Origin of the sequence: Micromonospora sp. S-DT3-3-22, assembly GCF_015354745.1 — a bacterium.
Lineage (GTDB): Bacteria > Actinomycetota > Actinomycetes > Mycobacteriales > Micromonosporaceae > Micromonospora > Micromonospora wenchangensis.
The window spans coordinates 1-50,601 of sequence record NZ_JACGMO010000044.1 but is presented as its reverse complement, the minus strand read 5'-3'; the positions used below and the strand labels follow the sequence as shown (position 1 = coordinate 50,601).

Here is a 50,601-nt window from a genome sequence, read left to right as displayed (position 1 = left end):
CGCGGCGCGGGCCGGGCCGGGGTCCGGCACCGGCGCGGCGGCCAGCAGGGCCCGGGTGTACGGGTGCGCGGGCCGCCGGTACACCGTCTCGGCGGCACCGGACTCGACGACCTGCCCCCGGTAGAGCACCACGATCCGGTGCGACAGGTGCCGCACCACCGCCAGGTCGTGGGCGATGAACAGGTGCCCGAACCCGAGGTCGGCCTGGAGGTCGGCGAGCAGGTTGATGATCTGCGCCCGGACGGACAGGTCCAACGCGGACACCGGCTCGTCGGTGACCAGCAGCCGGGGGGTGCCGACCAGCGCCCGCGCCAGGGCGATGCGCTGCCGCTGCCCACCCGAGAACTGGCCCGGGTAGCGGTGCGCCGCGTCCGCCGGCAGGCCCACCCGGCGCAGCGCCTCGACGACCAGCGCCCGACGCCGGGCCGCGTCCAGACCCCGCCGGTTGAGCAGCGGCTCGACCAGGCAGTCGCCGATCCGGCGGGCCGGGTTCAGCGAGCTGTACGGGTCCTGGAACACCAACTGCACATCGCCGCTGAGCGCCCGCCGCTGCCGCCGGCCGGCGTGCGTGACGTCCACCCCGTCGACACCGATCCGGCCGTCGGTCACCGGGGTCAGGCCCAGGATCGCGCGGGCGATCGTCGACTTGCCCGAGCCGGACTCGCCGACCAGGCCGACCGTCTCACCGGCGGCCACCGTCAGGCTCACCCCGTCCACCACCCGGGTCGCCGACCGTCGGCGTCCGAGGTCGACCACCAGGTCGTCCACCGCCAGCAACGACCGCCCGGTCATGCCGCCACCCGGCTCTCGTTCGGCCGGACGCAGCGCACGGCGTGTGCCGGGCCGGCCCGGTCCAGCGGCACCGGGGCCCGCCGGCAGGGCTCGACGGCCAGCGGGCAGCGCGGCGCGAACCGGCACCCCGTCGGCCAGTCCCCGGGCGCCGGCACCGTGCCGGCGATGGTGGGCAGCCGGCCCGACCCGGACACCCGGTGCGGATCGGCCGCCAGCAGCCCCCGGGTGTACGGGTGCCGGGGGCGGGCGAACAGCTCGGTCACCGGGCAGGACTCGACGACCTGACCGGCGTACATCACCACCGCCCGGTCGCAGAGCGCCGCCACCACCCCCAGGTCGTGGGTCACCAGCAGCACGGCGAGCCGTCGTTCCCGGCTGGTCCGGGCCAGCAGGGCCAGGATCTCGGCCTGCCGGGTGACGTCCAGCGCGGTGGTCGGTTCGTCGGCGATCAGCAGTTCCGGGTCGCCGGCCAGGGCGAAGGCGATCGCCACCCGCTGGGCCATCCCCCCGGACAACTGGTGCGGATACCGACGCGCGGTGCTATCCGGATCGGGCAGGCCGACGTCGCGCAGCAGCGCCACCACCCGCTCGCGGGCCGCCCGCCCGCCCACGCCGGTGTGCCGCCGGACCGCCTCGCCGAGTTGGGCCCCGACGCGCAGGGTCGGGTCCAGGCTGACCATCGGGTCCTGGGCGACGTACCCGATCCGCCGGCCCCGGACGGTGCGCCACTGCCGGTCGGTGGCCCGTACCAGGTCGAGGCCGGCGAAGTGGCAGCTGCCGGTGACCCGGCCGTCGCCCGGCGGCAGCCCGAGGATGCTCAGCGCGGTGACCGTCTTGCCGCAGCCCGACTCGCCGACCAGCCCGACGATCTCCCCGGGGGCGATGTCCAGGTCGACGTCGCTGACCACGGTGGTGGCGTCCGGGGTGGCCGCGCCGGGACGGCCCGGGAGCCGGACCGACAACCCGCGCACCGACAGCAGGGCGTCGGGGGCGGGGCGCGCCGGGGTGGCCGTGGACGTGGCCGGCGCGGGGACCGCCCGGTGCCGGCCGGCCCACCCGGAGCGCCGTCGGCGGGCCAGCTTCGTCGTCGACCAGGCGGCGGTCGTGCCGTCGCGGGCGGCGTCGCCGAGCAGCACGAAGGAGAGCACGGTCAACGCGACCGCCAGCCCCGGCGGGACCAGGGCCCACGGGTGACGGACGATGACCATCCGCGCCTCGTCGATCATGCCGCCCCAGCTCGGCTCCGGCGGCGGCGGCCCGAACCCGAGGAACGCCAGGCTCGCCTGCATCACCAGGGCGACCGCCGCGACCAGGGACGCCTGCACGATGACCAGGCCGCGCAGCCGGGGCAGCACGTGCCGGCGCAGGATCTGCGGTGCGGAGAGCCCGGCCAGCCGGGCCGCCGCGATGAACAGCTCCTCCCGGGTGGACCGGGTGGCGGCCCGGACCACCCGGATCAGCCCGGAGGAGAGCAGCAGCCCGAAGGTCAGCATGGCGATCGTGACGTCGCCCGGGAAGACGGCCACCACCACCAGCAGGATCACGATGGCCGGCAACGAGAACAGCAGGTCGGCCAGCCGGCCCACCAGCGCGTCGACCAGCCCGCCGAGGTAGCCGGCGAGCAGGCCCAGGCCCACCCCGACCACGGTGGCCGTCAGCACCGCCACCAGCACCCCCCACAGGGTGCCCGCCGCGCCGTACGCGAGCCGGCTGAGCAGGTCCTGACCGAGCCGGTCGGTGCCCAGCGGATGCGCGGCCGACGGTCCGGTCAGGGCGGCCGGCAGGTCCTGGTCGACCGGGTCCCGACCGGTGACCAGCTCGGGGTGCAGGGCGCAGGCCAGCACCAGCAGCAGCCACAGCACGGCGAGCAGCACCAGCGGCCGACGCAGCAACCGCACCGCCACCGCCGCCGGCCGGCTCACCGGGCACCCACCCGGGGGTCCAGCCACGCCTGGGCCAGATCGGCGAGCAGCCCGATCACCACGACGATCAGGGTGTAGCAGACCACCGCCCCCTGGAGCACCGGAATGTCGTGCTGGGCGGCGGCGAGCGCGGCCCCGGAGCCCAGGCCGGGCAGTCCGAAGATGTTCTCGATCAGCACGGTCGCGCCGAGCAGGCTGGCGGAGATCACCCCGAGCAGCGCGACCACCGGCACCGCCGCGGTGCGTAACGCGTGCCGGTAGACGATCGACCGGGTGGACAGCCCGTTGGCCTGCATCACCCGGACGAAGTCGCGGCTCAGCACGTCCAGCATGGAGTCGCGGGTCTGTTTGGCCACCGCGGTGACCGCCGCCAGCGACGTCGCGGCCACCGGCAACGCCAGCGACCGCAGCCACTGCACCGGGGACTCCCCGAACGGGACGTAGCCGGTGGCCGGGAAGAGCCGCCACCGCACCGCCAACCAGGTGATCAGCACCAGGGCCAACCAGAATCCGGGTACGGCGAGACCCACCACCGAGGCCACGTCGACCAGCCGCCCGAGCGGTCCACCCCGGACGGCGCTGAGCACGCCGAGGGCGGTGCCGACCACGCCGACGGTCAGCGTGGCCAGCAGGATGAGCGACAGCGTCGGGGCCAACCGGCTGGCGATCAACGGGCCGACGGCCGTGCCGGTGCTCACCGACCGGCCCAGGTCGCCGTGCACGGCGTCGGCCAGCCAGCTGAGGTACTGCACGGTCAGCGGCCGGTCCAGCCCCATCTGCCGGTGCAGGGCCTCGACCTGCTCGGGCGGGGCCAGCGGACCGAGCACCGTGCGGGCCGGGTCACCGGGCACCAACGAGATCAGCAGGAAGCACAGGACCGACACGACGAACAGCAGTGGCCCGGTCCAGGCCAGGCGGCGCAGGACTAGCCGGACCATGGCCACCGGTGGCCGTCCGCACCGACGCCCCGACGGGCGTCGATCCCCCCTGTGGTCGTACGGCCGGCCGGGTCGCCGGCGTCGTCGAGTCTGATGGCGTCACGCTCCAGCCGTCGGTGGTCAGGGACGACCCACCGACGTCCGTGATCAGCGGCGCGTCAGGGGCCGTGTCCACGCTGGCAGAGCGGAGGTACCGTTGTCTTCCGCAGACGTGCTCACCCGGTGGGTTTCCCGGCACCGCCACCGGTGTGCGATAGAACTTCCGCGACGAGCATGTCCCACGTGGCGCGGGGCGGCATCTGGTGCCCCACCCCCTGCAACGGCAACAGCCGGGCGACGGGCAGTTCGGCGGCCAACGCCTCCCCGTGCCCGTACGGGAAGAGCGGGTCCTCGGTGCCGTGCACCACCAGGGCCGGTGCGGTGATCCCGGGCAGCGCGTCGCGGTACTCCGGCCCGCCGTCGATCGACCAGTGGTTGGCCAGGCTGGCCCGGATGTCGACGGTCCGCGCCACCGCCCGCGCCACGAGTTCCCGCAGCTCCGCCCCGGCCAGCGGGACACTGCCCGTCAACGGTCGCTGGCCGGCGGCGATGTGCTCCACGATGGAGTCCGGGTCGTCCCAGTCCGGGTCGGGGCGGGACTCCCCGAAGCTCGCCATCAGCGCCCGCGACATCGGCGGCAGGTCGGGGTAGGGGCGCTTGCCGATCCGCAGGGCGGGGCTGGTCGAACTCAACGTCAGCGAGGCGACCCGGTGCGGGTGCTCCACGGCGAGCCGCTGGGCGATCGCGCCGCCCATCGAGATGCCCCAGACGTGCGCGGCCCCCAGGTCGAGCCGGTCGATCAGGGCGGCGGCATCGGTGACCAGGTCGTCGAAGTGGTAGTCGGGGGAGCCGGCCGGCCAGCCGGTGGAACGGCCGGTGTCCCGGTGGTCGTAGCGCACCACGTACCGGCCGCCGTCGGCGAGTCGCCGGCACAGCCCGTCGGCCCACCAGTCCATCGAGTTCGACGCCCCGCTGACCAGCAGCACGGCGGGGTGCCCCGGTGCGCCGAAGGTGTCGACGCAGAGCTGTACGCCGTTGGCGGGGACGTGTCGCTCCGTCCCCGCCATCAGCCCCTCGTCGCCAACGGTCCGATATGTGCTCAAGACGGTCTCCTCATGCCCTCGGACCACGCGCGGGAATTCCGCGACCACCGCCGGTCACCATGCGGGAGATTATCCGCCCCACCGTTCGAGCAAACCGCGTAAAACGCCGGCTATGCCACGAGATGTTCCAGCGAGTCGAGCAGGTCGTCGAGGTCGTCGGTGACCACCGCGCCGTCCCGCCACCGGGCCAACGGGTCCGTCCGCACCGCCGCCCGCAACCGCTCGACCCGCTGCGCCTGCGGCTGCGGGACCGTCCCGTCGTCGGCCCCCCGGGCCAGTGCCGCGTCGATCCGGTCCAGCCGCGCCCCGGCGGTCTCCCACACCGCCTCCGCCGCCGTCACCACCTCGGCGACCCCCCGGAACAGCTCGTCCATCCGGGCCACCGCCCCCGCGACGGTCAACTCCACCCGGCCGTCGTCGGTGATCCGTCGCCGGGAGAGCGGCGGCGGCGGGCCGGTGACCACCACGGACGCCTGGTCGAGCAGCGCGCTGACCCGGGCCAGCTCCGCCGCCGACGGCTGCCCGGGACCGGCGAACGGCCGGACCGCCTCGTCGACCACGGCCGAGTAGGCGTGGTAGACCGTCCACAACTGGGCCAGGTCCGTCCGGGCCGCCGCCCACCGGCGGGCCGACTCCCCGGTCAGCTCGGCGGCGGCCAGCAGGTGCCGGTCCAGGTGCCGCTCCAGGTCCACCAGGTTGGCCTGGATGGCGTCCCGGTCGGTGACCGCCGCCGCCACCGCCGCCCCGGCCTGCGGGCCGGACAGCACCTCGACGGTGGCGGTGGCCAGCAGCGGGGCGCGCAGCAGCGCCGGGGGTCGCGGCGTCGGCCGTCGTCGCCGGGCCAGCAGGTCGTCCACCCGGGCGGCGAGCGGCTGCTCGACCAGCCGGTGGCTGAGCGTGGCCAGCAGCACCGCGCCGAGCAGCGTCACCGTCTCCAGCTCCCAGAACCCGGCCGTGCCGTACAGCTCGCGGATCGGGCGGACGGCGCCGCTGAACACCGCCCCCGGCTGGAGGTAGAAGTGCATCACCGCGAAGTGCCACAGGTAGACGCCGTAGGAGACCCGTCCCAGGTGGACCACCGGGCGGGCGGTCAGCACCGCGTCCACCACCCGGGTCCGGGCCGCGCCCGGGGACACCAGCGGCAGCGACGCGAACAACCCGAACAGGGCCACCATCAGGTACGTCATGAACAGCCCGCTGGTCGAGTAGATCGCGTCCATCCCGATCACGCTGAACGGGCGGGCGCAGTTGACCAGGTAGACCACGACCGCGGCGACCCAGAACAACCCCGGGCGCAGCGCGGCGAACCGCAGCAGCCGGGGGGTGTCCCCGGGCGACACCTGCGCCAACGCCAGCAGCACGGCCAGCCCGAGACCGATGCCGATGGTCGGCGCGAACCCCTGCGGCCACCAGAACACCATCCGGTTGTCCCAGCCGTTGCCCTTGACGAAGAACAGCCAGCCGACACCGATGGCGATCAGCACCGGCACCGGCAGCAGCAGCCGGCGGGCCCGCGCCACCGGGGTCGCGCCCCGGGCGGCGAAGCGGTGACTCGCCCAGGCGATCAGCGGCAGCGCCAGGTACCACTGGACCATGCTCGGCACCGTCCAGCTGACCTCCATCCCGTTGATGAAGTGCGGCGCGAACGGGCTCGGCGAATAGATCTGCAACAGCAGCAGCGGACGCAGCACGTACCAGGGGCCGTCGATGGCGTCCCGGTTCAACGCCACCAGCACCACCAGGTACATCAGGTAGTACGCCGGCAGCAGCCGCATCAGCCGACGGACCATCGTCGCGCCCTGCGGCGGGCGCGGCCGGCCGGCGATGATCGCCCGGGCCAGCGGCAGGTAGAGGTAGAGCGCGGGCAGGACGAAGAACACCCCGATGAACGAGGGCAGCCCGCTGACGAAGAACCCGCCGAGGAAGTTGCTCGGCGGTCGGGGCGCACCCAGCGCCTTGGTGCCCAGCAGCCCGGAGAACATCGCCACGTGCACGGTCAGCAGCGCCAACGCCGCCAACCCGCGGATGCCGAAGATCGCCGGGTCCCGGTCACCGCCCGTGCGGCCCGTGGCGGCCGTGGCCCCGCAGCTGTCCCTGGTCGTCACGCTCACGTACTCGTCCTTTCGGTCCGGCCGGCGGTGCGCCGACCGGGAGCCGGCCGGGACCCACGGCACGCGGGATGGTGTCGCCCCTGTCCAGCGGGCCGGTGGTCAGCGCAGGACGGACCGCACGAAGCGCAGCGTCGTACGCACCTCCGGGCTCTCCGCCAGCTCCAGCGCCCGCTTCAACTCGGGCACCCGGTCGACGACCAGGTCCCGCAGCCGGCGCAGCTCGGCGGAGTTGATGCTGAAGGTCGTGGTCCCGTCCTCGTTCTCGGTCACCTGCGGCACGTGTCCGCCTCCTCGTCTCGGCCGTCCGTGCGGCGCCGGACACCGGCGTCCACACCGTCGGGGCCGCGACCGTGGCGGCACCCGTCGTACCCGGTTCGAGGATGGAACCGGCGAGGTGGGGGGTCATCTCCGAGCGTGCTCACCGCCCCGGCCGGCCCGCCCCGGCAGCTCGGGGCGACCGTCCGCATTGGGCACGTACGAGGACGTGCCGTCCCGCCGGTTCTGCTTCCATGGGCAGCACACCTGGCGAGCCGCACGCCCGGCGGTGTGCGCGGCGGGGCGCTTCCCGTCCCCGCCCCGCGTGGGCCGCCGACCGAGTTCAGGGAGGCACCGCAGATGGGCGACCACGTCGCAGCGAGCAGGACCGCGCGAAGCGGTGGGGTGACCGACCGGGTACGCGCCGCCTTCGGCGGCCGGCCGGAGGCCCCGGTGACGCCACGCATCCTGGGCGACCGGGCGGTGGTGGCCGGCGGCAGCATCGCCGGCACGCTGGCCGCCCGGGTGCTGTCCGACTGGTACCGCGAGGTCGTCGTCGTGGACCGCGACGAGGTGCTCGGGGTCACCGGCATGCGCAAGGGCGCGACGCACGCCGTGCACGCGCACGGGCTGCACGCCCGGGGCTACCTGATCCTGTCCGACCTCTTCCCCGGCCTGCTCGACGACGCCAAGGAACTGGGCCTGCCGGTCCGCGACTTCGGGCTGATGCGCTGGTACTTCAACGCCCGCCCGATCGCCCGTACCGAGACCGGGCTGCTCTCCGTCGCCGGCAACCGGCCGGTGCTGGAGAACTACCTGCGGTCCCGGGTCGCCGGGCTGCCCAACGTGACCTACCGCCAGCACACCGACGTGCTGGGGCTGGTGGCCACCGGGGACCGGGGCCGGGTCACCGGGGTCCGCGTCCAGGAGCGCACGCCGGGCAGCCCCGAGGAGCGGCTCGACGCCGACCTGGTCGTCGACGCCACCGGCCGGGGGTCCCGGCTGCCGGTCTGGCTGGTCGAGCTGGGCTACGAACGGCCGGTCGAGGAACGGATGACGATCGGGCTGGCGTACACCACCCGCACCTACCGGCGGCGGCCCGGCACCTTCGACGGGCCGGTCGCGATCAACCCGGTGGCCTCGCCCGAGCACCCCCGGGGGGCGTTCTTCGGGCAGACCGCCACCGGCGACTTCCGGCTCAGCCTGACCGGCATCCTCGGCGACCACCCGCCGACCGACCCGGAGGGCTTCGAGGACTACGTCCGGACCCTGCCGGTGGCCGACATCCACCAGGCGGTCCGTGACGCGGACCCGACCGGCGAGGCGGTGTCGTTCACCTTCCCGGCCAGCGTCTGGCGGCACTACGAGCGGCTGTCCCGGTTCCCGGCCGGGCTGGCCGTGCTGGGCGACGCGGTGTGCAGCTTCAACCCGGTCTACGGCCAGGGCATGACCGCCGCGGCGATGCAGGTGACCGCGCTGCGCCGGTTCCTCGACCGGCAACCGGCCGCCGACGGCCGCTCCTACCTGCGGGACGTGGCCCGGCTGATGCGCCACCCGTGGCAGCTGTCCACCCGTACCGACCTGGACTTCCCCGGGGTGGGCCCGAAGTCGCTGCCGATCCGGCTGCACAACGCCTACCTGGTCCGCCTCCAGTACGCGATGACCAAGGACCCCGAGGTCACCCGGGCGTACATGCGGGTCGCCGGGCTGGTCGACCCGCCGCGCATGCTGTGGCGGCTGCCGCTGGTGCTCAGGGTGCTCCGGCTGGCCAGGGACATGCCGGCCACCTCGCCGGTCCCCGTGCCCGCCCCCATCCCCGCTCCCAACCCCGCTCCCGAGCCGGCCTCCGGGGCGGGAGACGAGCCGGCGGGCCCGGTGGACGCCGGGCAGCGCTCCGGGTCCTGACCTTCCGGGGCCGCAGCCCGGGGACAGCAGCCGGAGCCGGCGCGGGAACCGGCTCCGGCTGCACCCCCGCCGAACCGCTACCCCGGTCCTCGTCACCCGGCGTCGGCGGTGCCGGTGACGCGCGGCGACTGCCGCAGCCGCCGCCGACCTCGCCGTGCCGGCCCGGCGAGGTCGGCGTGCCGCTGGCGGGAGCGTCAGCGCGGAGGGTGTTATGCCCAGCAGGCATGAATATGCCTGCTGGGCATGTGGCTGCCGGAGAAACCCGACCGGGTTCCGCACCGGTCCCCGTGGGGGTCAGCCGGTCGGCTCCATCGCGTCCGGGACGCCGGCCAGGGCGGGGCCGTAGCGGCGGGCCGCCGTCAGGGCCGCCCAGGCGGTGACCGTGACCAGGGCGTCGTCGTCGGGATGGTGCGCCCGGAAGTCCGCCACCACGGCGTCGGTCACCTGGTAGGAGGCGAACGCCGTGAGCAGGGCGAGCCGTCCCGCCGGCCGCTCCGCCGGAGGCAGCGCAGCGACCGCGTCGTCCACCCAGGGGCGGGCGCTGACGCCGGTCGGGCCGTCCTGCGGGTCGGCGCAGCGGGCGACGACCAGCTCCCGTACCCCGGCGGGCACCACCTGCCGGCCGGCGTCCCCGATCGCGGCGTAGCCGCGCGCCATCGCCTCGGCGAGCACCGTCGGGCCCGCCCAGGCCAGGTCGGCCGGCGGCGCGACCTCGGGCAGCAGCGCCAACGCCGCCCCCGGCGGGCGGGGTCGGCGGGCCAGCGCACCCATCACCCGGGCCGCCGTGCGGTGCACCATTCCCCGCGCCACCGGCGGGGCGGCGGGCAGCGGCGAGTCCTGGAGGAAGACGTTGACCATCCGGTTGAGGTAGTGGAAGACCACCGCCACCCCGACCAGTTCCGGCAGCTGGTCCGGCGGCGCCGGTGGCGGCCCGGCCGGCCCGTGCGGGGAGGGTCGCCGCGCCCACCGCGACAGCGGACCCCACTCGCCGTCGTCGAGCCGGTCCACCGGCGGACCGGCCCCGTCGAGGGTCGGCAGCAGCCCGACCAGGGCCGCCCCGTGCACGTCGACGCAGTACGGGCAGCGGTTCGCCACGGACACCGCCGCCGCCACCGTCTCCTTGGCCGGTCGCCCCGCCGCCCCGGTGGCCACCAGGGTCTCCCGCAGCATCGCCCAGCTCGCCGCCAGCACCTGCGGCGCGGGGGAGTGCAGCGCCACCGGTGGCGCGAGCATGCCGAAGTCCTGCTCCACCTGGGCGTACACCCGGGCGACGAGGCCGTCCGCGCGGTGCGGGGCGACCGGGCGGACGTGCCGTACGTGGGCGAGGACGGTGCGCCGGGTGGCGCGGGCCAACAGGGTCCCCACGGTCATCCCCTTCCAGGTCGGGGCGGTCCCCCGGCCGGATGCCGGGGGACCGTGGTCGGGGTCAGCGGGCCTGGAGCACGGCGCGTCGGCCGGCGGTCGCGCCGTCCGGCGCGGGAGCGCCGTAGGTGACCGCGATCCCGCGTTCCCGGGCGGCCCGGACGATGCCCGGCACGGCCCGTTCGGCCAGCGCGCTGATCGTCAGGGCCGGGTTGACGGTGAGCGCGCCGGGCACCGCCGACCCGTCGGTGACGAAGATGCCCGGGTGGCCGCGCAGCTCGTGCCGGTCGTCCAGGGCGGAGGTCGCCGGGTCGTCACCGATCCGGCACGACGCCAGCGGGTGCACGGTGTACGCGCCCACCAGGTCGTTGGTCCACGGCATCACCTTCGCCAGGCCGTCGCGTTCGACGATGTCCTTGACGTCGGCGTCGGAGAGGTTCCAGCCCCGCCAGGTGTTGGCCGTGGGCTGGTAGCGCAGCGGGCCGTGGCCCAGCATCTGCTGGGAGAACCGGTGCGCGTTGCCGGTCTCCGGCGGCGGCCCGAACACGCCCTCGTTGTCGTCCTCGGACATGGTGAAGACGGTCAGCCACGACTTGAAGTGCCGCATCAGCTCCTTCTTCTCCACCCCGAACCAGCTCGGGCCGGTCGCGTCGGGCACCTGGGCGAGGATGGTGCCCAGGCCGGGCGGGAAGTAGAGCTGCTCCAGCGAGTACCGCTCGTACTCGGGCAGGCTGGCGTCGAGCCGGTCCCAACTGGCCACCGTCGGCCCCCGGCCGATCTGGTACGCCTCGTAGGCGACGCCGTCACCCCGGTCCAGGCCCAGCACCTCGCGGACCCGGTCCTCGTCGAACACGGCCGTGTTGAGCCGTTCCCCGTTGCCGGAGAAGTAGCGGCCGACGGCCCTCGGCATCGTGCCCAGCGTCGCCTCGGACCGTTGCAGGATGACCGGGGTGGCCCCGGCGCCGGCCGCGACGATGACGATCTTCGCGTCGATGGTGCCCGTGTCGTGCAGGATGCGGTAGTCCTCGTCGTCGACGATCCGGTAGTGCACCCGGTAGCCGCCGTCGTCGGTGCGGGACAGGTGCTGCACCTCGTGCAGCGGCCGGATCGTCGCCCCGTGGGCCAACGCCGCCGGTAGGTAGTTCAGCAGCAGCGACCGCTTGGCGTCGAACCGGCAGCCGGCCATCATCCAGTTGCAGTTGGTGCACTTGTCCAGGTCGATCGCCGACGGCACCGGGTTGGCCGTCCGGCCGGCGTGGGCACACGCCGCCGCCCACAACCCACCCGGGTACGGCACCTGGTCCCAGCTCTGACTGGTGACCGGCAGCGCCTCGACCACCCGGTCGTACCACGGGTCCAGGGTGTCCCGGTTGATCGCGGCCGGCCACATCCGGCGGCCGATCGAGCCGTGCCGTTCGAAGACGAACCGGGGGGCGCGCGGCATGGTGGCGAAGTAGACGACGCTGCCGCCGCCCACGCAGTTGCCGCTGAGCACGCTCATCCCGTCCCCGACGACGAAGTCGAACGCCCGGGTGTACGACGAGCCCAGCTCGAAGTCGTGGTCGAACTCCTGGCTGGACAGCCACGGTCCGCGTTCCAGGATCACCACCTTCGCGCCACCGGCGGCCAGGTGGTAGGCGGTGATCGCGCCGCCGAAACCGCTGCCGATGATCAGGACGTCGGTGCTTTCGGTGCTGCTCATGCCGGGCTCCCGGTGGGGGTCGTGTCGGGGTGCAGGGGGGCCAGGGGACGGCCGTAGGAGTAGTTCGGGTAGCGCCACAGCCCGTCGACGTCCGGCCGGTGGTAGCCGAGGTGCACCAGTCCGGGGTGCCCGTCGGCCAGCGCCGCCACGGTGGGCAGGTGCGCCGCGCTGTCGAAGGCCATGTTGCTGAACAGCGCCAGCCCGACCCACATCTGCTTCTCCGGGTGCTCCGGGTCGGTCAGCCGGCGGACCAGTTCGGTGCGGTGCTCGAACGGCAGGGCCACGAAGGCCGGCAGCGTCGGGTCGAGCGCGACGCCCTGCTCGGCGGCGTACTCCCCGGCGTGCATGTCGAGGGTGACGGCCAGCCCGTCGAGCGAGTCGGCCAGGCCGCCGGCCGGCAGCTCCAGCAGTTCCAGCGCCCCGGCGGCGACCGCGCCGCCACCGGGGGCGGCGCCCGCCACCGCCCGGTCGTCCGGGCTTCTCTTCTCGCCCGGAACAATGGTGTCGGCGAAGGCCTCGATGGTCATTGTCCGCGCTACGTCTGCGTCGGTGGTATCGGACTGCACGACGACGCCTCCTGTCCGGTGCGAAATTGTTCCGGGAGAAACTGCGGTAATGCGTTCACCGTGGATCGCGCGAATGTCCGTGCCGCCTCGTGGCGGTGGAATCCGGGCACCGTTGCCGCACGATTCCTTTGCCGCACATCGTGCACGCACCGGGCCCACCGAAACACCTTCCGAAGTGCGCTGGGCACCCCGTCGTGACCCCGGTCGCCGCCGGGCGACCGGCGGAGGTGGCCCGTCCCGGCCGGTGGCGGGCCGGCCGGTGGACGCACCTGCGCACGCCCGGAGAAGCGGGACGACCGCCGTGGCCCGGACGATGAGTGCACCCGTGACCGGCGTGCGCCCGCAGGTGCCCCGGCGGGTCCCCGACCGCTGCCCGACGGCACCGACCGTCCGGCGTTCCCCCAGGGAGATGGCCATGCCGACCACCCTCGGTTCGCTCCGCAGGCTGCTGCTCACCCCGGCCCTGGCCGAGGTGACCTTCGCCCGGCGCGGCTTCCCCGTCGTCGAGTCGGCGGCGACCCGCCGACTGGAGGCCATCCCGCAGACGGTGATCTGCGGGTTCGAGTGGGCGATCGACGCCCGCGACCAGTGGGAGGTGGAGCGACGCCTGGAACTGGTCGACGTCGAGCTGCGCGGGTTCGCCTACGAGGGGGCCACGATGGCCTTCACGGTCCGCGACGCGATGGCCGGCGGGCGTGGCCACCGGACCCGGGACCTGCTGCGCGGACGGGCCGAACGGCACACCTTCCTCACCTACATCGGGATCGGCTTCGCCATGGCCCGGCTGCCCCGTCCACTGTGGCGGCGGGTCCTGCCCGACCTGACCGGCATGCGGTACTACCCGACGATGAGCTGGCTGGCCGTCGACGGGTACGGCTTCGACCGGGCCTACTTCGACACCGACCAGTGGGTACGGCAGCAGTACCGCCCCGCGGCGTACCCCTGGCAGGGGCATCCCGACTACTTCACGCGCGCCTGCGACCAGGGCGTCGGCCGGGCGCTGTGGTTCATCCACGGCGCCCAGCCGGAGCAGGTGGCGACCGCCGTGGAGCGGTTCGACCGGTCCCGGCGTCCCGACCTGTGGAGCGGCGTCGGACTGGCGGCCACGTTCGCCGGTGGCTGCGACGCGGCCGGCCTGGCCACGCTGGCGCGGCTCAGCGGCGTCGACCGCCCGCACCTCGGCCAGGGGGCCGTGTTCGCCGCGAAGGCCCGCGACTACTCGGGTCACATCCCCGGGCACACCGGGGTGGCGTTGCACGCCCTCGCCGGAATGACGGTGGAGCACGCCTCCGTGCTGGCCGACGACGTCGCGGTGGACACCGCCGCCGGGCCGGACCTGCCGGCGTACGAGCTGTGGCGGGCCCGGGTGCGCGACCGGGTGCCGGCCGTCGACCCGGCGACCCCGGCCTGAACCGGTCGGCGGACAGCCGGCGGCCCCCGTCCCGCTCCGGGACGGGGGCCGCCGGCCGTCACGCCGCGATGGTGTCGAACTGGCCGGGTGCACGGCCGGGGCCGGCCGGACCCCGGTAGGCCTGCGCCAGGTCCAGCCAGCGGTCGGCCTCCGCGCCGACGGCGGTCAGCGCCAGGTCGGCGCGGTGCCGGCGGCGGGTGACCAGCAGGCACAGGTCGGCCGCCGGGCCGGTGATCCGCTCGGTCGCGTCCGCCGGCCCGAACTCCCAGACCTCCCCGCCGGAGGGGGCGGTGATCTCGAAGCGCAGCGCGACGTCCGGGGTGTCCAACCCCCGGGCCTGGTAGCCGAAGTCCCAGGTGCGGACGGCGAAGTCGACCAGGTGCCGCAGCCGGTCGGTGCGTTCGGGGCGGACCCCGAGCGTGTCGGCGATGTCCTGGCCGTGGCCGAACAGCTCCATCATGCCGGCGGCGGCCAGCACCGGCGCGGGCAGCGGCCGGACCAGCCAGGGCACCGTCTGCCCGGCCGGCACCGCGGCCAGGGCCTGCTCGGCGGTGGCCCGTTCCTCGCGCCACTTGGCCAGCAGCGCCGGTGGCGGCGCGGACAGGTACGGCGAGAGCGCGGTCCGGACGTTGCGGTTGAAGTCGGGCCCGAACTGCTGGGCGAGCGCGATGAACCCCGCCGGGTCCGCCGCGGCCAGGCCGGCCAGCCGGAAGGTGGCCGCCAGATGGGCGATCTGGTGGGCGATGGTCCACTCCGGCGCGGGGGTGTCCAGCGCCCACTGCGCCTCGTCGAGGCCGGCCACCATCCGGTCGACGGCGTCACCCTCCAGGGTCAGGTCGACGAAGACGTCGTTCCGTGCGCTCACGCGTCTGTCCTTCCGCTCGTCAGCAGGGGCGAGCGTGGCCCGGCGCGTCCGAGGGCGCCGGTTGCCACGCACGACGCCGATCCCGTCGCCGCCTGACGCGCGGGGCGGCCGGTGGCCGGGCCCACGTCGACGGCGTCACGTCAGCACCAGCAGCATGCGGGCCGGGCGCGGGCGCTGTCTTCTCTCGTCATGCGCTGGCGCCCCACCGCCGTCGTCGCCGCCACGACGCGCGTGGGCCCGATTGTGGGCGCCGGCCGCCGGGTGCGCATCCGCGCCCATGCGGCGGGTTGCGCACCGTGGAAGAACCACCGGCCGGGCCGACCGGCGCATGCTGACCACGATGGGCCCGGCCGTCGACGTCCGGCGAACCCCGGCAGGTACGCGGGCCCGCCAGGGGGAGAGGTCATGGTCGCCGCACGGGTCGCGTCCTCGGTGGTACGCCGGCAGGTCAGGTACGTCACGCCGGTGCCGGCCGGGACCGCCCGGGGGCTGGTGGCCGACGTCTACGCCCAGGCGGAGCGGGAGCAGAAGCTGGTGGTGCCGCCGGTGCTGCTGCACTCCCCGGCGCCGCCGGTGCTCGCCGCGTACTGGATGTTGCTGCGGGAGCCGCTCGTGGCGGGGCGGACGGTGGACCGTCGCACCAAGGAGGCCGTGGCCGCCGGGGTCTCGGTGGCGAACACCTGCCCGTACTGCGTGGACATGCACAGCATCAGCCTGTACGACCTGGCCACCGAGGACGACGCGGAGGCCGTCGCCGACGACCGGATCGTCGACCTTCGGGACCCGGCGGTACGGGCGGTGACCGGCTGGGCCCGGCAGGCCCACGCCACCGCGCCGGCCGCCCCGTTCCCGGCGGCGCACGCCCCGGAGCTGGTCGGCGTGGTGGTCGCCTTCCACTACCTGGCCCGGGTGGTCAACGTGTTCCTGCCCGACCACCTGCTGCCGGCCGGGCTGACCGGGGCGGCCCGACGCCGGTTCAAGCGGGCCGTCGGCCGGCTGCTGCGCCCCACCCTGCGCGGTGCGCCCCGGCCGGGACGGTCGCTGGCGCTGCTGCCGGCGGCGACGCTGCCCGACGACGCCGGATGGGCCGCCGCCGACCCGGTGATCGCCGGTGCGGTGGCCCGTGCCTACCGGGCGTTCGACCGGGCCGGCGAGGAGGCGGTGCCGGCCCCGGTCCGGGCGCTGCTGCGCGAGCGGCTCGACCGGTGGGACGGCTCGTCACCCGGCCCCGGCCGGGGCTGGTACGACGACGCCTGCGCCGGGCTGCCCGAGCCGGACCGGGCGGCGGGCCGGCTGGCGTTGCTGACCGCGTTCGCCTCCTACCGGGTCGACGACGAGGTGGTCGGGGCGTTCCGGCGGACCGCGCCGACCGACCGGGCGCTGGTGCAGGCGGTCGCCTGGGCGGCGTACGCGGCGGCCCGGGAGGTCGGCCGGCGCTGCCTGCGCCCGGCCGCCCGGTGAACCCGCCGGTCAATTACCGGGCCCGCTGGGTAATGCGCCGGTGGCGCACCTTAGAAGTAGACGATCTGTTTCGCCGCTGAAAACATAACTTCAGGAGGCATCCCTCCTGACGTGCGAGAAGATAGGGGGACGCCCGGTGTCGAATCTATTCCTGAGACTGCGGCGACGCATTATCACGCCATCGTCCTCGGCGACCAAACTCGACGTTCGCGGTTTCCACCGAAAGAATCCGGCGGCCGTCGAACTGTTGGAAACCGTCGGCGAATCATTTCTGACCGGGTACGCCGCGGCCGCCGAGGCCCGCACCCCCGCCGACGCCGAGCCGGCGCTGGAGGCGGTGCGTCCGCAGTTCCGGGGCTTCGCCTACGAGGGGGCCGCGATGGCCCTCGCCGTGCTGGACGCCCTGCCCGGCGGCCGGTCGGACCGGGTGCAGACGTTCCTGGCCGGCCGGGGCGCCGACCACGTCTACATGGCCTACGTGGGGGTCGGCTGGGCGATGGCCCGGGTGCCCCGGTTCCGCTGGTCGAAGCTGCACGCCCCGGACCCGCTGCTGCGCTGGCTGGCCCTCGACGGCTACGGCTTCCACCAGGCGTACTTCCACACCCGCCGGTACGTGCACGAGCAGTACCAGGAGCCGGACTTCCCGTGGCCGGCCGACGGCCCCCGCTGGTACGCCCGCCGCGCCATCGACCAGGGCATCGGCCGGGCGATGTGGTTCGTCGGCGGCACCGACGCCGGGGTGGTCGCCGACCTGATCGACAGGTTCCCCGCCGAGCGTCGCAGCGACCTGTACGGCGGCGCGGGCCTGGCGGCCACGTACGCCGGGGGCGCCGACGCCGACGAACTGCGCCTCTTCCTCGACCGGGCCGGCAAGCACCGCGCCGACGTCGCCCAGGGCAGCGCGTTCGCGGCGACCGCCCGGCTCACCGCCGGTCTGGAGACCCCGCACACCGCCCGGGCCACGTCGGTGCTGGCCGGCACCACCCCGGCCGAGGCCGTCCGGATCTGCGACGAGCAGCGGCCGACCGGCGGCGACAGCCCGCTGGAGCCCGCCTACGAGATCTGGCGTCAGGCCATCGCCGACGAACTCCGGGTACGCGGAAGGCACTGACCGGGGACGTCCCCGTCCCCCGTCCCCGTCCCGCCCCGCGCCGGTGGTCCCGGCGCAGCCTCCCTCCCCACACCTGCCCACGCCTCGGCAGGCGCCTCGCCACGCCCGTGGCGACCCGAACGGTAAGGAGATCGTGCCCGCATGACCAGGATCGCCATCGTTGGCATGGCGTGCCGATACCCGGACGCCACCTCGCCCCGAGAACTGTGGGAGAACGCCCTCGCCGGTCGCCGGGCCTTCCGCGCGCTGCCCGACGTCCGCATGCGGTTGGCGGACTACTGGGACGCGGAGCCGAGCGCCCCGGACCGGTTCTACGCCCGCACCGCCGCCGTGATCGAGGGGTACGAGTTCGACCGGCTCGCCTACAAGATCGCCGGCAGCACGTACCGCTCCACCGACCTGACCCACTGGCTCGCCCTGGACATGGCCGCCAAGGCGTTGGGCGACGCCGGCTTCCCGGCGGGGGAGGGGCTGCCGCGCGACCGCACCGGTGTGGTCGTGGGCAACACCCTCACCGGTGAGTTCGCCCGCGCCAACGTGCTGCGGCTGCGCTGGCCGTTCGTCCGCCGTACGGTCGCCACCGCGCTGCAACAGCAGGGCTGGGAGGACGACCGGCTGGCGACCTTCCTCGACGAGCTGGAGGACCGCTACAAGGCGCCCTTCCCGGAGATCGACGAGGACACCCTCGCCGGGGGCCTGTCCAACACCATCGCCGGCCGGATCTGCAACTACTTCGACCTCAACGGCGGCGGATACACCGTCGACGGCGCCTGCTCGTCGTCGTTGCTGTCGGTCGCCACCGCCTGCCGGGCCCTGCTCGACGGCGACCTCGACGTCGCGGTGGCCGGCGGGGTGGACCTGTCCATCGACCCGTTCGAGATCGTCGGCTTCGCCAAGACCGGCGCGCTGGCCCGCGACGAGATGCGGGTCTACGACCGGCACTCCAACGGCTTCTGGCCGGGGGAGGGGTGCGGGATGGTGGTGCTGATGCGCGAGGCCGACGCGCTCGCCGCCGGCCACCGCAGCTACGCCACCATCGCCGGCTGGGGCATCTCCTCCGACGGCAAGGGCGGCATCACCCGTCCCGAGGTCAACGGCTACCAGCTCGCCCTGCGCCGGGCGTACGAGCGGGCCGGGTTCGGCATCGAGTCGGTGCCGCTGTTCGAGGGGCACGGCACCGGCACCGCGGTCGGGGACGCGACCGAGCTGACCGCCCTGTCGCAGGCCCGCCGGGAGGCCGACCCGACCGCCCCGCCCGCCGTGATCAGCTCCATCAAGGGCATGATCGGGCACACCAAGGCGGCGGCCGGGGTGGCCGGCCTGATCAAGGCGGCGCTGGCCGTGCACCACCAGGTGCTGCCGCCCGCGCTCGGCTGCGTCGACCCGCACGAGCTGCTCACCCGCGACGACGCGACGCTGCGGGTGCTGCGGACGGCCGAACCGTGGCCGGACGACCAGCCGGTACGCGCCGGCATCACCGCGATGGGCTTCGGCGGCATCAACACCCACGTGGTGCTGGACCGGGCCGGCACCGCCCGCCGGGTCGCCTTCGACACCCGGACCGCCCGGCTCGCCACCTCCGTGCAGGACGCGGAGCTGTTCCTGGTCGACGGCGCGTCCCGCGACGAGGTGCGCCAGCGGCTCCAGGAACTGCTCGACTACGTGCCGACCCTGGCCCAGGGGCAGCTCGCCGACGTGGCGGCCACCCTGCACGACCAGCTCGCCGACCGGCCGTACCGGGCGGCGGTGGTGGTGTCCTCGCCGACCGACGCGCAGCAGCGGCTGCGGCGGCTCTGCGAGCTGCTCGACGCCGGTGAGACCCGGCTGGTCGACGGCGACGGCCGCAGCTTCCTCGGCCACGTCGGCGGCGTCGGCCGGATCGGCTACCTCTTCCCCGGCCAGGGCGCCGGCCGGGGCACCAGCGGCGGGGCGCTGCGCCGCCGGCTCTCCGAGGTCGACCAGGTGTTCCGCCGGGCCGACCTGCCCGTCACCGGCGACATGGTGGCCACCGCGCTGGCCCAGCCGCGCATCGTCACCGGCTCCCGGGCCGGCCTGGCCGCCCTGGACCTGCTGGGGCTGGACGCGACCGTCGCGGTCGGGCACAGCCTCGGCGAGCTGTCCGCCCTGCACTGGGCCGGCGCGATGGACGACGAGACGCTGCTGCGGGTGACCCGGGCGCGCGGCCGGACGATGACCGAACACAGCTCCTCCGGGGTGATGGCGAGCGTCAACGCCGGACCGGAGCGGGTCTCCGCGCTGGTGGCCGGCGTACCCGTGGTGATCGCCGGCTACAACGGGCCGGAACAGACGGTGGTGGCCGGCACCGAGGAGGCGGTCCGGGCCGCGCTCGACCTGGCCGCCGGGGCGGGCCTCGGCGCGTCCCTGCTGCGGGTCTCGCACGCCTTCCACTCCCCGCTGGTGGCGCCCGCGGCGGACGCGTTCGCCGGGACCCTGACCCGGGAGTCCTTCGGCACGGTCCGACGGCGGGTGGTCTCCACCGTGACCGGCGAGACCCTGCCCGCCGAGACCGACCTGCGGGCGCTGCTGCACCGCCAGATCACCGACCCGGTGCTGTTCGCGCAGGCGGTGGCGTTGGCCGCCAAGGACATCGACCTCTTCGTGGAGGTCGGACCGGGCCGCATCCTCAGCGGCCTGGCCGGGGCGATCACCGACGTGCCGGCGGTGGCCCTGGACACCGACGACGAGTCGCTGCGCGGGCTGTTGCGGGTGGCCGCCGCCGCGTTCGTGGTGGGTGCCGCGCACGACTACCCGGCGCTGTTCGACGACCGGCTGCGCCGGCCGCTGCACATCGGGGCCGAGCAGCACTTCTTCGCCAGCCCCTGCGAGCAGGCCCCGCTGGTGGACCTGCCGGAGACGGCCCGCGCCGACCGGCCCGCCCCGACCGACGGCGACGGCCCGGTCGACGGCGAGTCCACGGTGGAGATGCTGCGCCGGCTGGCCGCCGAGCGGGCCGAACTGCCGCTGACCATGGTGCACGGCGAGAGCCGCCTCCTGGACGACCTGCACCTCAGCTCGATCACCGTCGGGCAGATCATCAACGAGGCGTCCCGGCTGGTGAACGTGCCACCGGCGCAGGCCCCGACGAACTTCGCCACCGCCACCGTCGCGGAACTGGCCGTGGCGCTCGACGAGCTCTCCGCCACCGGCCAGGCCGGCGACCACGACCGGACGCCCGCCGTCACGGGCGCGGCGGCCTGGACCCGTGCCTTCGCCGTCGACGGCGAGCCCGCCGGGCCGCCGGTCCCGACCGGCGGTGGCGTCCCCGGCCGGTGGCAGGTCTTCGCCCCCGACGGGCACCCGCTGGCCGCGCCGCTGCGGCACGCCCTGGAACGGGCCGCCGTCGACTCCGGCGTGCTGGTGTGCCTGCCGTCCGAGTGCGCCGAGGAACACCTCGAACTGGCCCTGGCCGGCGCGAAGGAGGCCCTCGCCGGGCCGGCAGGCACCCGGTTCGTGCTGGTCCAGCGGGGCCGGGGCGCGACCGGGGTGGCCAAGACCCTGCGCCTGGAGGCCCCGCAGCTGCGGGTGACGGTGGTGGACACCCCGGCGGGGCCCGGGGCCGTCGACCGGGTGGTCGCCGAGGTGGGCGCGACCACCGGATACCAGGAGAGCCACTACGACGACGCCGGGGCCCGGCGGCTGCCGGTGCTGCGGGCGCTGCCGGTACGCGCGGCGCAGACCCGCCCGGCCCTGGACGACACCGACGTGCTGCTGGTCACCGGGGGCGGCAAGGGCATCACCGCCGAGTGCGCCCTGGCCGTGGCGCAGCGGACCGGGGCCGCGCTGGGACTGCTCGGGCGTTCCGACCCCGCCGAGGACACCGAACTGGCGGACAACCTGCGCCGGATGACCGCCCACGGGGTACGCGTGCACTACGCCCGCGCCGACGTCACCGACGCCGCTCAGGTCGCCGACGCGGTCGCCGCGGTCCGGGCGGCGCTGGGCCCGGTGACCGCGGTGCTGCACGGCGCGGGCCGCAACGAGCCGGCCGCGCTGACCGCCCTGGACGCGGCGGCGCTGCGGCGGACCTTCGCCCCGAAGCTGGACGGCCTGCGCGCGGTGCTCGCCGCGGTCGACCCCGGGCAGCTGCGTCTGCTGGTCACCTTCGGCAGCATCATCGGCCGGGCCGGCCTGCGCGGCGAGGCGCACTACGCCACCGCCAACGACTGGCTGGCCGGGCTCACCGAGGAGACCGGCCGCCGGTTCCCGAACTGCCGGGCGCTCTGCCTGGAGTGGTCCGTCTGGTCCGGGGTGGGGATGGGCGAACGGCTGTCGGTGGTGGAGTCGCTGAGCCGGGAGGGGGTCGTCCCGATCAGCCCCGACCAGGGCGTCGAGGTGCTGCTGCGGCTGCTCGACGACCCGGACGTGCCGCCGGTGGTGGTGGTCAGCGGCCGGGCCGAGGGGATGGACACCCTGCGCTACGACCGGCCGCCGCTGCCGCTGCTGCGCTTCGTGGACAAGCCGCTGGCGTACTACCCGGGGGTGGAGCTGGTCTGCGAGGTCGAGCTGACCGCCGGCGCCGACCGGTACCTCGCCGACCATCTGCTCGACGGCAACCTGCTCTTCCCGGCGGTGTTCGGGATGGAGGCGATGACGCAGGTCGCGGTCGCGGTCACCGGCCGCTCCACGGTGCCGGTGGTCGAGCAGGTGGAGTTCCCCCGGCCGATCGTGGTGCCGCCCGACGGCAGCACCGTCATCCGGGTGGCGGCCACCGTCACCGACGACGCCGTCGTCCAGGTGGCGATCCGCAGCGCCGAGACCGGGTACGCCACCGACCACTTCCGGGCCCGGCTGCGGTTCACCGACACCGCCGTCCCCGACGGCCCGCCCGGACGCACCGACCCGGGCCTGCCGCAGGTGCCGCTGGCACCCGAGCGGGACCTGTACGGCGAGTGGCTGTTCCAGGGCGGCCGGTTCCAGCGGCTGCGCCGGTTCCACCGGGCCGCCGCCCGTGACGTCGACGCCGAGGTGGCCGTCGGCGGCGGCGATGCCTGGTTCGCCGGCTTCCTCCCCGCCGACCTGCTGCTCGGCGACCCGGGCACCCGGGACGCGTTCATGCACGGCAACCAGGTCTGCGTACCGGACGCCACCCTGCTGCCGGTGGGCGTGGAGCGGATCTGGCCGGCCGGGGCGCGGATGTCCGGCACCGGCGCGGTGCGCTGCTGCGCCACCGAACGCAGCCGCGACGGCGACACCTACGTCTACGACATCGCGGTCCGCGACGAGTCCGGTGCGGTCGTCGAACGCTGGGAGGGCCTGCGGTTGCAGGCGGTCCGGCACCGGGGCGGGCGCGGCCCGTGGCTGCCGGTGCTGCTCGGCTCGCACCTGGAGCGGGGGCTCGGCGACGTGCTCGGCGCGCGGGTCGCGGTCGCCGTGGAACCCGACGCCGGGCCGGACGTGCCCCGCCGGGAGCGGACCGCCGTCGCCGTCGGCCGCGCCCTCGGGGCCCGGCACGAGGTGCGTTACCGCCCGGACGGCCGGCCGGAGGTCGACGGCGATCGAGCCGTCTCGGCGGCGCACGGCGCGGGGGTGACCCTGGCCGTCGCGGCCACCGGGACGGTCGGCTGCGACGTCGAGCCGGTGGCCGAGCGTTCCCCGGCGGACTGGGCGGGCCTGCTGGGCGTCCACGCAGGGCTGGCCGCGCTGATCGCCGCAGACCGCGACGAGAGCGCGCACACCGCGTCGACCCGGGTGTGGGGCGCGGTGGAGTGCCTGCGCAAGGTCGGCCTGCCGGCGGACTCGCCGCTGACCCTGACGCCCGGCGGCCCCGACGGCTGGGTGGTCCTGGCCTCGGGTCCGCTGCGCGTCGCCACGTTCGCCACGAGCCTGGTGGACATCCCGCAACCGGTGGTGTTCACCGTGCTCACCGACGGGTGGAGTTGAGCATGGACAAGTACTTCGAGTACCCGCACACGGTCGGTTTCGAGGAGACCAACATCGTCGGCAACGTCTACTACGTCAACTACCTGCGCTGGCAGGGACGGTGCCGGGAGATGTTCCTCAAGCAGCACGCCCCGGACGTGCTGGCCGACCTCCAGGACGACCTGAAGCTGTTCACCCTGAAGGTCGACTGCGAGTTCTTCGCCGAGATCACCGCGTTCGACGAGTTGTCGATCCGGATGCGCCTGGTCGACCTGGTGCAGACCCAGCTGGAGTTCAGCTTCGACTACGTACGCCTCGACCCGGGCGGCGGCGAGACGTTGGTCGCCCGGGGGCGGCAGCGGGTGGCCTGCATGCGCGGGCCGAACAACCGGACCGCGCCGACCCGGGTGCCGGAGGCGCTGACCCGGGCGCTGGCGCCCTACACGGCCACCGTCCGGGCCCAGTGACGGCGAGGAGACCACCATGGACATGCCCCTTGGCGACGACGACCCGGCGGTCGACCCGGCGGCGCTGCGGCGGGCCTTCGCCGCCTTCGCCACCGGCGTCACCGTGGTCACCGTCGGGGGTCGCTCCCCGCACGGGATGACCGCGAACGCCTTCACCTCGGTGTCGCTGGACCCGCCGCTGCTGCTGGTCTGCGTGGACCGGGAGGCGGTCATGCACCGGCACCTGGTGGCCGCCGGCAGCTTCGCGGTGTCGGTGCTCGCCGCCGACCAGGAGCACGTGGCGCGGCACTTCGCCGACCGCCGCCGGCCGCTCGGCGCCGCCCAGTTCGACGTCGTCGACTGGCGGCCCGGCCGGTTGACCGGAGCGCCGCTGATCACCGGGGCGCTGGCCTCCTTCGAGTGCGCCCTGTGGCGCGACTACGAGGGCGGCGACCACACCATCTTCGTCGGCCGGCTGCTGTCGGCCGAGAAACGTCACGAGGAGGACGCGGTGCTGTTCCTGCACGGGCGGTTCCGGCAGATCACCCCGATGCCGAGCGGAGTGGTCCGATGACCACCGTCGCGCCCCGGGTCGTCCCCCGGGGGCCGACCGGGGTGGCGATGCTCGGCACCCTGTGGAAGCTCGGCCGGGACCGGCTCGGGCTGATGCGTTCCGCCGCCGACACGTACGGCGACGCGGTGCGCCTCGGCCCGGGGCGGGGGCTGCACTTCTTCAACCACCCGGACCACGCCAAGCACGTGCTGGCCGACAACAGTCAGAACTACCACAAGGGCATCGGGCTGATGCACGCCCGGCGGGCCCTCGGCGACGGGCTGCTGACCAGCGAGGGCGAGCTGTGGCGGGAGCAGCGCCGGGTGATCCAGCCGGTGTTCCAGGCCCGCCGCATCGCCCAGCAGGCCGGGATCGTCGCCGAGGAGGCCGGCCGGCTGGTCGACCGGCTGGAGACGTACGCCGGTGGCGAGCCGGTCGACATCCTGCGGGAGATGACCGGGCTCACCCTGGGGGTGCTCGGGCGGACCCTGCTCGACGCCGACCTGAGCGGCTTCCGGTCCCTCGGGGCGGCCTTCGAGTCCATGCAGGACCAGGCGATGTTCGAGATGGCGTCGATGAACCTGGTGCCGATGTGGGTGCCGCTGCCGCAGCAGATGCGGTTCCGGCGGGCCCGCCGGGAGCTGGAGGGGATCGTCGACGAGCTGGCCGCGCGGCGGCGGTCCCGGCCCGGCCACGAGGACCACGACGACGCGCTGTCGCGGTTGCTGGAGTCGACCCGCCGGGAGACCGACCCCGCGGTGGGCCGGCGGCGGCTGCGCGACGAGCTGACCACCCTGCTGCTGGCCGGGCACGAGACCACCGCCAGCACCCTCGGCTGGACCTTCCACCTGCTCGACCGGCACCCGGAGGTCTGGGACCGGGTGCGGGCCGAGGCGGTGGAGGTGCTCGGCGACCGGTCACCGACCTACGAGGACCTGCCCCGGTTGACGTACACCTCGATGGTGCTCAGCGAGGCGATGCGCCTCTACCCTCCGGTGTGGATGCTGTCCCGGCGGGCGCAGGAGGCCGACGAGGTCGGCGGCTACGCCGTGCCGGCCGGCACCGATGTGCTGATCTGCCCGTACACCCTGCACCGGCACCGGGCGTACTGGCCGGACCCGGACCGGTTCGACCCGGAGCGGTTCTCGCCGTCGGCGTCGGCCGACCGGCCGCGCTACGCGTACGTGCCGTTCGGCGCCGGGCCGCGGTTCTGCGTCGGCAACCACCTCGGGCTGATGGAGGCGGTCTTCGTGGTGGCCATGGTGAGCCGCCGGCTGCGGCTGCACACCCCGGCCGGGCAGCGGGTGGTGCCCGAACCCATGCTGTCGCTGCGCATCCGGGGCGGCCTGCCGATGACGGTTCGGGCCCTGACGTGACCCCTGGACCCCGGGCACGAAGCGCGGTTCAGCAACATCGAATAACCTGCGCGCAGGCCGCACTGGTTACTATTGCGCTGAGCAACTCTCAGGTTGCTCATCGTGCTGGGGGAGGTGCGATGAGTCCCGGATGCGCGGCGACCACCCCGGCCGGTACGGCCCGAGGTGCCCGCCCTGCCCATGGAGCCGCCGTCGTGCCGACGGGCGGTTCCGCCGCCGTCATCGCGGATGCGCCGACGGCCTTCACCCGCCGTGCTGCCCGGCGTCCGCTGTCCACGGCGGTGCCACCGCCGTTACGTTCGGGCCGGCCGCTGCCGGGCGGCGGAGCCCCGCCGCGCACGGCGTCCGGCGGTGGCCACCGGGACCCTGGGGGGACGGATGCGCATCTCAGATCTGGCCAGGATCAGTGGTGTTCCACTTCCGACGATCAAGTTCTACATCCGGGAGCGACTGCTGCCGCCGGGCCGTCCCACCGCACGTAACCAGGCGGAGTACGGCGAGGAGCACCTCGCCCGGCTCCAACTGATCCGGGTGCTGGCCGGCATCGGGCGACTGAGCCTGTCCTCGGTGCGCCGGGTGCTGGCCGCCCTCGACGACAAGGGGCTGGCCCTGGGCGCGCAGTGCCGGGCCACCATCTGGGCGCTCTTCCCCGACCAGCCCGAGGACGACGACGCGCCGGACGTCGGGCCGGCCCGGGTCCAGGTCGACGCGTTCATCGACCGGCTCGGCTGGGAGGTCGACGTCGCCTCGCCGGGCCGCGACACCCTCGCCCACGTGCTGACCGCGTTGCAGCGGTTGGACGCCGACTGCGACATCGACGTGTTCAGCGAGCACGCCGAGAGCGCGGAGCGGATCGTGACGCACGAGTTCCAGCACGAGTCGGCGCACTCCGCCACCGCCATGGCGGTCTGGAACGTGCTGTCCGAAGTGGCCTTCGAGGCGATGCGCCGGATGGCCCAGGAGAGCCACCTGGCGCGTTGCTGCGCCACTCCCGCCGAGCGTCCGGCCGGGGCCTGAGCGTCCCACCACAGTAGATATTCGGCACGCTCGAAGACGACAACCGCCACGACGGGTTCCAGCCTGGAGGGACGGCGTGCTGCCGTCCCCCGGCCCGCTGCGGTGCCGGTGTCCGTCGACCGATGGGGGAGACCACCCGACATGTCGAACCAAGCCACACCCCGCCAGTCCCGATCGGGCCCGCTCGGCCTGCTCAACGGTCCCTACCACCGGATGGCGCTGAACCTGTACATGCTCGTGGTGCTGGCACACTGGGCCGAGCACCTCGCCCAGGCGTTCCAGATCTGGGTGCTGGGCTGGCCGGTCCCGCAGTCGCGCGGGGTGCTGGGGATGGCCGTGCCGTGGCTGGTCACCTCCGAGTGGCTGCACTACGGGTACGCCATCGTGATGCTCATCGGGCTGGCGCTGCTGCGTCCCGGCTTCGTCGGCCGGGCCCGCACCTGGTGGACGGTGGCCCTGGTGATCCAGTTCTGGCACCACATCGAGCACCTGCTGCTGCTGCTCCAGGCGCAGACCGGGAACTTCCTGTTCGACCGTCCGGCGCCGACCAGCATTCTCCAGCTGCTCGTGCCCCGGGTGGAGCTGCACCTGTTCTACAACACGATCGTCTTCCTGCCGATGGTGGTCGCGATGTACCTGCACCTGCGACCGAACGCCGCCGAGCGGGCCACGATGGCCTGCACCTGCGCTCCCCGGCCGGTCAGGGCGCTCACGCCGGCATGACCACCGCCGGACAGGACGGCCGCCGTCGTGGCTTCTTCGGGCCACGTACGGCGGCCGTCGCCGTGGTGCTGGTGACCGTGGCGACCGCGCTGTGGCTGCGTTCGCCGGGCACGCCCGGGCCGGCCGAGACGGTCGACGCCGTGGTGGTGCCCGCGGACGGCAGCCGACTGGCCACCGGGCCGACCGAGGTGCGGCTGCGGCTGCCGGGGACGCCGGACCCGAACGAGGCGCACGTGTCGTTGACCCCGGCGCAGGGCCCGCAGGTGGGCACCGGCGCCTCCCGGCGCGACGGCACCGAGCTGGTGGTGTCCGTGCCCGCCCTGCCGCAGGGCAGCTACACGGTCGCCTACCACGTGTGGCTCACCGACGGGCGGCAGAGCACCGGGCGCAGCGTCTTCGCCGTCGGCGCCGCGCCGCTGCTGCCGCCGGCGGATGTCGCGCCCGACACCGGGCACCAGCACGTCGGCACCGACCCCCTGGACGGTCTGCTGCTGGTGCTGGACCTGGGGCTGCTGATCGCGCTGTCGGTGATCCTGCTGCGCCGGCCCCGGGTCGCCTCCGACCCGGAGGAGCCGCCGGAACACTGACCCGTCCGGACGCGTCCGGCAGCACCGGCCCGTCCCGCCGGCCGGTTCCGTCCCGATCTCCCGGGGCGGGGCCGGCCGGCTCCGTCCGGTGGGTCATCCTTTCCGTCGCCCGTCGCCCGTCGCCCGTCGCCCGTCGCCCGGGCCGGCACCGCCCGGTGGTCCTGCGGGCCGCCCGACCGACCCGGTCGGGCGGCGGGCACGGCGGACGGCGGCACATCCCACCCGCTGGTGGGATACGCCGCCGTCCGCCGTCTGGTGTGGGCCGGGGTCAGGCCGCCTCGACCCGGTAGCCGACCTGGTCGAGCGCCATCCGGCGGATGTCGAGCAGCGCGAGCAGCACCGGCGGGTCGATGGAGCGGGCCGGCTTGAGGTGCATCTCGATCGGGGGGACCGCCTGGTCGCGGCGGACGATGATCGGCCCGTGCGAGCCGACGAAGATGTGGTCGGGGTCCAGGTCGTGGGCGTCGGTCGGTGAACCGTCGGGGCGTACCGACTGCACGAGCAGGTACCAGTGGCCCTCCGGCACCGTCTCCAACTCGAACGCGCCGGCGCCGTTGAGCACCGCGCACCGGACGGGACGCCCCTCCGGCAGCGGGTCGGGGAAGAGCCCGACGAAGACGAAACCGAGATCCTCCTGGTCGGGGCCGGCCACGGTGCCCTGGATGGTCGAGGTGCGCCCCCCCGAGGCACCCCGGGTCTCGTCCTGCGGAATGCGCGTGCTGAACCCCCGGTAGCGCCGGTAGGCGGTGGGGGACATGCCGACGCTGCGGGTGAACCGTGAGCTGAACGTGCCGACGCTGTTGTAGCCGACGCGGAGGCTGATGTCGGCGACGTTCAGGGTGGTGGAGACGAGCAGGTGCTTGGCCTCCTGGAGGCGGATGGCGGACAGGAAGCGACCGGGCGAGACGCCGGTGACCCGGCGGAAGATCCTTGAGAAGTGGAACTTGCTGAACATCGCGGCGCGGGCCATGTCGTCGATGGTGATCGGCTCGGCGATGTTGTCCCGCATCGTGACGATGGCTCGCTCCACCGCCCGTTCAATGACGTCTTCCACGGTCTCCCCCAGGGTGCTCGATTCGTCGGCCGTTGGCATCCCCCGGGCACGGCTGTGGCGACTGCGTGCGTACGGTGTCTATGCCGGCTGATTGATGGAGCCTTTAGTCTCGATCAATGCATAAACGCGGATGCGGCCGTCGAAATTGCCTCTGGCCGTTGTGGCCGAGTCGATGCTAGCGCGACCAAAGATAGGCGGCAATGAGCCGTGGGGCCGGCGACATGGATAGTCGTGCTATCGATCCCGCCTGTATTTGCCAGCGGAGATCCTCGCTATCCGTCGGGTGGCCCTCGGCCTCATCGGTGCAGCGTGCGGCCATTTTTCGGGCCAGGTGACGGTTAGTGACCGGGGTGGTGCGCGGGGATTCGTCCGATCTGGTGGGTGGGCCGGGCGTGCCCGACTCTGCGGGGAAGAAAGCCGGCAAAGGTTATTAAGCGGTAGCTATCACCACGGTCCCTGCCCGGATGAGTGAGGGTTCAGGAGAGCAAAGTCAGAGAACTTTGACGCATCGCGACCGCTGCCGGACGCGCTGTGACGGTGTGATCAATGTGTCGGCGGCCGCCCCGAGGTGGGGGGAGAGCAAGCTATGAGAAGACTCCATTCGGCTTCTGGCTGACGATGTTCGTGGCCCCTGAAAGGGCTGCAGTCATCTGATCGGTGGCTTATCAGTTGGTTATTCGCCCCGCCGCGGAGGGTGGTAATCATCAGTATCTCCGCCCCGTTCGGTGGCACTTCCGAGTGACCAGTCAACGGGCCAACGACGCGCCCACGAAAACGTAGGGGGACTGTTGCCGTCTCAATCTGCCGGCTTCCTTCGCCGCGCAACTCCCGCAGCCTTTGTGCTCGTTCTGCTGAGCATTCTCTTCGTCGTGGCACAGCGCCCGGAGGCGTCCGCGGCCGAGCGGTCGGAGCTGGCCGCACGGTTCCAGTTCGCCGAACGGCCCATCGCGCTGCCACCCGCCCCCGTCGCCCGTGAGGTCCGCGAGGTCAACCCGGAGTACGAGCACATCAAGTCCTGGGTCTCCTCCGTCGGCGCGGCGATCGCCCTCAACGACCTGGACGGCAACGGCGTGGCCGACGACCTGTGCCTCGTCGACACCCGCAGCGACACCGCCGTGGTGACCCCGGCGCCCGACAGCGGTGCCCGCTACCAGCCGTTCGTCCTCGATCCCCGGCCGCTGCCCACCGACACCACCATGGCGCCGATGGGCTGCGTCCCCGGCGACTACAACCTCGACGGCCGCACCGACCTGCTGGTCTACTACTGGGGCCGGACCCCGGTGCTGTTCCTGCACCGGGCCAGCGCCACCGACCTGCGGCTGGGCAGCTACGCGCCGACCGAGCTGATTCCCACCCAACCCGGTCCGGGCAACCGCTACCAGGGCGCGCTGTGGAACACCAACGCGGTGGCGGTCGCCGACTTCGACGGCGACGGCCGCCCGGACATCGGCGTGTTCAACTACTTCCCCGACACCCAGGTGCTCGACCCGGACGGGCAGCCGAACGTCCAGATGAACGCGTCCATGTCGCACGCGCGCAACTCCGGTGGGGCGCACGTGCTGCGGTGGGACGCGGCCACCGGCGGTGACCAGCCCTCGATCCGGTACGTCGAGCAGAAGGCGGTCCCGGGTCGGGTCTCCACCGGCTGGACCCTCGGTGCGGCCTCCGCCGACATCGACGGCGACCTGCTGCCCGAGCTGTACCTGGCCAACGACTTCGGCCACGACCACCTGCTGCACAACGTCTCGACCCCGGGCCGGATCAGGTTCGCCGAGGCGCAGGGCCGCCGGGGCGCGTTCACCCCGAAGTCGATGGTGCTCGGCAACGACTCGTTCAAGGGCATGTCGATCGACTTCGGTGACCTCGACAACCGGGGCGTGTTCGACATGTTCGTCAGCAACATCACCAGCTCCTGGGGCCTGGAGGAGAGCAACTTCGTCTGGATGAACAACACCGGCACCCCGCAGGAGGCGCGCGCCAAGCTGACCCGTGGCGTGGCCCCGTACGACAACAAGGCGTCGTCGTTGAACATGGCCTGGACCGGCTGGGGCTGGGACGCCAAGATGGCCGACTTCGACAACAACGGCTCGTTGGAGGTCGTGCAGGCCGACGGGTTCATCAAGGGCACCACCAGCCGGTGGGCCTGGCTCCAGGAGCTGGCGATGTCCAACGACCTGATGCTGCGCAACCCGGCGATGTGGCCGAAGGCGGAGCCGGGCGACGACATCGCCGGTAACGACAAACTGGCGTTCTGGGTGCGGCAGGGCAAGACGTTCGTCAACCTCAACACCGAACTCGGCCTCGACGTGCCCATCCCGACCCGGGGTGTCGCGGTGGCCGACACCAACGCCGACGGCATGCAGGACTTCGCCGTCGCCCGGCAGTGGGGACCGCCGGCCTTCTACCGCAACACCGCCTCGTCCCCCGGCGGCTTCCTCGGGCTGCGCCTGCACCGGCCGACGGTGGGCGGCGCGGCGGACGCCCGGACGCCGGCCTACGGCGCCCAGGTCAAGATCCGTACCGCCGACGGGCTCACCCAGGTCGCCCAGCTCGACGGCGGCGGCGGCCACTCCGGCAAGCGCAGCTTCGACGTCTTCTTCGGGCTGGGCTCCGCCGGGGACCGCCCGGTCTCGGCCGAGGTGTGCTGGCGTGACCTGACCGGCGCGACCCACAAACAGACCCTCTCGCTCACCTCCGGTTGGCACGACCTGATGCTGACCACCGACGCCCAGGAGATCACCCGATGACCGACGTCAGACAGGAAGACGCGACCGACGCCGCGGTGCGTACGGTCCCGGGCGGGGTCCGGCCCGTCGACCCGGCGGCCCCGCCCACGGCCCGACCGGCGGTGCCCCGGGTGGACGCGAAGGACCCGCGCTACCTGGCGCTGCGCAACTTCGCGATGTCGATGTCGATCTTCAACATCATCGGCTACACGCTGCTCGGGTTCGAGCAGCCGTGGACCTGGCCGTTCTTCGCCCTGCTGGTGGGCTACACCGCCGAGATCGGCATCGAGATGGTGTCGGCGTGGGCCGGCAAGCGGCGACCCGCGTTCGCCGGCAACGGGGTCTGGGGGATGTACACCTTCCTGCTGCCCACCCACATCACCGCGCTGGCGGCGAACATGCTCCTCTACGCCAACGACCGGTTCTGGCCGGTGGCGTTCGCCGTGGTCGTCGCGATCGGGGCCAAGACCGCCCTGCGGGCGCCGGTCAACGGCCGGATGCGGCACTTCATGAACCCCTCGAACTTCGGGATCACGGTGACGCTGTTGGCCTTCTCCTGGGTCAACATCGCGCCGCCCTACCAGTTCACCGAGAACGTGCCGGACGCGATCAGCATCATGGTGCCGCTGGTCATCATCACCGCCGGCACGGTGCTCAACGCCATGCTCACCCGCAAGGTGCTGCTGATCGTCGGCTGGCTCGGCGGGTTCGTCATCCAGGCGGTGGTCCGGGCGTTGGTGCTGGACGTGGCGATCTGGGCGGCGTTGGTGCCGATGACCGGGGTGGCGTTCGTCCTGTTCACCAACTACATGATCACCGACCCGGGCACGACGCCGTCCCGGGGCCGCAACCAGTTCATGTTCGGCTCCGCCGTGGCCGCCGTCTACGGGGTGCTGGTCGCGTTCAACGTGGTCTACACCCTGTTCTTCGCGGTCACCATCGTCTGTGCCGTCCGCGGCCTGATGTGGTGGGGCATCTGGTGGCGCGACCGCAGCCGTGAGCGTCGTCGGGGGTCGGTGCCGGTCAGTCCGGCGGCACCGGCAATGGCTCGCTGATCCGGTCCGCGACCACGTGGGGCCGTCCCGTCGGGGGGGCGGCCCCACGTCCGTGTCCGACGGGGTGTCGTGGACCGCCCCGGCCCCGGCCGGCCTCCGGCGCACCGGCACCGGGCCCGGCGTCGTCGTCGGTCAGCCGGTGCGCAGCAGCGACGGCAGGCCGGCGGCGTGCACCACGGGCGGATCGAAGGTGCGCATGGGGCGCAGGGTGAGGTCGGCCCGGACCGACCGGGAGGGGACACCGACCGTCACCGGGCCGTGGTGCCCGACCAGCAGCGGGCGGGTGCCGGTGGCCGACCGGCGGCGGTGCACCGCGTGGGCCAGGACGAACCAGGTGCCCGGCGGCACCGGCCCCAGCAGGTACGGCCCGGGGCCGGGCAGCACCGTGGAGCTGACCGGTCTGCCCTGCTGGATGCGTTCCGGGAACAGCCCCACGAAGATCCAGTCGGGCGTCTCGCCGGGAAGCGCCCGGATCTGCCCGCGCACCGTCGGCCCGGTGGTGTCGGCCGGGTCGGGCCTGATCGGGCAGGGCGGCCGGTGCGGGTCCTCCCGCCCGGGGCTGCGGCCGAGCCGGCGGAAGGTGGAGGGGGAGAGGCCGACGCTGCTGCTGAACCGGGCGCTGAACGTGCCGACACTGGTATAGCCGACGTGGTGACTGATGTCGGTGACGCTCCACGAGGTGGCCAGCAACAGGTGCTTGGCGCGTTGGAATCGGATGGCCGAGAGAAAGCGTCCCGGTGACACTCCGGTCACCCTGTGGAACACCCGGCAGAAGTGGTACTTGCTCAGCAGGGCGGTTCGCGCCATTTCGTCCACGCTGAATTGCTTCCCCAGATTCTGGTGCATTTCGGCGATGACCCGCCGGACCGCCCTGCTGCTGTGGTCTTCCATCGTGCCCCCGGCGAGCGTAATGGTGGGTGCTGGTCTCCTACGACGTGAATCGCCTGTCTGAGCTGCGACGATGCAGCGTCGTTCCGGCTCCGCGACGTCCCCCGGGGCGGCACCGGCAACTGGTGGTTTGATGGCAGGAAAAGGTCTTTGTCGGTTTTGTCGAATCAGCTGACCTCAATGCTAGGGCACCCTCAATGCATGGTCAACGGCGCGCATTCCGAATGGCGCTAACAGATGCCTTTTCCGGATGCGTACCCCTCGTCTAACCGGTGATGATTGCGGCCATGGCCCGATGCGCCCGGGTCGGGGATTGATGTCGGAAAAGCGATGCCCGGCGGTTCACCCGTCGCCGGACGTCGATTCGACCGTTGACCTGGGCAACGAGGAAGGTGCGCCCGGCCCGCCGCCGGGGTCACGATGGGAGACGTCCCGGAATGGGGAACACGATGACCGACGACGCCGACGACGACGAGGCCCGCCCCGGGCCCGGTCGCCCCCGTACCACCCGGCCGGCCGGCGCTGACCGGCCGCCCTCCGCCCTGGACGCCTGGGGGCGGGCGAACCGGCGCGGGCAGTGCGACTGGTCCGAGCCGGACACCGAGCCGCACCTCATCCGCGGCCTCGACTGAACCGGCCCGACCGGCGCGGCGGCGTCGACGGCCGGAGGAGGGAAGGACCCGTGAAGGGAATCGTCCTGGCGGGAGGGTCGGGCACCCGGCTGTACCCGATGACCGTGCCGGTGTCCAAGCAGCTCCTGCCCGTCGGCGACAAACCCATGATCTACTACCCGTTGTCGGTGCTCATGCTGGCCGGCATCCGGGACATCCTGGTCATCGCCAAGCCGGCCGACCTGCCGCAGTTCCGGCTGCTGCTCGGCGACGGCTCCCGGCTCGGCCTGGCCGTCTCCTACGCCGCGCAACCCGAGCCGCGCGGCATCGCCGAGGCGTTCCTGATCGGCGCGGACCACGTCGGCGGCCATCCCAGCGCGCTGATCCTGGGCGACAACATCTTCCACGGCACCGCGTTCTCCCGGCTGCTGCGCGAGGAAACCGCCGCGGTCAGCGGCTGCACCCTGTTCGGCTACCCGGTCCACGACCCGCAGCGCTACGGCGTCGGCGTCACCGGCCCCGACGGCACCCTGCTCGACATCCAGGAGAAGCCGTCCCAGCCGCACTCCAACCGCGCCATCACCGGCCTCTACCTCTACGACCACGAGGTCGTCGACATCGTCAAGAACATCCGGCCGTCCCGCCGGGGCGAACTGGAGATCACCGACGTCAACCGGGTGTACGTCGACCGGGGCCGGGCCCGCCTGGTCGACCTCGGGCGCGGGTTCGCCTGGCTGGACGCCGGCACCCCGGAGTCGCTGCTCCAGGCCAGCGTCTACGTGCAGACCATGCAGGAGCGGCAGGGCGTCCGGATCGCCTGCCTGGAGGAGACGGCGCTGCGGATGGGCTACATCGACGCGGCGGCCTGCCACCGGCTCGGCGCCGCGATGGCCGGCTCCGACTACGGCCGCTACGTGATGGACATCGCCGAGGAGTTCGGCGCCTGACCCGCCAGCCGCCGGCCCACCAGCCGCCTGACCCGCGCGGTGCCGGCCCGCGCGGCCCGACCGCTCCGCCGCAGGTCCGCCGCGAGACGCCGTCAGCCGGTAGCCATCGGCAGCCGGACGACGAACCGGCAGCCCTCGGCGACGTTGTGCACGTCCACCCGGCCGCCGTGCGCCTCGACCAGCCCGCGCACGATGGCCAGCCCCAACCCGCCGGACCCGGCCAGCGCCCCGTTGCCCGCGTGCGGGGTGCGCGCCGGCTCGCCCCGGAACGCCACGTCGAACAGCCGGGGCAGGTCGGCCTCCGGGATGCCGCCGCAGGTGTCGGCGACGGCCAGCCAGGCGACGTCGCCGTCCCGCCCGGCGTTGACCCGTACCGTGCCGTCGGCCGGCGTGTACCGCACCGCGTTGAGCAGCAGGTTGCCCACCACCCGGCTCAACTCGCGCTCGCTGGCGGCCACCGTCGGCCAGCCCGAGGCGGCGGAGACCAGCCGGATGCGGCGGGCGGCGGCCAGCGGCGCGGTGCCGGCCAGCGCGTCGGAGACCACGTCACCCAGCGGCACCGCCGACAGCGACAGCCGCAGCGCCCCGGCGTTGATCCGGGACAGTTCGAACAGGTCGTCGACCAGCCGGGTCATCCGGTCGGTCTCCACCCGGATGCGGCGGTGGTACTCGTCGACCGTGTCCGGGTCGGCGACCACCCGGTCCTCCAGCGCCTCCGCCATCGCCCGCAGCCCGGCCAGCGGGGTCCGCAGGTCGTGCGAGACCCAGGCGACCAGGTCCCGCCGCCCCTTCTCGATCCGCCGTTCCCGGGCCCGCGCCTGGTCGGCCCAGACCGCCGCCGAGGCGAGCCGCCGGGCGAACAGCCAGCCGACCGCGAGGCTGACCAGGGCCGCCGCCGAGACGGTGATCAACACCACCTCCAGGTCGTGCGGGGAGAGGAACATCGCCTCGGCGATCACCGCCACCCCGGCCACCACCGCGCCCACCGTCATCGCCAGCAGCACCGTGACGTGCACGGTGATGGACCGGCCGCGCAGCAGCCGCAGCACCCCGGCACCGAGCAGCCCCACCCCGCCCGCCGCGGCCAACGCCGCCCCGAAGATCAGCGCCAGGTCAGTCATCGACCGGCTCGTACCGGTAGCCGACACCCCAGACCGTGACGATGCGGCGCGGGTTGGCCGGGTCGTCCTCGATCTTCTCCCGCAGCCGGCGCACGTGCACGGTCACCGTGGACTGGTCGCCGAACCGCCAACCCCAGACCCGTTCCAGCAGCTCGGCCCGGGACAGCGCCCGGGTGGGATGCTGCATGAGGTGGGCGAGCAGGTCGAACTCGCGCAGGGTCAGGGCCAGCTCCCGCCCGTGCAGCCGGGCCACCCGGGGGCCGGTCGACACGGTCAACCCGCCGTCGTCGAGCACCCGCGCCGCCGCCGTGACCGGCTCACCGCCGGCCCGGCGCAGCACCGAACGGACCCGCAGCACCAGCTCCCGGGGGGAGAACGGCTTGCTCAGGTAGTCGTCCGCGCCCAGTTGCAGGCCGAGGATCCGGTCCGCCTCGTCACCCCGGGCGGTCAACATCACGATGGGTACGCCGTCCGGCCGCTGCCGCAGCCGCCGGCACACCTCCAACCCGTCGAGCACCGGCAGCATCACGTCCAGGACCACCAGCTGCGGCGGCGCGGCGGCCACGGCGGCCAGCGCGGCGGCCCCGTCCCCGACGTGGTCCACCTGGTAGCCGGCGTGCTCCAGATAGCGGCACACCACGTCGCTGACCGTCCGGTCGTCGTCGACCACCAGCACCCGCTGCGCCACCGGCACCTCCCTGTCGTGCCGGTCAGCGTAGCCCCGCGCACCCCGCCGCGACCCGCCGGAAACCTTGCCAGAGGCTTACGGCCGGCGCGGCTCAGGCCGCCCGGCGGTCCCGGGCCTGCGCACCGTACGGCTGCGCCGCCACCGGGCGGGCCTCGTCGAGGTCGTCGAGCCGCAACCGCCACCGGGACCGGCCGGTGCGCCGCCCCTGCGGCGGGTCGGCCGGACGCGGACCGAGCCGGTACAACAGCACCGTGATCAGGTAGCCACCGACCAGGAACCCGTGACTGACCAGCCGGGGCACCGCCACCTGCGCGGTGACCAGGTCGTTGACCGACAGCAGGACCAGGGTGGCGACGAAGGCGCTGAGCATCGGCAGCAACCCGGCCGGCGGGGTACGCCGCAGCGCGACGAAGAGGAAACCGGCGCCCACCGCCACGTTCCACGCCGCCGACTCGTGCCACAGGTGCTGCCCCGCCGGGTGCAGGTGCTCGGCGTTGACACCCTGACCCACCTGGGCCAACCCGAGGGCGAGCTGGACCGCGCCGAGCAGGCCCAGCGCCACCCGCAACCCGGTGACCAGCCCACCGGGCCACCGCACGACACGCCGGGGGGCCGGTGGCGGCACGGCGGCGAGGATCGCCCCGGCCAGGTCGGGTGCCGCCGCCGTCACCACCCGGGTCCGGGCCCGTCGGGTCACCATCGCGGCGACCTCGTGCCAGGCGCGGCAGTCCGCGCAGCCGTCGAGGTGCGCCTGCACCGCCACCCGCTCCTCGCCGGTCTCCTCCCCGTCGAGCTGGGCCGACAGGATCTCCCGCCACGATGCGCACCGCATCCGGCGATTGTCGCTCATGCCGGCACCCCGTCGGCGCAGCGCTCCGACAGGGCGTACCGCATCAGCACCACGTCGCCGATCTGGCGTACCTCGGCGAGCCGGGCCCGCCGGCCGGGATGCCACGGGAACGCGCCGTCACCGACGAACCGGGGCGCCCGCCGGTCGCCGACGAAGAACGGGGCGACCACCAGGTGCAGCTCGTCGGCGAGGCCGGCGGTGAGGAACTGGGCGTGCACCGACGCGCCGCCCTCCACCATCAACCGCTGCACCCCCCGGCCGGCCAGGTCCGCCAGCACCCGGGCCGGGTCCAACGGGTCACCCGCGTCGACCACGGTGGCCAGCCCGGCCAGCAGCTCGGTGGCCCTGTCCACCGCCGGCCCGGCGCAGTAGACCACCTTCTCGGCGTCCCCGACGGTGAAGAACCGGGCCTGCGGGTCCAGCAGCCCCCGGGCGGTCATCGTCACCTTCACCGGCGACGGCGGCAACCCGGCGGCCTGCCGGGCGGCCCGCAGCCGCGCCGAACGGACCACCAGCCGGGGGTCGTCGGCCCGGATCGTGCCCGCGCCGACCAGGATCGCGTCACAACCGGCCCGGACGGCGTCGATGCGCTCCATGTCCTCGGCGTTGGACAGCAGCAGCCGCTCCTGCGTGGCGTCGTCGATGTAGCCGTCGATCGACGTGGCGCAGCTCAGCAGCACGTACGGCCGTCCGGTCGACGCCGGCACGGCGGTGGCCGTCGTCCCGGCCGGTACGACACCCATCTCAGTTCAACGACGGCAGGTCGACGGCCCGGGCGGCGGCCCGGCTGGCCTTCGCCGCCAGGTAGTCGGCGTTGGCGGGGGAGAGGAACACCCCGGTCGGCACCACCTCGGCCACCGCCACCCCCAACCGGGTCAACTGCTCGGCCTTGTCCGGGTTGCTGCTCAGCAGCACCAGCTCCGGCACCCCGAGCACCGTCAGCATCTGCGCGGCGGCCCGGTAGTCCCGTTCGTCCTCGTCGTGCCCGAGCGCCACGTTCGCCTCGTAGGTGTCCAACCCGGCGTCCTGCAGGGCGTACGCGTCCAGCTTCGGGTAGAGGCCGATGCCGCGTCCCTCCTGCCGCAGGTAGAGCAGGAAACCACCGGCGTCGGAGATCCGCTGCACCGCCTCGCGCAGTTGCGGGCCGCAGTCGCAGCGCTGACTGCCGAAGACGTCCCCGGTCAGGCACTCGCTGTGCGGACGGACCAGCGGCGCCGCCCCGCCCGCCGCGTGCCGGCGCAGCGCGCCCGCCCAGTCGCCCAACCCGAACGCCAGGTGCTCCCGCCCGTCCACCAGCCCGTCGAAGGAGAAGACCCGGGCCGTGGTGGCGTACCCGTCGGGGAACCGCAGCGGGACCGTGACCTGTGTCCGGACCGTCGCGGCCGGCAGTGCGTCGTACATGTGTCTCCTCTGTCAGGCGCTGCCGGCCAGCCCGGCAGCGGGTACCGGTGAGGAACCACCCTGGCTTCCCACCGTACGGTCACCCGGTCGTCCGCGCAGCGCGGACGGGCGACCCCGCAGCACCAGCACGGCGGCGCCCGGCAGGGCCGCCACCAGCACCAGCGCCCCGTACACCAGGGCGGTCGCCACCCCCTCGGCGGCACCCAGGCCGGCTGCCCCGAACGCCCAGGCGGCGACGCCCTCGCGCGGACCGAAACCCGCCATGTTGGCGGGCAGGCCCATCGCCAACAATGCCAGCAGGGTCAGCGGCACCAGCACCGCCAGCGGCGCGGTGACCCCGGCCACCCGGGCCGCGAGAACGAACGTCGCCAGGTGGCAGCCGACCACCACCGTCGAGGTCAGCAGCACCCCCGGCCCCGTTCGCCGGCCCAGCAGCCCGGCCCGCACGTCTTCGACGGCGGCGCGCACCGCGCGGGCCTGCCGCGACGGCCCCGACCGGGGCAGCGCCCGCACCAGCACCACCAGCGCCAGGCCGACCGCCACCGCCACCGCCGTCACCGTCGGCAGGTACGGCCGCACCGGCGAGGGCAGTGCCAGCAGCAGCGCCACCGCCAGCACCACCTGGACCAGCTGCCCGGCGGTCCGCTCCCAGACCACCGCGCGGACGGCCCGGCCCAGGTCACCGGCCTCTCGGCCGTGCCGCACCGCCCGGTGCACGTCCCCGAGCACCCCGCCGGGCAGCGTCGCGTTGAGGAACACCGCCCGGTAGCAGTCGGCCACCGCCGTGCCCAGCGGCAGGCGGACGCCGAGCGCCTCGGCGACCAGCCGCCACCGCCACGCGCAGCCGACCGCGGCCAGCGCGCCCAGGGCCAGCGCGCCCAGCACCGTCGGGGCGTCGATCCGGCGTAGCCCGGCCAGGGCCGGACCGGTGCCCAGCCACCACAGCAGCGCGCCGACCAGGGCCACCCCGCCCAGGTTGCTCACCCAGGCCCAGGCCGTACGGGCGCGGGCGGGTGACGTGCCGGTGGCGTCGGATGACACGCGGTTCCTCCTCCGGAGATCCTGTCCCTTCTCACGTAGCGGCCGGCGAACCGGTTCATTCCACCCCGGCGAGCAGGTCGTCGTGGCCGACGGTGACGGTGAGCCGACCGGCCGCCGCCTCGGCCCGCCGCCACCGGGCGTACCCGGCCGTCCGGTCGGCCAGGTCGGGGCGCTGCTCGACGGCCGCCTCCAGCCAGCCGTCGAACCACTCCACGATCAGTTCCGCCCGCTGAGGCCCCAGCCGCCACGGGGTCTCCCGCACGGTCACCGGCATCCCGTGCCGGGCGAACTGGGCGACGGCCACCCCGGCGGCGTCCGGGCCGAGCAGGGCCCGGCCGTCGACGGTACGCCGCTGGTGGGCGTCGAAGGCGGCGGCGATCTCGGCGTCCAGCGGGTCGGCGGGGTCGAACCGCACCCGACCGACCACCGAGAGCACGAACAGGCTCGGGCAGCCGACGCCCGCGCAGGCGGCCACGATCCGGGTGATCTCGTCGGCGGTGAGCATGTCCAGCAGCGCCGACGCGGTGACCAGGTCCGCGTCGGCCAGGTCGGCGGGGGTCAGCCGGGTGATGTCGCCCTGCCGGGTGAGCACCCGCACCGGGCTGCCGTCGGCGGCCACCGGCACCGCCGCGCCGGCCCGGTCGAGCAGCCCCGGGTCCCGGTCGTGCAGCACCCAGCGCTGCGGGCCGGGCAGCAGCGGGGCCAGCCAGCGCAGCATCGACCCGGTGCCGCTGCCCAGGTCGTGCACCACCCACGGCCGGTCCCCGCGCAGCGACGTGACCGAGCCGACGCCGGTCACCAGCATCCCGGGCCCGCCCTCACCGGCCGGCGACAGGCCCGACGCACCGGCGTCTGCGGCCGGCCCGCCGACCCCACCGGCGTCGGCGGCCGGCCCGGTGCCGGTGAGCCGGGCGCGGAGCAGGTCGACCAGGTCCCCGCTGCGGGCGTCGGCGTCGGCGGGTTCCCGCAGCCGCAGCCAGTCGGCGAACGGTTCGGTGGCGTACGCGGTCATGTCCTCACTCCGTCCAGCACCTGGGAGACGATCGTCACGGTGGCCGGCCACCCGGGCAGGTCGGCCCGCCGGCCCCGGGCCGCGTGGCGCAGCCGGTCCCGCAGGTCGGCCGAGTGCAGCCAGCGGCGCAGGGCGCCAGCCAGCGCCACCGGGTCGCCCGGCGGCACCAGCACCCCGGGCGCGGCACCGTCGCCGGCCCGGCCCAGCGCCTCCGGCACCCCGCCGACCGTGCTGCCGAGCACCGGAATCCCCCGGGCCAGGGCCTCGACCACCACCATCCCGTAGGTCTCGGCCCGCGACGGCAGGACCAGCAGATCCGCCCCCGCGTACGCCGCGTCCAACGCCGGCCCGGTCACCGGCCCGTGCCAGCGCACCCGCCCGGCCGTCCCGTCCCGCTCGACCCGCCCCCGCAGCCCGGCCACGAAGGCCGGATCGCGGTCCAGGGCGCCCACGCAGTCCAACGTCCACGGCCGGTCGACCAGCCCGGTCAGCGCGCCGAGCAGCACGTCGTGCCCCTTGACCGGGGTGACCGCCGCGACGCAGAGCAGCATGGTGCCGGCGGCCGTGCCGGGGGCGACGTCGGCCGGGTCGACCCCCGGGGTGGCCACCGTCACCCGGGCCGGGTCGATCCGGTGCCGGGCCAGCAGCAGCTCCCGGGTCCAGCCGCTGGTGGTGACGAGCGCGTCGGCGAGCGGCAGGGCGCGCGCCTCGGCGTCGTCGCCGAGCGGCATGTGCACCAGCACCACCTGGCGCAGCCGGCCGGCCTGCGCCGCCAGCAACTCCGGCACGGTCGAGGCGACCAGCCCGTCGTAGAGCACCGGCACGCCGTCCGGCAGGGCCGCGAGCAGCCCGGCCAGCCGCGCCCGTGCCGCCCCGTCGGGGTGCGGCCAGTCCCCGGGTACGCCGTGTTCGCGCACCGTCCAGCCGGCCGCCGCCAGCCCGGCGCAGACCCGCCGGTCGTACGCGTTGCCGCCGCTGGGGGTGGCCGGGTCGTCGATGTCGCCGGGCAGGACGACGTGCACCGCCCGCACGGGCTACAACGACCGCTCGTAGCTGGCCCAGGCGATGTGCGACTCGTGCAGGGTGACCGTGATCCCGGCCAGCTCCCGGGCGCCCGCGCCCAGCCCACCGGCGTGCACCCGGTCGGCGAGCCGGTCGGCGATGGCCCGGCACAGCACCTCGGTGGTGGTGTTCTGCCCGGCGAACGCCGGCTCGTCGTCCAGGTTCCGGTACGTCAGGTCGGCCAGCACCGCCTTCAGCTCGTCGGTCGCCCGGCCGATGTCCACCACGATGCCGTCGTCGTCCAGCTCGGTGCGGCGGAAGGTGGCGTCGACGACGAAGGTCGCCCCGTGCAGCTTCTGCGCCGGCCCGAACACCTCCCCCCGGAAGCTGTGGGCGATCATGATGTGGTCCCGTACGGTCACGCTGAACACGGCGTCTCCTCGTCGTAGGTGATCAGATGGCACAGCGCGGGAAGTTCCCCCGAGGCCAGCCGGGCGAGCACGGCGGGCAGCTCCGCGAAGCGGGACCGCCCGGTCAGCAGCGCGTCGAACACCGGGTCGGCGAGCAGCTCCAGGGCCAGCGTCAGCCGGTCGGCGAAGTCCCGCCGGGACGCCCGCGCCGGGGAGACCGTGCCGACCTGGCTGCTGCGGACCGTCAACCGGCCGGCGTGGAACGCCCCGCCCAGCGACAGCTCCACCGGCCGGTCGCCGTACCAGCTCAGCTCGACCACGGTGCCCTCCGGGGCGAGCAGGTCCAGGCTGCGCTGCAATCCGGCGGCGGTGGCGCTGGCGTGCACCACCAGGTCCCGGCCCCCGGTCGCCGCCTCGGGCACGGCGAAGTCGACGCCCAGCGCCGTGGCGACCGCCGCCCGCGCCGGATCGGCGTCGACCAGCTCCACCCGCACCCCGGGGAAGCGGGCCAGCAGGGCCGCCACGCTGCACCCCACCATCCCGCCGCCGACCACGCTGACCCGGTCGCCGACCAGCGGGGCGGCGTCCCACAGCGCGTTGACCGCCGTCTCCACCGTGCCGGCGAGCACCGCGCGGGCCGCCGGCACGTCGTCCGGCACCGGGGTCACCGCCGACGCCGGCACCACGTACGCGCTCTGGTGCGGGTGCAGGCAGAACACCGTCCGGCCGCGCAGCGCCGCCGGGCCGGCCTCGACCACCCCGACGCTGAGGTAGCCGTACTTGACCGGGGCGGGGAAGTCGCCCTCCTGGAACGGGGCGCGCATCGCCGTGTACTGGCCCGGTGGCACACTGCCGGTGAAGACCAGCGTCTCGGTGCCGCGACTCACCCCGGAGTAGAGGCTGCGGACCAGCACCTCGTCGGGGCCCGGCGTGGGCAGGGTCACCGTCCTGAGCTCGCCGACGCCGGGGGAGCGGAGCCAGAAGGCCCGGGCATCGTGGATCACGCGGGTTTTCTCCTCTTCTGCCGGCGGAACCGAACGAAACGGCCGCGTCCTGCGTACCCACTGCCGAGGTCGTCGATCATAAACACGGAGGCAGGGTGTCCAGGGTTCGAACCGGTCCGGTGCTCGGCCTGACCGCACAGACCGTCCTGCTGGCCGGGCTGGCCGCGACCGTCGGGCTCGACGTCGCCGGCTGGCTGGCCGGCCTCGCGTACGGCGTGGTCACCTGCGTCGCGTTGCAGCGCGGCCTGCGCCGCCGGGGCGTCGACCGGCTCGGGCCGGCCGACCGGGTGACGCTGACCCGGGGGGTGCTGGTCGGCGGGGTGACCGCCCTGGTCGTCACCGGTTTCTCCGGCCCGGCCCCGCTGGCGGTGCTGGTGCCGATGACGGCGGTGGCGCTGGCCCTGGACGCGGTGGACGGCTGGGTGGCCCGGCGCACCGGCACGGCCAGCACGCTCGGCGCGCGCTTCGACATGGAGGTCGACGCGTTCCTCATCCTGGTGCTCAGCGTCCAGGTGACACCGGCGGTGGGGCCGTGGGTGCTCGCCATCGGTGGCCTGCGCTACGCCTTCGTCGTCGCCGGCTGGCTGCTGCCCTGGATGCGGGGGACGCTGCCGCCCCGCTTCTGGCGCAAGGTGGTCGCCGCCACCCAGGGGGTGCTGCTGCTCGTCGTCGCCGCCGACATGCTGGCCCGGCCGGTGACCGCCGTGCTGGCGGCGGTGGCGTTGGCGCTGCTGGTCGAGTCGTTCGGCCACGACGTCGGCTGGCTGTGGTGGCACCGGTCGAGCCGGCCCGCCCGGGTCACCGCGCCGACGCCCGTCGCGGCGCTGCCGGTGCCGGCCGTCGCGGCGCTGCCGTCCGTACCATCGGTGCGGCCCCGGGTGGACACGATCACCGACCGGCCGTTCGTCGCCCACCAGCCGGTCTGACCCGGCCCGCCGACCCGGCCGCGCGCCGGGACCCTCCCCAGGAAGGACCATCCGGAGTGTCGTTGTTGTCACGCCTGCGCCGCCCGAGCACGGCAGCCGAGCCCGCCGGGGACGCCGGGCCTTCCGGGGACGCCGCGCCCGCCGGGGCCGACGGGCCGGACGTCGCCGCCGATCCGACGCCGCCGGGCATCGCCGGGGCGGGCCGGGGACGGTGGCGTACGGTCGCCGGACGGGTGACCACCGTGCTGGCCGGGCTGCTGGTCCTGGCGGTGCTGACCGCGCCGGGCCGGTTCGACCAGCTCACCCCGGTGGCGTTCCTGCGGGTGCCGGTCGAGGCGCTGGTCGCCGCCGCCCTGCTGCTGGCGCTGCCCGGCCGGGCCCGGCGGCCGGCCGCGGTGGCGGTCGGGGTGGCGCTGGGGCTGGTCGCCGTCGTCAAGGTCCTCGACCTGGGCATGTCGGCCAGCTTCGCCCGCCCGTTCGACCTGGTCCTCGACTGGGTGCTGCTCGACGACGGCTACGCCTTCGTCACCGACTCGGTGGGCACCGGCGGCGCGGTCGCCGCCGCCGTCGCTCTGGTCGCCCTGGTGGTCGCCCTGCTGGTGCTCACCACCCGGTCGGTGCTGCGGCTGACCCGGCTGACGACCGGGCACCGCCGGACCGCCGTCCGGGTGGTGGCCGGCCTGACCGCCGTCTGGGTGGCCGCCGCGACGCTCGGCGTGCCGGTCGCCGACTCCAACACGGCGACCCTGGTCGGGCAGCACGTCGGCCAGGCCGGTGCGGGCCTGCGCGACCGGCGGGAGTTCGCCGACCAGGTGGCCCGGGACGCCTACCGGGACACCCCGGGCGACCAGCTGCTCACCGCGCTGCGCGGCAAGGACGTGCTGCTGGCCTTCGTGGAGAGCTACGGCCGGGACGCCGTCGAGGACCCGGAGTTCTCCGGTGGGGTCGGCGCGGTGCTCGACGGGGGCACGAAGCGACTGGCCGCCGCCGGGTTCACCGCCCGCAGCGGCTTCCTGACCTCGCCCACCTCCGGCGGGGGAAGCTGGCTGGCCCACGACACGCTGCTGTCCGGGCTGTGGATCGACAACCAGCAGCGGCACGACAGCCTGCTGGCCAGCGACCGGCTGACCCTCAACAAGGCGTTCCGGAAGGCCGGCTGGCAGACCGTCGGGGTGATGCCGGCGGCCACCTCACCCTGGCCGGAGGGGGCGTTCTTCGGCTACGACCGCTACCACGACGCGGCGGGGCTGGACTACCGGGGCCCGCAGTTCAGCTACGCCCCGATGCCCGACCAGTACACCCTGGCCACCTTCCAGCGCCGGGAGCGGACCCCCGGCCACGCCCCGATCATGGCGCAGATCCCGCTGATCTCCAGCCACTCCCCGTGGGCGGCGATCCCCCGGATGCTCGACTGGGACCACGTCGGGGACGGCTCGATCTACCGCCGGCCGACGTCGGTGGCGTTCAACCCGAAGGACGTGGTGGGGCGCAGCACCACCGAGGTGCGCACCGGTTACCGCCGGGCCATCGAATACTCGCTGAACAGCCTGATCTCCTACGTCGAGACCTACGGCGACGACGACACGGTGCTGGTCTTCCTCGGTGACCACCAGCCGTCCCCGCTGGTCACCGGCCCGAACGCGAGCCGGGACGTGCCGGTCACCGTGCTCGCCCGCGACCCGGCGGTGCTGGACCGGGTGTCCGGCTGGGGCTGGCAGGAGGGGCTGCGTCCCGGGCCGGACGCACCGGTGTGGCCGATGGACACCTTCCGCGACCGGTTCCTCGCCGCCTTCGGCCCGCAACCGCCCGCCCACGTCGCCGCGCCGCGCTGAGGTCCCGCGCCGACCGTCCGGCGTCCCCGACGCCGGGCGGTCAGCGTTTCGCGGCCAACCTGACCGCGTTGCACACGTCGACCACGCCGGGCACCTGCCAGGCGACCTGGCCGGCGAGCTGCCGGGCGTCGACGTCGGGGACGACCCCACCGAGGATCGCCACCCGGTTCTGCACGGTGACGGTGATCCGCCGGGCCCGCAGGCCGACCCCGCCGACGATCCGGTACGCCACCTCGGCGGCCAGCCGGACGTCCTCCCCGGGCGGGCCCGGCGGGTCGGGCTGCGGACGGAACCAGCTGTCGTCGGGCAGCGGCCACGGCATCACCATGCCGTGCTCCGCTCCCGGGGCCGCTCGGTCGCGGCGGACCGGGACCAGTCCACCGCCGCCCGGCGGGTGTCGAAGACCGGGAACACCCGGTCCAGCCGCATGGTGTGCAGCACGGTGCGGACGAACCGGGACGGCCCGGCGAGGCTGAGCCGCCGGCCGCGCTGCCGGGCGTCCTGCCGGGCCCGCACCAGCTCACCGAGCGCGGTGGAGTCGATCAGGTGCACCCGGACCAGGTCGACCACCACGTGCCGGTCGGCCCCGACGGCCTCCGTCAGCGCGCCGTGCAGGGCGTCGCCGGTGGCGAGGTCCAGGTCACCGGCGGCGGTGACGACCGCGACCTCGTCCAGGTGCTCGACGCCGAGCACACCGAGCGGGTCGGCGCGGCGCGGGACGCGCGCCGGCACCGGGCCCGGTTCGTGGGTCAGCTCGCAGCGGGGGCAGCGGTGCGGTCCGGTGGCGAACGGCGATCCGGTCCAGCCCTGCTCGGCGACGAACGTCCAGACCACCTCGGCGTCGGGCAGGACGCAGGCCGGGCCGCTCGCCACCGCCCCGCAGCTGTCACAGATCAGCGTCATCAGCGGTTCGTCCGGTACGACGGTCATCGGATCTCCTCCTCGAGGATGGCCGTGGCGGTCCGGTGGTCGCGGTCCGGCGCGCGGTGGTCGACCGGAGACCCCGCGCGCCGGACCACGACCGGTTCCGGTGGGTCAGGGCTCGGTCCGGCCGCCGGCGGTGCCGACGACCAGCGCCACGGCGACCCCGGCCAGGCCGACCTGCACGATCAGCTGCCGCAGGGTGTAGCCGTCGCTGTCGATGCCGACGAGCCGGCTGACGATGGTGCCGAGCAGCGCGGCGACCAGGCCGACGGCGAGGGTGAGCCAGAGCGGGACCTGCGTACGGCCTCCGACGACGAGCCGTCCCAGCGTGCCGATGACGAGCCCGACGACGACGGCGGCGACGATCCCGGGCACGCTCATCGGCTGTGCTCCCGGACCCGGCCCACGGCGGGCTGCCGGTGGGCGGCGGACGGGACCTGCCCGCCGTCCACCCGCAGGGCCCGTGGGGTGGTGACCATCGGCAGCACCCGGGACACCCGGGCGGCGCTCAGCACGCGCAACGCCCGGGCGCTGGGGTCCCGCAGGGTCAGCACGCCGCCGTGGCGGGCCAGTTCGCGGTGTACGTCGAGCAGCAGGCCGATGCCGGCCGCGTCGAGATGCCGGCATTCGGACAGGTCCACCACCACGTGGGTCGGGCGCAGCGCGACGAGCCGGTCGAAGACCTGCCGGGACCGGGCCAGCGCGGCCAGGTCCAGGTCGTCGGTGACGCACACCTCCACCAGCGGTACGGTGCACTCCGGGCGGGACGCTCCCACGACTCGGCCTCCTTCCACGCTCGCTGTCCGGCCCCAGCCTCCGGGGCGAGGTTGGCGACCGCCGCGCGGACGTATGTCAGTTGCGTGACAAATCCCGCGTTCGCCGTGCCCGGTTCGTCATCGTCGGCGGGTACCGGGCACCATTTCCCGATGGCGGGCGTACTGGTGATCGAGGACGACGACCGGATCCGTCTGGCGCTGCTGCTGGCCCTGGAGGACGAGGGCTACCTGGCGCGCGGGGCGGCCACGGCCGAGGAGGGGTTGCGGGCGCAGCGGCAGGACACCGCCGACTACGTCCTGGTCGACCTGATGCTGCCCGGCCTGGACGGGTTCGAGTGCATCAGGCAGTTGCGCCGCGACGACGACGTGCCGATCGTGGTGGTCAGCGCCCGCGACGACACCCACGACATCGTCGCCGCGTTGGAGGCGGGCGCGGACGACTACCTGGTCAAGCCGGTCGCCATCAAGGAACTCTCGGCCCGGTTGCGGGCGCTGCGCCGGCGGGGCCGGACCGCCGTCGCGCCGTCGGCGGCGGTGCCGGTGCTGGTCTTCGGCCCGTTGGAGATCAGCCCGGAGGCCGGTGAGGTGCGCCGGTCGGGGCGGCCGGTGCCGGTGACCCGCACCGAGTTCCGGTTGCTCTGCGAGCTGGCCGAGCACGCCGGGCGGGTGCTGTCCCGCCAGCAGTTGCTCAGCCGGGTGTGGGGCTACGAGACCGGCGACGAGCGGCTGGTCGACGTGCACGTGGGCCGGCTGCGGCAGAAGATCGAGGCCGATCCGGCGAACCCCCGGCACCTGGTCACCCTGCGGGGCCTCGGCTACAAGCTGCAACGATGAGGCGGCTCGGCCTGCGGGCCCGGGTCACCGCCGCGTTCGCGATCGGGGCGTTGCTGCTGTCGGCGCTGATGGCGTTGATCTCGTACGAGCTGGTGCGCCGTTCGCTGCTCGACGAGCGGGAGCGCACGGCGCTGCGGGCGGCGTACTTCGACGCGGCGGTGGTCCGCGCCGGCCTGGACACCGACACCCCGGACGTCTACGAGGTGCTGCGCACCCTGGACACCGGGGGCAGCCGCCGGGCCCTGGTGCACCGGGACGGCCGCTGGTACGCCCGCACCGCCGACGAGGGTCCGTCCGGCGCGGTGCCGGCCGGGCTGATGGCGATGGTCGCCGACGGCGAGCCGGCGGTGCAGCGGGTCCGCGTCGACGGGCAGCCGGCGCTGCTGGTCGGGGTGCCGCTGGCCGACTCGACCGGCTACTACGAGATCACCTCGCTGCGGGAGCTGGAGCAGACCTTCCAGGTGCTGGCGTTGGCGTTGACCGTGGTGGCGGTCACCATCGCCGGCTCCGGCGCGGCGCTGGGCTGGTACGCCACCCGGCACGGGCTGCGGCCGTTGACGGCGGTGGCCGACGCGGCCGAGAAGATCGCGGCGGGGGACGTGACGGCCCGGCTCGCCCCCGGCACCGACCCGGACCTGGCCCGGCTCTCCACCTCGTTCAACCGGATGGCCGACCAGGTCGCGGTCCGCATCGAGCGGGACCGGCGGTTCGCCGCCGACGTCGCCCACGAGCTGCGCTCGCCGTTGCAGACGCTGTCGGCGGCGGCGAGCGTGCTGGCCCGGCGGCGGGACCGGTTGGACGACCGGACGGCCACCGCCGCCGGCCTGGTCAGCGAGGAGATCACCCGGTTCCAGCAGTTGGTCAACGACCTGATCGAGCTGGCCCGCAGCGACCGGCCGGCGCAGCGCGAGGAGGTCGACGTGGTGGCGCTGGCCCACCAGGTGTGCCGGGGGCGGGGCCTGCCCGGGTCGCTGGTGGACGCCGGGCCGCCCGCGCCGGGACGCTGGTCGGTCGACCCCCGCCGGCTGGAGCAGCTGCTGGTCAACCTGCTGGACAACGCGGTCCGCTACGGCGGCGGCCCGGTCGCGGTGCGGCTGTGGCTCTCCGACGGCACGGGAGTGGTCGAGGTCGATGACGCCGGCCCGGGGGTGCCGGTGGCCGACCGGGAGGTGGTCTTCGACCGGTTCGTCCGGGGCCGGGCCGCGCACGACCGGGCCGGCGGCGATGGGACCGGCCTGGGCCTGGCGCTGGTCGCCCAGCACGCGGCCGCCCACGGTGGACGGGCCGGCGTGTCCGACCGGCCCGGCGGCGGCGCCCGGTTCCGGGTGGAGCTGCCGGGCCGGTCGGACACGCCGGCAGATCGGAAGAGCACAC

The 50,601-nt window shown here is 74.5% G+C and carries 45 protein-coding genes; 19 read left to right on the top strand and 26 right to left on the bottom strand.

What is annotated here, in order from left to right; all coding sequences use genetic code 11:
• From H1A17_RS15250 to H1A17_RS15225, 6 genes are all read right to left on the bottom strand, one after another.
• Positions 1-792 (bottom strand): ATP-binding cassette domain-containing protein (locus H1A17_RS15250; protein ID WP_194822152.1); only part of this gene is annotated, 792 nt, incomplete at its 3' end.
• A complete protein-coding gene (locus tag H1A17_RS15245) occupies positions 789-2,714 on the bottom strand; it encodes a dipeptide/oligopeptide/nickel ABC transporter permease/ATP-binding protein (RefSeq protein ID WP_194822151.1) in 1,926 nt (641 codons plus the stop codon). The genes H1A17_RS15250 and H1A17_RS15245, both read right to left, overlap by 4 nt.
• A complete protein-coding gene (locus tag H1A17_RS15240; RefSeq protein WP_194822150.1) occupies positions 2,711-3,652 on the bottom strand; it encodes an ABC transporter permease in 942 nt (313 codons plus the stop codon). Before H1A17_RS15240 ends, H1A17_RS15245 begins: the two co-directional genes overlap by 4 nt.
• 215 nt (positions 3,653-3,867) lie before the next feature.
• Entirely contained in the window at positions 3,868-4,794 is a 927-nt protein-coding gene (locus H1A17_RS15235; RefSeq protein ID WP_205789463.1) for an alpha/beta fold hydrolase, read from the bottom strand.
• A gap of 110 nt (positions 4,795-4,904) precedes the next feature.
• Complete coding sequence (locus H1A17_RS15230; RefSeq protein WP_194822149.1) at positions 4,905-6,905, bottom strand: acyltransferase; 2,001 nt, start codon at positions 6,903-6,905, stop codon at positions 4,905-4,907.
• Positions 6,906-7,004: 99 nt separating this feature from the next.
• Positions 7,005-7,184, bottom strand: a complete 180-nt coding sequence (locus H1A17_RS15225; protein WP_145919669.1) for a hypothetical protein — start codon at positions 7,182-7,184, stop codon at positions 7,005-7,007.
• A gap of 336 nt (positions 7,185-7,520) precedes the next feature.
• On the opposite strand from H1A17_RS15225, the gene H1A17_RS15220 reads away from it, so the two are divergent.
• Positions 7,521-9,065 carry an NAD(P)/FAD-dependent oxidoreductase gene (locus tag H1A17_RS15220; protein ID WP_194822148.1) on the top strand — a complete coding sequence of 515 codons (1,545 nt, stop codon included), beginning with the start codon at positions 7,521-7,523 and terminating at the stop codon, positions 9,063-9,065.
• A gap of 294 nt (positions 9,066-9,359) precedes the next feature.
• Here H1A17_RS15220 and H1A17_RS15215 read toward each other — a convergent pair whose 3' ends face one another.
• The 3 genes from H1A17_RS15215 to H1A17_RS15205 form a co-directional block, all read right to left on the bottom strand.
• The gene (locus H1A17_RS15215; RefSeq protein WP_240762882.1) at positions 9,360-10,430 is read right to left on the bottom strand and encodes a carboxymuconolactone decarboxylase family protein; all 1,071 of its coding nucleotides are present in this window, start codon (positions 10,428-10,430) and stop codon (positions 9,360-9,362) included.
• Positions 10,431-10,491: 61 nt separating this feature from the next.
• The gene (locus tag H1A17_RS15210; protein ID WP_145919671.1) at positions 10,492-12,129 is read right to left on the bottom strand and encodes an FAD-dependent oxidoreductase; all 1,638 of its coding nucleotides are present in this window, start codon (positions 12,127-12,129) and stop codon (positions 10,492-10,494) included.
• Entirely contained in the window at positions 12,126-12,695 is a 570-nt protein-coding gene (locus tag H1A17_RS15205) for a DUF5987 family protein (RefSeq protein ID WP_194822147.1), read from the bottom strand. Before H1A17_RS15205 ends, H1A17_RS15210 begins: the two co-directional genes overlap by 4 nt.
• Before the next feature lie 415 nt (positions 12,696-13,110).
• On the opposite strand from H1A17_RS15205, the gene H1A17_RS15200 reads away from it, so the two are divergent.
• Positions 13,111-14,106 (top strand): DUF1702 family protein, encoded by a 996-nt coding sequence (locus H1A17_RS15200; RefSeq protein WP_145919673.1) that lies wholly within the window; start codon positions 13,111-13,113, stop codon positions 14,104-14,106.
• A 58-nt stretch (positions 14,107-14,164) separates the two neighbouring features.
• On the opposite strand, the gene H1A17_RS15195 is transcribed toward H1A17_RS15200, so the two are convergent.
• A complete protein-coding gene (locus H1A17_RS15195) occupies positions 14,165-14,911 on the bottom strand; it encodes a TIGR03084 family metal-binding protein (protein WP_240762988.1) in 747 nt (248 codons plus the stop codon).
• A 465-nt stretch (positions 14,912-15,376) separates the two neighbouring features.
• On the opposite strand from H1A17_RS15195, the gene H1A17_RS15190 reads away from it, so the two are divergent.
• The 9 genes from H1A17_RS15190 (at position 15,377) to H1A17_RS15150 (ending at position 28,125) form a co-directional block, all read left to right on the top strand.
• On the top strand, positions 15,377-16,432 hold the full coding sequence (locus tag H1A17_RS15190; RefSeq protein WP_194822146.1) for a carboxymuconolactone decarboxylase family protein: 1,056 nt from the start codon (positions 15,377-15,379) through the stop codon (positions 16,430-16,432).
• Between the two features lie 136 nt (positions 16,433-16,568).
• Positions 16,569-17,543 carry a DUF1702 family protein gene (locus H1A17_RS15185; protein WP_145919676.1) on the top strand — a complete coding sequence of 325 codons (975 nt, stop codon included), beginning with the start codon at positions 16,569-16,571 and terminating at the stop codon, positions 17,541-17,543.
• Between the two features lie 141 nt (positions 17,544-17,684).
• Positions 17,685-23,444, top strand: coding sequence for an SDR family NAD(P)-dependent oxidoreductase (locus H1A17_RS15180; RefSeq protein ID WP_194822145.1), 5,760 nt, complete (start codon positions 17,685-17,687; stop codon positions 23,442-23,444).
• Between the two features lie 2 nt (positions 23,445-23,446).
• The gene (locus tag H1A17_RS15175; protein WP_091242950.1) at positions 23,447-23,890 is read left to right on the top strand and encodes a thioesterase family protein; all 444 of its coding nucleotides are present in this window, start codon (positions 23,447-23,449) and stop codon (positions 23,888-23,890) included.
• Positions 23,891-23,912: 22 nt separating this feature from the next.
• Positions 23,913-24,443 (top strand): flavin reductase family protein, encoded by a 531-nt coding sequence (locus H1A17_RS15170; RefSeq protein ID WP_205789518.1) that lies wholly within the window; start codon positions 23,913-23,915, stop codon positions 24,441-24,443.
• Complete coding sequence (locus H1A17_RS15165; RefSeq protein WP_194822144.1) at positions 24,440-25,798, top strand: cytochrome P450; 1,359 nt, start codon at positions 24,440-24,442, stop codon at positions 25,796-25,798. Before H1A17_RS15170 ends, H1A17_RS15165 begins: the two co-directional genes overlap by 4 nt.
• A 378-nt stretch (positions 25,799-26,176) precedes the next feature.
• The gene (locus H1A17_RS15160; protein ID WP_168222484.1) at positions 26,177-26,815 is read left to right on the top strand and encodes a MerR family transcriptional regulator; all 639 of its coding nucleotides are present in this window, start codon (positions 26,177-26,179) and stop codon (positions 26,813-26,815) included.
• A gap of 141 nt (positions 26,816-26,956) precedes the next feature.
• Positions 26,957-27,538 carry a hypothetical protein gene (locus H1A17_RS15155; RefSeq protein WP_145919681.1) on the top strand — a complete coding sequence of 194 codons (582 nt, stop codon included), beginning with the start codon at positions 26,957-26,959 and terminating at the stop codon, positions 27,536-27,538.
• Positions 27,535-28,125, top strand: a complete 591-nt coding sequence (locus tag H1A17_RS15150) for a copper resistance CopC family protein (protein ID WP_194822143.1) — start codon at positions 27,535-27,537, stop codon at positions 28,123-28,125. Before H1A17_RS15155 ends, H1A17_RS15150 begins: the two co-directional genes overlap by 4 nt.
• Positions 28,126-28,393: 268 nt before the next feature.
• On the opposite strand, the gene H1A17_RS15145 is transcribed toward H1A17_RS15150, so the two are convergent.
• Positions 28,394-29,179: a helix-turn-helix domain-containing protein gene (locus tag H1A17_RS15145; protein WP_145919683.1), complete on the bottom strand. Its 786-nt coding sequence runs from the start codon at positions 29,177-29,179 to the stop codon at positions 28,394-28,396.
• Positions 29,180-30,018: 839 nt separating this feature from the next.
• On the opposite strand from H1A17_RS15145, the gene H1A17_RS15140 reads away from it, so the two are divergent.
• Positions 30,019-31,926, top strand: coding sequence for a CRTAC1 family protein (locus H1A17_RS15140; RefSeq protein WP_145919684.1), 1,908 nt, complete (start codon positions 30,019-30,021; stop codon positions 31,924-31,926).
• On the top strand, positions 31,923-32,960 hold the full coding sequence (locus tag H1A17_RS15135) for an enediyne biosynthesis protein (protein ID WP_145919685.1): 1,038 nt from the start codon (positions 31,923-31,925) through the stop codon (positions 32,958-32,960). The genes H1A17_RS15140 and H1A17_RS15135 overlap by 4 nt, the downstream gene beginning before the upstream one ends.
• 132 nt (positions 32,961-33,092) lie before the next feature.
• Here H1A17_RS15135 and H1A17_RS15130 read toward each other — a convergent pair whose 3' ends face one another.
• Entirely contained in the window at positions 33,093-33,851 is a 759-nt protein-coding gene (locus H1A17_RS15130; RefSeq protein WP_145919686.1) for an AraC family transcriptional regulator, read from the bottom strand.
• A 446-nt stretch (positions 33,852-34,297) separates the two neighbouring features.
• Between H1A17_RS15130 and H1A17_RS15125 the strand changes: the two genes are divergently transcribed.
• Together H1A17_RS15125 and rfbA are read left to right on the top strand one after the other, a co-directional pair.
• On the top strand, positions 34,298-34,480 hold the full coding sequence (locus tag H1A17_RS15125; protein ID WP_194822142.1) for a hypothetical protein: 183 nt from the start codon (positions 34,298-34,300) through the stop codon (positions 34,478-34,480).
• Between the two features lie 50 nt (positions 34,481-34,530).
• The gene (rfbA, locus tag H1A17_RS15120) at positions 34,531-35,406 is read left to right on the top strand and encodes a glucose-1-phosphate thymidylyltransferase RfbA (RefSeq protein WP_145919688.1); all 876 of its coding nucleotides are present in this window, start codon (positions 34,531-34,533) and stop codon (positions 35,404-35,406) included.
• 92 nt (positions 35,407-35,498) lie between these two features.
• Here the strand turns inward: rfbA and H1A17_RS15115 are convergent, their stop codons facing one another.
• The 10 genes from H1A17_RS15115 to H1A17_RS15065 form a co-directional block, all read right to left on the bottom strand.
• The gene (locus tag H1A17_RS15115) at positions 35,499-36,527 is read right to left on the bottom strand and encodes a sensor histidine kinase KdpD (protein ID WP_145919689.1); all 1,029 of its coding nucleotides are present in this window, start codon (positions 36,525-36,527) and stop codon (positions 35,499-35,501) included.
• A complete protein-coding gene (locus tag H1A17_RS15110) occupies positions 36,520-37,215 on the bottom strand; it encodes a response regulator transcription factor (RefSeq protein WP_145919690.1) in 696 nt (231 codons plus the stop codon). Before H1A17_RS15110 ends, H1A17_RS15115 begins: the two co-directional genes overlap by 8 nt.
• A gap of 91 nt (positions 37,216-37,306) precedes the next feature.
• On the bottom strand, positions 37,307-38,047 hold the full coding sequence (locus H1A17_RS15105; protein ID WP_145922787.1) for a zf-HC2 domain-containing protein: 741 nt from the start codon (positions 38,045-38,047) through the stop codon (positions 37,307-37,309).
• Between the two features lie 14 nt (positions 38,048-38,061).
• Entirely contained in the window at positions 38,062-38,808 is a 747-nt protein-coding gene (locus H1A17_RS15100) for a dihydrofolate reductase family protein (RefSeq protein ID WP_145919691.1), read from the bottom strand.
• Position 38,809: 1 nt separating this feature from the next.
• On the bottom strand, positions 38,810-39,466 hold the full coding sequence (gene ribA / locus H1A17_RS15095) for a GTP cyclohydrolase II (RefSeq protein WP_145919692.1): 657 nt from the start codon (positions 39,464-39,466) through the stop codon (positions 38,810-38,812).
• 12 nt (positions 39,467-39,478) lie between these two features.
• The gene (locus tag H1A17_RS15090; protein WP_194822141.1) at positions 39,479-40,507 is read right to left on the bottom strand and encodes a lysylphosphatidylglycerol synthase domain-containing protein; all 1,029 of its coding nucleotides are present in this window, start codon (positions 40,505-40,507) and stop codon (positions 39,479-39,481) included.
• Between the two features lie 55 nt (positions 40,508-40,562).
• Complete coding sequence (locus H1A17_RS15085; protein WP_228543580.1) at positions 40,563-41,519, bottom strand: class I SAM-dependent methyltransferase; 957 nt, start codon at positions 41,517-41,519, stop codon at positions 40,563-40,565.
• A complete protein-coding gene (locus H1A17_RS15075) occupies positions 41,516-42,550 on the bottom strand; it encodes a glycosyltransferase family 4 protein (RefSeq protein ID WP_194822140.1) in 1,035 nt (344 codons plus the stop codon). The genes H1A17_RS15085 and H1A17_RS15075 overlap by 4 nt, the downstream gene beginning before the upstream one ends.
• A 3-nt stretch (positions 42,551-42,553) precedes the next feature.
• Positions 42,554-42,952: a 6-carboxytetrahydropterin synthase gene (locus H1A17_RS15070; RefSeq protein ID WP_145919695.1), complete on the bottom strand. Its 399-nt coding sequence runs from the start codon at positions 42,950-42,952 to the stop codon at positions 42,554-42,556.
• On the bottom strand, positions 42,940-43,935 hold the full coding sequence (locus tag H1A17_RS15065) for a zinc-binding alcohol dehydrogenase (RefSeq protein WP_194822139.1): 996 nt from the start codon (positions 43,933-43,935) through the stop codon (positions 42,940-42,942). The genes H1A17_RS15070 and H1A17_RS15065 overlap by 13 nt, the downstream gene beginning before the upstream one ends.
• Positions 43,936-44,030: 95 nt before the next feature.
• Between H1A17_RS15065 and H1A17_RS15060 the strand changes: the two genes are divergently transcribed.
• Positions 44,031-44,861 (top strand): CDP-alcohol phosphatidyltransferase family protein, encoded by an 831-nt coding sequence (locus H1A17_RS15060; RefSeq protein ID WP_145919697.1) that lies wholly within the window; start codon positions 44,031-44,033, stop codon positions 44,859-44,861.
• Between the two features lie 56 nt (positions 44,862-44,917).
• Entirely contained in the window at positions 44,918-46,693 is a 1,776-nt protein-coding gene (locus H1A17_RS15055) for a sulfatase-like hydrolase/transferase (RefSeq protein WP_194822153.1), read from the top strand.
• Between the two features lie 40 nt (positions 46,694-46,733).
• Here H1A17_RS15055 and H1A17_RS15050 read toward each other — a convergent pair whose 3' ends face one another.
• The 4 genes from H1A17_RS15050 to H1A17_RS15035 all read right to left on the bottom strand — a co-directional run bounded on the left by H1A17_RS15050 (position 46,734) and on the right by H1A17_RS15035 (position 48,393).
• Positions 46,734-47,021, bottom strand: coding sequence for a BON domain-containing protein (locus H1A17_RS15050; protein WP_145919698.1), 288 nt, complete (start codon positions 47,019-47,021; stop codon positions 46,734-46,736).
• Complete coding sequence (locus tag H1A17_RS15045; RefSeq protein ID WP_145919699.1) at positions 47,015-47,623, bottom strand: STAS domain-containing protein; 609 nt, start codon at positions 47,621-47,623, stop codon at positions 47,015-47,017. The genes H1A17_RS15050 and H1A17_RS15045 overlap by 7 nt, the downstream gene beginning before the upstream one ends.
• 105 nt (positions 47,624-47,728) lie before the next feature.
• Positions 47,729-47,998, bottom strand: a complete 270-nt coding sequence (locus H1A17_RS15040) for a GlsB/YeaQ/YmgE family stress response membrane protein (RefSeq protein ID WP_145919700.1) — start codon at positions 47,996-47,998, stop codon at positions 47,729-47,731.
• A complete protein-coding gene (locus H1A17_RS15035; protein ID WP_145919701.1) occupies positions 47,995-48,393 on the bottom strand; it encodes an STAS domain-containing protein in 399 nt (132 codons plus the stop codon). The genes H1A17_RS15040 and H1A17_RS15035 overlap by 4 nt, the downstream gene beginning before the upstream one ends.
• A 150-nt stretch (positions 48,394-48,543) precedes the next feature.
• Here H1A17_RS15035 and H1A17_RS15030 point away from each other — a divergent pair, with 150 nt between their 5' ends.
• Positions 48,544-49,227 carry a response regulator transcription factor gene (locus H1A17_RS15030; RefSeq protein WP_145919702.1) on the top strand — a complete coding sequence of 228 codons (684 nt, stop codon included), beginning with the start codon at positions 48,544-48,546 and terminating at the stop codon, positions 49,225-49,227.
• Positions 49,224-50,601: cell wall metabolism sensor histidine kinase WalK (locus H1A17_RS15025; RefSeq protein ID WP_194822138.1), on the top strand; the 1,378-nt coding region annotated here is incomplete at its 3' end. The genes H1A17_RS15030 and H1A17_RS15025, both read left to right, overlap by 4 nt.

Coding starts and splice junctions, on each gene's coding strand:
- H1A17_RS15165 (WP_194822144.1), top strand. CDS start 24,440: ATGACCACCGTCGCGCCCCGGGTCGTCCCCCGGGGGCCGACCGGGGTG.
- H1A17_RS15200 (WP_145919673.1), top strand. CDS start 13,111: ATGCCGACCACCCTCGGTTCGCTCCGCAGGCTGCTGCTCACCCCGGCC.
- H1A17_RS15160 (WP_168222484.1), top strand. CDS start 26,177: ATGCGCATCTCAGATCTGGCCAGGATCAGTGGTGTTCCACTTCCGACG.
- H1A17_RS15050 (WP_145919698.1), bottom strand. CDS start 47,021: ATGGTGATGCCGTGGCCGCTGCCCGACGACAGCTGGTTCCGTCCGCAG.
- H1A17_RS15030 (WP_145919702.1), top strand. CDS start 48,544: ATGGCGGGCGTACTGGTGATCGAGGACGACGACCGGATCCGTCTGGCG.
- H1A17_RS15195 (WP_240762988.1), bottom strand. CDS start 14,911: ATGGTGGCCGGCCTCGACGAGGCGCAGTGGGCGCTGGACACCCCCGCG.
- H1A17_RS15150 (WP_194822143.1), top strand. CDS start 27,535: ATGACCACCGCCGGACAGGACGGCCGCCGTCGTGGCTTCTTCGGGCCA.
- H1A17_RS15085 (WP_228543580.1), bottom strand. CDS start 41,519: ATGACCGCGTACGCCACCGAACCGTTCGCCGACTGGCTGCGGCTGCGG.
- H1A17_RS15240 (WP_194822150.1), bottom strand. CDS start 3,652: ATGGTCCGGCTAGTCCTGCGCCGCCTGGCCTGGACCGGGCCACTGCTG.
- H1A17_RS15190 (WP_194822146.1), top strand. CDS start 15,377: ATGGTCGCCGCACGGGTCGCGTCCTCGGTGGTACGCCGGCAGGTCAGG.
- H1A17_RS15115 (WP_145919689.1), bottom strand. CDS start 36,527: ATGACTGACCTGGCGCTGATCTTCGGGGCGGCGTTGGCCGCGGCGGGC.
- H1A17_RS15210 (WP_145919671.1), bottom strand. CDS start 12,129: ATGAGCAGCACCGAAAGCACCGACGTCCTGATCATCGGCAGCGGTTTC.
- H1A17_RS15135 (WP_145919685.1), top strand. CDS start 31,923: ATGACCGACGTCAGACAGGAAGACGCGACCGACGCCGCGGTGCGTACG.
- H1A17_RS15040 (WP_145919700.1), bottom strand. CDS start 47,998: ATGAGCGTGCCCGGGATCGTCGCCGCCGTCGTCGTCGGGCTCGTCATC.
- ribA (WP_145919692.1), bottom strand. CDS start 39,466: ATGTACGACGCACTGCCGGCCGCGACGGTCCGGACACAGGTCACGGTC.
- H1A17_RS15170 (WP_205789518.1), top strand. CDS start 23,913: ATGCCCCTTGGCGACGACGACCCGGCGGTCGACCCGGCGGCGCTGCGG.
- H1A17_RS15100 (WP_145919691.1), bottom strand. CDS start 38,808: ATGGGTGTCGTACCGGCCGGGACGACGGCCACCGCCGTGCCGGCGTCG.
- H1A17_RS15125 (WP_194822142.1), top strand. CDS start 34,298: ATGACCGACGACGCCGACGACGACGAGGCCCGCCCCGGGCCCGGTCGC.
- H1A17_RS15105 (WP_145922787.1), bottom strand. CDS start 38,047: ATGCGGTGCGCATCGTGGCGGGAGATCCTGTCGGCCCAGCTCGACGGG.
- H1A17_RS15155 (WP_145919681.1), top strand. CDS start 26,957: ATGTCGAACCAAGCCACACCCCGCCAGTCCCGATCGGGCCCGCTCGGC.
- H1A17_RS15045 (WP_145919699.1), bottom strand. CDS start 47,623: ATGACCGTCGTACCGGACGAACCGCTGATGACGCTGATCTGTGACAGC.
- H1A17_RS15130 (WP_145919686.1), bottom strand. CDS start 33,851: ATGGAAGACCACAGCAGCAGGGCGGTCCGGCGGGTCATCGCCGAAATG.
- H1A17_RS15220 (WP_194822148.1), top strand. CDS start 7,521: ATGGGCGACCACGTCGCAGCGAGCAGGACCGCGCGAAGCGGTGGGGTG.
- H1A17_RS15175 (WP_091242950.1), top strand. CDS start 23,447: ATGGACAAGTACTTCGAGTACCCGCACACGGTCGGTTTCGAGGAGACC.
- H1A17_RS15180 (WP_194822145.1), top strand. CDS start 17,685: ATGACCAGGATCGCCATCGTTGGCATGGCGTGCCGATACCCGGACGCC.